Origin of the sequence: Spirillospora sp. NPDC047418 (genome assembly GCF_040643275.1) — a bacterium.
Lineage (GTDB): Bacteria > Actinomycetota > Actinomycetes > Streptosporangiales > Streptosporangiaceae > Spirillospora.
Genome location: NZ_JBEYTW010000023.1, coordinates 57,672 through 103,836 on the forward strand (window position 1 = coordinate 57,672; position 46,165 = coordinate 103,836).

At 71.3% G+C, this 46,165-nt stretch carries 43 protein-coding genes and 1 tRNA gene (1 of these 44 running past the window's edge); 21 read left to right on the top strand and 23 right to left on the bottom strand.

The window, feature by feature from the left end; translation table 11 throughout:
• On the top strand, positions 1–146 hold the 3' end of the coding sequence (locus ABZ806_RS17035) for an rRNA adenine N-6-methyltransferase family protein (RefSeq protein ID WP_500218242.1). The gene continues 664 nt to the left of window position 1, outside the view; only the last 146 of its 810 coding nucleotides appear in the window; its start codon lies off the left edge, out of view; it ends in the stop codon at positions 144–146.
• Between the two features lie 105 nt (positions 147–251).
• On the opposite strand, the gene ABZ806_RS17040 is transcribed toward ABZ806_RS17035, so the two are convergent.
• Together ABZ806_RS17040 and ABZ806_RS17045 are read right to left on the bottom strand one after the other, a co-directional pair.
• Entirely contained in the window at positions 252–875 is a 624-nt protein-coding gene (locus tag ABZ806_RS17040) for a 2'-5' RNA ligase family protein (protein WP_500218243.1), read from the bottom strand.
• Positions 872–2,080: a helix-turn-helix domain-containing protein gene (locus tag ABZ806_RS17045; protein ID WP_500218244.1), complete on the bottom strand. Its 1,209-nt coding sequence runs from the start codon at positions 2,078–2,080 to the stop codon at positions 872–874. The genes ABZ806_RS17040 and ABZ806_RS17045 overlap by 4 nt, the downstream gene beginning before the upstream one ends.
• A gap of 194 nt (positions 2,081–2,274) precedes the next feature.
• Here ABZ806_RS17045 and ABZ806_RS17050 point away from each other — a divergent pair, with 194 nt between their 5' ends.
• Entirely contained in the window at positions 2,275–2,505 is a 231-nt protein-coding gene (locus ABZ806_RS17050) for a hypothetical protein (protein WP_500218245.1), read from the top strand.
• Positions 2,502–2,705: a hypothetical protein gene (locus tag ABZ806_RS17055; RefSeq protein ID WP_500218246.1), complete on the top strand. Its 204-nt coding sequence runs from the start codon at positions 2,502–2,504 to the stop codon at positions 2,703–2,705. The genes ABZ806_RS17050 and ABZ806_RS17055 overlap by 4 nt, the downstream gene beginning before the upstream one ends.
• A 125-nt stretch (positions 2,706–2,830) precedes the next feature.
• Here ABZ806_RS17055 and ABZ806_RS17060 read toward each other — a convergent pair whose 3' ends face one another.
• The gene (locus tag ABZ806_RS17060) at positions 2,831–3,784 is read right to left on the bottom strand and encodes a helix-turn-helix domain-containing protein (protein WP_500218247.1); all 954 of its coding nucleotides are present in this window, start codon (positions 3,782–3,784) and stop codon (positions 2,831–2,833) included.
• Positions 3,785–3,937: 153 nt separating this feature from the next.
• Here ABZ806_RS17060 and ABZ806_RS17065 point away from each other — a divergent pair, with 153 nt between their 5' ends.
• Positions 3,938–5,287: a pyridoxal phosphate-dependent decarboxylase family protein gene (locus tag ABZ806_RS17065; RefSeq protein ID WP_500218248.1), complete on the top strand. Its 1,350-nt coding sequence runs from the start codon at positions 3,938–3,940 to the stop codon at positions 5,285–5,287.
• Between the two features lie 7 nt (positions 5,288–5,294).
• On the opposite strand, the gene ABZ806_RS17070 is transcribed toward ABZ806_RS17065, so the two are convergent.
• The 3 genes from ABZ806_RS17070 to ABZ806_RS17080 are packed head-to-tail and all read right to left on the bottom strand — an operon-like array spanning position 5,295 to position 8,628.
• A complete protein-coding gene (locus ABZ806_RS17070) occupies positions 5,295–5,462 on the bottom strand; it encodes a hypothetical protein (RefSeq protein WP_500218249.1) in 168 nt (55 codons plus the stop codon).
• An 11-nt stretch (positions 5,463–5,473) separates the two neighbouring features.
• Entirely contained in the window at positions 5,474–7,888 is a 2,415-nt protein-coding gene (locus tag ABZ806_RS17075; RefSeq protein ID WP_500218250.1) for an ABC transporter permease, read from the bottom strand.
• Positions 7,885–8,628 (bottom strand): ABC transporter ATP-binding protein, encoded by a 744-nt coding sequence (locus ABZ806_RS17080; protein WP_500218251.1) that lies wholly within the window; start codon positions 8,626–8,628, stop codon positions 7,885–7,887. The genes ABZ806_RS17075 and ABZ806_RS17080 overlap by 4 nt, the downstream gene beginning before the upstream one ends.
• A 157-nt stretch (positions 8,629–8,785) precedes the next feature.
• On the opposite strand from ABZ806_RS17080, the gene ABZ806_RS17085 reads away from it, so the two are divergent.
• A complete protein-coding gene (locus tag ABZ806_RS17085) occupies positions 8,786–10,501 on the top strand; it encodes a BCCT family transporter (RefSeq protein WP_500218252.1) in 1,716 nt (571 codons plus the stop codon).
• On the opposite strand, the gene ABZ806_RS17090 is transcribed toward ABZ806_RS17085, so the two are convergent.
• Together ABZ806_RS17090 and ABZ806_RS17095 are read right to left on the bottom strand one after the other, a co-directional pair.
• On the bottom strand, positions 10,498–11,262 hold the full coding sequence (locus ABZ806_RS17090) for a hypothetical protein (RefSeq protein ID WP_500218253.1): 765 nt from the start codon (positions 11,260–11,262) through the stop codon (positions 10,498–10,500). The genes ABZ806_RS17085 and ABZ806_RS17090 overlap by 4 nt on opposite strands.
• 50 nt (positions 11,263–11,312) lie before the next feature.
• Positions 11,313–12,107 carry a GntR family transcriptional regulator gene (locus tag ABZ806_RS17095; protein ID WP_500218254.1) on the bottom strand — a complete coding sequence of 265 codons (795 nt, stop codon included), beginning with the start codon at positions 12,105–12,107 and terminating at the stop codon, positions 11,313–11,315.
• A 454-nt stretch (positions 12,108–12,561) separates the two neighbouring features.
• Here ABZ806_RS17095 and ABZ806_RS17100 point away from each other — a divergent pair, with 454 nt between their 5' ends.
• Entirely contained in the window at positions 12,562–13,596 is a 1,035-nt protein-coding gene (locus tag ABZ806_RS17100; protein WP_500218255.1) for a hypothetical protein, read from the top strand.
• On the opposite strand, the gene ABZ806_RS17105 is transcribed toward ABZ806_RS17100, so the two are convergent.
• Together ABZ806_RS17105 and ABZ806_RS17110 are read right to left on the bottom strand one after the other, a co-directional pair.
• Entirely contained in the window at positions 13,545–14,372 is an 828-nt protein-coding gene (locus ABZ806_RS17105; protein WP_500218256.1) for an oxygenase MpaB family protein, read from the bottom strand. The two genes, ABZ806_RS17100 and ABZ806_RS17105, sit on opposite strands and share 52 nt — an antisense overlap.
• A gap of 115 nt (positions 14,373–14,487) precedes the next feature.
• Positions 14,488–15,219, bottom strand: a complete 732-nt coding sequence (locus ABZ806_RS17110; RefSeq protein WP_500218257.1) for an isocitrate lyase/PEP mutase family protein — start codon at positions 15,217–15,219, stop codon at positions 14,488–14,490.
• 127 nt (positions 15,220–15,346) lie between these two features.
• Between ABZ806_RS17110 and ABZ806_RS17115 the strand changes: the two genes are divergently transcribed.
• The 4 genes from ABZ806_RS17115 to ABZ806_RS17130 all read left to right on the top strand — a co-directional run bounded on the left by ABZ806_RS17115 (position 15,347) and on the right by ABZ806_RS17130 (position 20,862).
• Positions 15,347–16,375 (top strand): alpha/beta hydrolase, encoded by a 1,029-nt coding sequence (locus tag ABZ806_RS17115; RefSeq protein WP_500218258.1) that lies wholly within the window; start codon positions 15,347–15,349, stop codon positions 16,373–16,375.
• 240 nt (positions 16,376–16,615) lie between these two features.
• Positions 16,616–18,715: a M4 family metallopeptidase gene (locus ABZ806_RS17120; protein WP_500218259.1), complete on the top strand. Its 2,100-nt coding sequence runs from the start codon at positions 16,616–16,618 to the stop codon at positions 18,713–18,715.
• A gap of 76 nt (positions 18,716–18,791) precedes the next feature.
• On the top strand, positions 18,792–20,324 hold the full coding sequence (locus ABZ806_RS17125; protein ID WP_500218260.1) for a M28 family metallopeptidase: 1,533 nt from the start codon (positions 18,792–18,794) through the stop codon (positions 20,322–20,324).
• Between the two features lie 301 nt (positions 20,325–20,625).
• A complete protein-coding gene (locus ABZ806_RS17130; RefSeq protein WP_500218261.1) occupies positions 20,626–20,862 on the top strand; it encodes a DUF2277 domain-containing protein in 237 nt (78 codons plus the stop codon).
• A gap of 14 nt (positions 20,863–20,876) precedes the next feature.
• Here the strand turns inward: ABZ806_RS17130 and ABZ806_RS17135 are convergent, their stop codons facing one another.
• Together ABZ806_RS17135 and ABZ806_RS17140 are read right to left on the bottom strand one after the other, a co-directional pair.
• Entirely contained in the window at positions 20,877–21,896 is a 1,020-nt protein-coding gene (locus tag ABZ806_RS17135) for an aspartate-semialdehyde dehydrogenase (RefSeq protein WP_500218262.1), read from the bottom strand.
• A gap of 114 nt (positions 21,897–22,010) precedes the next feature.
• Positions 22,011–23,162 carry an acyl-CoA dehydrogenase family protein gene (locus ABZ806_RS17140; protein WP_500218263.1) on the bottom strand — a complete coding sequence of 384 codons (1,152 nt, stop codon included), beginning with the start codon at positions 23,160–23,162 and terminating at the stop codon, positions 22,011–22,013.
• A 139-nt stretch (positions 23,163–23,301) separates the two neighbouring features.
• Here ABZ806_RS17140 and ABZ806_RS17145 point away from each other — a divergent pair, with 139 nt between their 5' ends.
• Positions 23,302–23,613 (top strand): PspC domain-containing protein, encoded by a 312-nt coding sequence (locus ABZ806_RS17145; RefSeq protein WP_500218264.1) that lies wholly within the window; start codon positions 23,302–23,304, stop codon positions 23,611–23,613.
• On the opposite strand, the gene ABZ806_RS17150 is transcribed toward ABZ806_RS17145, so the two are convergent.
• On the bottom strand, positions 23,610–24,938 hold the full coding sequence (locus ABZ806_RS17150) for an MFS transporter (RefSeq protein WP_500218265.1): 1,329 nt from the start codon (positions 24,936–24,938) through the stop codon (positions 23,610–23,612). The genes ABZ806_RS17145 and ABZ806_RS17150 overlap by 4 nt on opposite strands.
• A 98-nt stretch (positions 24,939–25,036) precedes the next feature.
• Positions 25,037–25,378 (bottom strand): metallopeptidase family protein, encoded by a 342-nt coding sequence (locus ABZ806_RS17155; protein ID WP_500218266.1) that lies wholly within the window; start codon positions 25,376–25,378, stop codon positions 25,037–25,039.
• Between the two features lie 32 nt (positions 25,379–25,410).
• Between ABZ806_RS17155 and ABZ806_RS17160 the strand changes: the two genes are divergently transcribed.
• Together ABZ806_RS17160 and ABZ806_RS17165 are read left to right on the top strand one after the other, a co-directional pair.
• Positions 25,411–27,078, top strand: a complete 1,668-nt coding sequence (locus ABZ806_RS17160) for a metallophosphoesterase family protein (RefSeq protein ID WP_500218267.1) — start codon at positions 25,411–25,413, stop codon at positions 27,076–27,078.
• Positions 27,079–27,149: 71 nt separating this feature from the next.
• Positions 27,150–27,225: transfer RNA gene (locus ABZ806_RS17165), tRNA-Glu, on the top strand.
• Positions 27,226–27,352: 127 nt separating this feature from the next.
• Here the strand turns inward: ABZ806_RS17165 and ABZ806_RS17170 are convergent.
• From ABZ806_RS17170 to ABZ806_RS17185, 4 genes are all read right to left on the bottom strand, one after another.
• A complete protein-coding gene (locus ABZ806_RS17170; RefSeq protein WP_500218268.1) occupies positions 27,353–27,550 on the bottom strand; it encodes a hypothetical protein in 198 nt (65 codons plus the stop codon).
• Positions 27,547–29,325: a tetratricopeptide repeat protein gene (locus tag ABZ806_RS17175; RefSeq protein ID WP_500218269.1), complete on the bottom strand. Its 1,779-nt coding sequence runs from the start codon at positions 29,323–29,325 to the stop codon at positions 27,547–27,549. Before ABZ806_RS17175 ends, ABZ806_RS17170 begins: the two co-directional genes overlap by 4 nt.
• A gap of 209 nt (positions 29,326–29,534) precedes the next feature.
• Positions 29,535–30,095 (bottom strand): hypothetical protein, encoded by a 561-nt coding sequence (locus ABZ806_RS17180; RefSeq protein ID WP_500218270.1) that lies wholly within the window; start codon positions 30,093–30,095, stop codon positions 29,535–29,537.
• A 224-nt stretch (positions 30,096–30,319) separates the two neighbouring features.
• The gene (locus tag ABZ806_RS17185; RefSeq protein ID WP_500218271.1) at positions 30,320–31,303 is read right to left on the bottom strand and encodes an aldo/keto reductase; all 984 of its coding nucleotides are present in this window, start codon (positions 31,301–31,303) and stop codon (positions 30,320–30,322) included.
• A gap of 101 nt (positions 31,304–31,404) precedes the next feature.
• On the opposite strand from ABZ806_RS17185, the gene ABZ806_RS17190 reads away from it, so the two are divergent.
• A complete protein-coding gene (locus ABZ806_RS17190; protein ID WP_500218272.1) occupies positions 31,405–32,301 on the top strand; it encodes a LysR family transcriptional regulator in 897 nt (298 codons plus the stop codon).
• 30 nt (positions 32,302–32,331) lie between these two features.
• Here ABZ806_RS17190 and ABZ806_RS17195 read toward each other — a convergent pair whose 3' ends face one another.
• A complete protein-coding gene (locus ABZ806_RS17195) occupies positions 32,332–32,934 on the bottom strand; it encodes a substrate-binding domain-containing protein (RefSeq protein ID WP_500218284.1) in 603 nt (200 codons plus the stop codon).
• Positions 32,935–33,029: 95 nt separating this feature from the next.
• Here ABZ806_RS17195 and ABZ806_RS17200 point away from each other — a divergent pair, with 95 nt between their 5' ends.
• Together ABZ806_RS17200 and ABZ806_RS17205 are read left to right on the top strand one after the other, a co-directional pair.
• On the top strand, positions 33,030–35,156 hold the full coding sequence (locus ABZ806_RS17200) for an ABC transporter permease (RefSeq protein WP_500218273.1): 2,127 nt from the start codon (positions 33,030–33,032) through the stop codon (positions 35,154–35,156).
• Between the two features lie 102 nt (positions 35,157–35,258).
• Positions 35,259–35,906 (top strand): flavin reductase family protein, encoded by a 648-nt coding sequence (locus tag ABZ806_RS17205; protein ID WP_500218274.1) that lies wholly within the window; start codon positions 35,259–35,261, stop codon positions 35,904–35,906.
• A gap of 29 nt (positions 35,907–35,935) precedes the next feature.
• On the opposite strand, the gene ABZ806_RS17210 is transcribed toward ABZ806_RS17205, so the two are convergent.
• The gene (locus ABZ806_RS17210; RefSeq protein ID WP_500218275.1) at positions 35,936–37,357 is read right to left on the bottom strand and encodes a glycoside hydrolase; all 1,422 of its coding nucleotides are present in this window, start codon (positions 37,355–37,357) and stop codon (positions 35,936–35,938) included.
• Positions 37,358–37,499: 142 nt separating this feature from the next.
• Complete coding sequence (locus ABZ806_RS17215) at positions 37,500–38,009, bottom strand: MarR family winged helix-turn-helix transcriptional regulator (RefSeq protein ID WP_500218276.1); 510 nt, start codon at positions 38,007–38,009, stop codon at positions 37,500–37,502.
• Positions 38,010–38,049: 40 nt separating this feature from the next.
• On the opposite strand from ABZ806_RS17215, the gene ABZ806_RS17220 reads away from it, so the two are divergent.
• The 4 genes from ABZ806_RS17220 (at position 38,050) to ABZ806_RS17235 (ending at position 42,682) form a co-directional block, all read left to right on the top strand.
• Complete coding sequence (locus tag ABZ806_RS17220) at positions 38,050–38,673, top strand: mycothiol-dependent nitroreductase Rv2466c family protein (RefSeq protein ID WP_500218277.1); 624 nt, start codon at positions 38,050–38,052, stop codon at positions 38,671–38,673.
• A gap of 79 nt (positions 38,674–38,752) precedes the next feature.
• Positions 38,753–40,039: an MFS transporter gene (locus ABZ806_RS17225; protein ID WP_500218278.1), complete on the top strand. Its 1,287-nt coding sequence runs from the start codon at positions 38,753–38,755 to the stop codon at positions 40,037–40,039.
• 133 nt (positions 40,040–40,172) lie between these two features.
• The gene (locus ABZ806_RS17230; protein WP_500218279.1) at positions 40,173–41,171 is read left to right on the top strand and encodes an AurF N-oxygenase family protein; all 999 of its coding nucleotides are present in this window, start codon (positions 40,173–40,175) and stop codon (positions 41,169–41,171) included.
• A complete protein-coding gene (locus ABZ806_RS17235) occupies positions 41,171–42,682 on the top strand; it encodes an FAD-dependent oxidoreductase (protein ID WP_500218280.1) in 1,512 nt (503 codons plus the stop codon). Before ABZ806_RS17230 ends, ABZ806_RS17235 begins: the two co-directional genes overlap by 1 nt.
• Here ABZ806_RS17235 and ABZ806_RS17240 read toward each other — a convergent pair.
• The gene (locus ABZ806_RS17240) at positions 42,672–43,394 is read right to left on the bottom strand and encodes a TetR/AcrR family transcriptional regulator (protein ID WP_500218281.1); all 723 of its coding nucleotides are present in this window, start codon (positions 43,392–43,394) and stop codon (positions 42,672–42,674) included. The genes ABZ806_RS17235 and ABZ806_RS17240 overlap by 11 nt on opposite strands.
• 82 nt (positions 43,395–43,476) lie before the next feature.
• The gene (locus ABZ806_RS17245) at positions 43,477–44,475 is read right to left on the bottom strand and encodes a LuxR C-terminal-related transcriptional regulator (RefSeq protein ID WP_500218282.1); all 999 of its coding nucleotides are present in this window, start codon (positions 44,473–44,475) and stop codon (positions 43,477–43,479) included.
• A gap of 184 nt (positions 44,476–44,659) precedes the next feature.
• On the opposite strand from ABZ806_RS17245, the gene ABZ806_RS17250 reads away from it, so the two are divergent.
• Positions 44,660–46,021 carry a carbohydrate-binding protein gene (locus ABZ806_RS17250; RefSeq protein ID WP_500218283.1) on the top strand — a complete coding sequence of 454 codons (1,362 nt, stop codon included), beginning with the start codon at positions 44,660–44,662 and terminating at the stop codon, positions 46,019–46,021.
• The last annotated feature ends 144 nt before the right edge of the window (positions 46,022–46,165 follow it).

Here is a 46,165-nt window from a genome sequence, read left to right on the forward strand (position 1 = left end):
GCCAGCGCCTCCCCCAGCAGGCGATCCGGGAAACCGAAGAACGCTGGGCCGCCGCCGGCAAACCGAAAGCATCCCGCTACGGCATCACGGTGACCCCAAAAGGCCAGCACATCTGGCTCGACTCACCAGAAAACCCGGTCATCTGACAGCACGCATAGGCCCGCTGCGCCGACTCGTTGTGCTCCCGCACCAGCAACGTCGCACGCTCCTCCCCGCCCACCGGCGCGCGAGGAATCGGTACAGCGCGAGGCTCACCCGTCCAGGCCGGCCACTGCTCGCCGCTCCCAGCGGTAGAGGTGCCCAACTCGCTCTTGCGCGACCAGGTGGACCTGCCTCACATGAAGCGGCCGCGGTCCCGGCCGCGACTCAAGCGCCTTGATGACGGGCGCCGCCGGCCGGTCGGCGTTGCTGTAGGCAACCGAGATGTGCGGCGTCCAGTCCGGTTCGTCACCGAGTTGGTGTGCACGTACAGCGGCGGCGACGCTCTCACGGACCGCGCCCCGGACGGGGTCAAGGCCACGCGACGGACGAATGCCCAGCATTACCGCTTCACTGTGCAGCCACACTTTTCCCAGCTCAACCGCGATAGGTGCCAGCCCGGCGAGCCGCTCGGTCACGCCCGTGGTCATCGCCTTCACTTCGGCATCGGTGATTTCGTCGTCGAACCCGACGATCTGCGTGGTCAGGTGCAGCCATTCGAGCGGGATGACGTCCAGACCGTCCACCCCGGTGAGCTTGTCCTGGCACCGCCGGACGAGGTCATGGACCTCCGCCTGCCCGTCGACCAAGATGTGCCAGACGAGCAACCGGCGACCAGGCCGGACCCCCGGCCGCCACCACCAGTGATCGGACATGCTCTCCGGGAGCGGGCTCATCTGACCTCCGGGATGGGAACGGCCTCGTGCTCCAGCGATCCAGCCTGGAAGGCACGGATCCTCTCGCGCAGTTCGGCGGCACGCACGTCACCTTTGTACCGGCTATGTCCGAGCCGATGACCAATCTCATTCATCCGGCCGGTGATGGTCACGACACGGTACTCGGTAGCTAGGTCGAAGACCTCGGCGAGTTCCGCGGTTGCCTCTTCTGTTTCGCCGGTCATCACACGGGCCAGCGCAGCGCCGATGCGAACCTGAGCCCACGTCCCGTAAACCCATTGGTCGCCATCGGCCCATGCGTCATCCGCTTCGCCGACCGAGCGCAGCATTTCTCCGGGATCTCGGGCACCGAGGCCCACCTGGAGCGAGTAGGCGGCCTGCCTGGCGCGCGTGCAACTCCAGGCGTCAGCACTCTCGTTCGCGGCTGAGCAACTGTCACGCGCGTGCTGCGCGCGCTGCATCGCCTCCTTCGCCCTGGGGATATCGCCGCGGGACTGCAGCGCGGTGGCCTCCGACACCGCGAGGAGTATGCGACCGCGCATCCCGGCCGGGGCCAGCTCGAAGCCCTGCCGAGCGAGGTCCGCAGCGTCCGCATAACGGCCTTCCCAGCGCGCGGTCTTGGACTGCGCACACCGGACCATGGCGCGGGCGGCATCGGAGTCGGCCTCGTGGGCGCACACCCACGCGGCGCACCCATATGCGTCGGCGAGGCGGTAACGGCCGATGTCTCCGGCGAGCAGACTGATCATCGCGAACAATTCTGCGGAAACGCGAAGCAAGGCTCGCGTCTGCGCGATGCGCTGCCGCCCGCCTCGCAGTGTGGCCCAGACCTGCTTTTGGAGAACCCGGGCCTCGCATAGAACGGCGAGCGGAGGTTGCCGAGGGTAGTCGTAGGCCAAACGCCGGATGGCCGTTTCCAGGTGGCCGATCGCGCCGTCACCGACATTGGTCGTTTCCAGCCATGCGGCCAACTCCATGACGCCCTCGGCTGCGGGTGAAGGACGCTCGGGTTTGAGGGCTGCGAGGGTGCCGTTGGCGTTGAGGAGGTCGTCCAGGCGAGCGGCGAGTTCGGGGGACGGACGCTTGCGATCGTTGGCGATCTTTGACAGGTGGCCGTCGTCGCAGGGGACGAGTCCGGCCAGCTTGCGCTGGCTGATCCGGCGCTCGGCCATGAGGGCGCGCAGCTTTTCGCCGAAGGTCGTCATCACCTCACCCGTTTCGCCCCGGGTTGGCCCGTTGCCCTTCACTGCCCGCACCGGGGGCCAGCGGACAGTGCCTTTCACGCTACAGCCAGTTGCGGTCGAGTGGAGGGCGGAAGGTGTCGCAGGACACGAAGACGGCCCCGGCCGGCGGGCGAACGGCGGGAGTTCCGGGGCCTCACCGGAAACGGAGTCCGGCTGTGAGCAAGGTACCGAACTCGACGGCGCTGGGGGTGCTGACGGGGCTGCGCGCCGACTTCCCCGACTGGGTGTTCCACCACGACGGCCTGGACGTCCTCGACCTGGCGTGGGAGGCGAGGCGCAGGCCGTTCCGCCACCCTGACGGCGGCGGGGTCTCGTGGGTGCGCGCTGTGTCGGCCGCTCGGCTCCGGGAGCTGCTGAACGCCACCGCCAAGATCGAGTCGTCGTGATCGCCGGCACGCGAGTGGACCTGGCGTCGGTCGGCGTCTCGCGGGCGATCCCGAAGCACATCGTCTACTGGCACGGCAAGGCCACCGGGAGCTGGTGGGCGATGCTGCCGGGGCGGCGGGGAGCGCGCCTGATCGAAGCAGCGAGCGAGGAGCAACTCGCCGCGATGGTCGACTGGCACCTCCGCGTGGCGTCCTGTTGAGAAGTGCGCGGGCAGGTGGCAACCCCGCGCAGCGGCCGGGCTGACCCCCGTTGACCAAGCCCGGCCATTCCGCCGCGCGGTCCTCGTCCCCCGGCGGGCCGCGCGGCGGGCACCGTTCGCAGGTACTAGTGGGCGTTCGGGGGCGTGGCCGAGAAGGTGCGGCGGTACGTGGTCGGGGGGACGCCGACGGTGCGGGTGAAGTGGTGGCGGAGGTTGGCGGGGCTGCCGAGGCCGGAGCGCGCGGCTATCTGGTCGACCGGGAGGGTCGTGGTCTCCAGCAGTTCGCGGGCGTGGTCGATGCGGATGCCGCGCAGCCAGGTCATCGGGGTCGTGCCGGTTGCGGCGTGGAAGCGGCGGATCAGGGTTCGGGTGGTCACGTTGGCGCGACGGGCCAGGGCGGCGACGGTCAGGGGTTCGTGCAGGTGTTCGCGGGCCCAGTCGAGAAGGGGGCCCAGCGCGTCAGCCTCTTGGACGGTCTGCGTGTCGATGTACTGCGCCTGGCCTCCGGGACGGTGTGCGGGCATGACGAGACGTTTGGCCAGTGCGCTGGCGACGGTGGCGCCGTGGTCGTTGCGGACGACGTGCAGGCACAGGTCGAGCCCGGCGGCAGTGCCCGCACTGGTCAGGACGTCGCCGTCGTCGATGTAGAGGACTGACGCGTCCACGGCGACGTCGGGATAGCGGGTGGCGAGTTGGTCGGCGTGCATCCAGTGGGTCGTCGCGGGGCGTCCGTCCAAGATGCCTGCGGCGGCGAGGACGAAGGCGCCGGTGCAGAGCGAGACGATGCGGGCGCCGTTGGCGTGGGCCGCGCAGACGGCCTCGACCAGGTCGGACGGCTGGTCATCGATGACACTCGCGCAGGCCGGGATCACGACCGTGTCCGCTTCGGCGAGGACGTCGAGGCCGTGGGCCGCGTCCGGGGCGAAACCGGCGGCGGTGCGGGTTCCGGGCGCGGCGCAGAGGCGGAAGTCGTACCACCAGTCGGCGAGGCCGGGGCGCTCGTAGCCGAAGACCTCGCACGGGATCGCCAGTTCGAAGATCGGCACTCCGGAGGTGACGGCGACCGCGAGGGTGTGCATGTCACTAATTTAGCGATGATGGTCATTACTGCCACTTGGCCGTCCGGACGTCGGGACGCAAAGGTCGGTGGCATGGATCATTTCCCTCTTGGACGTACCTCCTTCGACCCCCGTCCAGCAGCGACGGAGCAGTTGTGGCGACGTGTCATCGGAGTGCTTGAAGACGAGCGGCAGCGGATCTCCGAGCGGGACGTCAGCGCACCGGTGGACGTCCGGGCTCTGCGGGACGCGGTCGGCGCGTACGGCTTCGACCGTCCGGCCCGACCCGAGGACGTGATCGAGGACGTCGCCGGGTTGCTGCGCGCGACCACCGTGCACACCACCCATCCGCGCTATTTCGGGCTGTTCAACCCGACGCCGACGCTGATGGGCGTCCTCGGTGAAACGCTCGCCGCCGCGTTCAACCCGCAGCTCGCCGCCTGGTCGCATGCCCCTGCGGCCGTCGAGATGGAGGCGCATCTGCTGCGTTTCCTGGGCGGACGGCTCGGCTACGCAAAAGAAGCCGTCGCCGGGTCGTTCACCAGTGGCGGCGCCGAGGCGAACATGACCGCCGTGCTGCTGGCGCTGACGAAGACCTGGCCGGAGTACGGCGAGAAGGGGCTGCGGGCGCTGGAGGGCCGCCCGGTCATGTACGCGTCGGCGGAGAGCCACCTGGCCTGGCTGAAGATCGCGCACGCCACCGGCCTCGGACGGGACGCCGTCCGCCTCGTCCCCACCGGCCCCGACCTGCGCATGGACACCGGAGCCCTGGCCGATCAGGTCGCCGCCGACCGCGCGAACGGCGACCGCCCGTTTCTCGTCGTCGCGACCGCCGGGACCACGGCCGCCGGAGTCATCGACCCGCTGCACGCGCTCGCCGACCTGTGCCGTGAGCAGGGTCTACGGCTTCACGTCGATGCCGCCTACGGGGGTGCGGCGGCGCTGTCCGACCGGTTGCGGCCCGCGCTGTCCGGCATCGAGCGCGCCGACTCGGTCACCGTGGACGCGCACAAGTGGATGAGCGTCCCGATGGGTGCGGGCGCGTTCCTGTGCACCGACCAAGAGGGCCTTGCGGAGACGTTCCGGGTCACCACGTCCTATATGCCGACCGAGATCCCCGACACCGTTGACCCCTACACGTCCAGCCAGCAGTGGTCGCGCCGGTTCATGGGCCTCAAGCTGTTCCTCAGCCTTGCCGTCGCCGGCCGGGAGGGATACGCCGAGCAACTCGAACGCGACGCCGACCTCGCGGACGCGCTGCGCGACCAGCTCGCCGCCACCGGCTGGGACATCGTCAACGACACCCCGCTGCCGGTCGTCTGCTTCGCCGATCCCGGCACCGCGACCTTTGAGCACCACGACGCGCTCGCCCAGAAGGTCGTCCAGAGCGGGCGTGCGTGGATCAGCCCCGTCGACCTGAGCGGACGCGCCGCCCTGCGCGCCTGCGTCATCAGCCACCGCACCACGGCCGCCGACGTCGAGGAGCTCGTCCGGGCCGTGGGTGAGGCGCGCAAGGCGGTCTGAGCGCGGGTCAGGTGCGGCGGGCCCGGACGAAGTAGTCGATGACGAGGGCGATGGCGGGCAGGCCGGTGAGGACGTTGACGGCGATCGAGAGCCACGTGTCCCCCAGTGCGCTGCTCGTGACGGCGTTGATCGCGATCAGGACGGCGACGGTGGTCCAGCGGGTGCGGTTGCTCATAACGGTGCCTTTCAGGAGGTGCGGCGGGGCAGGACGGCCCGCGCCGGGACGAGGATTGCGGCGCCGCCGGAGACGGCGACGGTGAGCAGGACGGCCGCGCAGGCGGCCGGGGAGATCGCCGGCAGCGGGAGGCCGCTGACGGCCATGGCGAACGCCATGAGGGTCACGGCGGCGATGGCGGCTCCGAGCGCGATGCCGGTGCCGAGCACGATGGCGGCCTCCAGCCGCAGCATCCGCAGGACTTGGCGGCGCGTCGTGCCGACCAGGCGCAGCAGGGTGAACTCGCGGCGCCGCGCGACCGTGGCCAGGGCGAGCGTGGTGATGACGCCGATGAGGATGAACCCGCCGATGGCCGCGACGACGACCTGGTTGAAGAACCCCTGAAGCCGGATCTCCTGGGAGAGGCTCGCCCCGTAGGCGTCGCGGTCGATCGCCTGCACACCCGTGTAGGCGGACGTGACGGCGCTCAGGTCGGCGTCGCCGCGCACGAGGACGTGGTCGTCCAAGCCCGTGGACGTGTGGGCGGCGACGAGGTCGTGCGGCAGCAGGACGTTCCCGAGGCCCAGTCCGCGGTCGTAGACGGCGACGACGCGGGCATCGATCCGGGTGCCGTCGCCGAGCCAGAGCGGCGCGGTCGAGCCGACGTGCAGACCGCCCGCCACGTCGCTGCCGAGCGCGACGGTGGTGCCGCGCAAGTCGCGGAGGCTGCCGGACGTCACGTCGGGATCCAGCGTGGCTTCAGGCGACGCCCCGATGCCGCGCGCGGGCAGCGAGGTGAGGGTTTCCTCACCCATCTCCCTGACCTTCATCACGACGGTGGTGCGGTTGACGGGCGTGGCGGCGGTGACACCGGGCACGCGGCGGGCGGCCTCGGCGACGTCCGGCGGCAGTCCCGGCCCGGCCGACACGATGACCTGGTCGGCGCGGTTCGCGTCCGCCGCCTGCTCGGTCGTCGCGTGGACGAGGGTGGTCTGCGCGAACAGCTGGGTGCCGGCGAACGCGACCGCCAGTGCGACCGGGGTGATGATCGACCCGGCGCGCAGGGCGGCTGCGGCGCTGCCGTGCCGGGCGAGGCGTCCGGTCACCGGGGCGACGGCCTGGGCCGCGCCGCCGAGGACGCGGCTGCCGTAGCGGGCCAGCAGCGGCCCCAGGAACGCGGTCGCGACGATCAGCGACATGACCAGCCCGCCGATCGCGGCGATCGCGGCCGGTCCGGACGACGCGGTGGAGAACCCGAGCGCGTTGAGCCCGATGACGAGGAAGACGACCCCGGTGACGACGCGCCACCGGGGCAGGTCGGCGGACTCGACGGCCGCCTCGCCGAGCGCCTCGACGGGCCGGATCCGGGAGAGCCGGAGGGACGCGACCAGTGCCGTCCCCGCGGCGGCGAGCAGTGTGACGGCGATCGCGGCGAGGGCGGGCAGCGGGCTGAGCGACAGGCCGAACCCGTCCGGCAGGACGTCCTTGCGGACCATCGCGGCGTGCATCCCGGCGCCGAGCAACACCGACAGCACACCGCCGAGCAGCGCGGCGGGCACGCCCGCCTTGAGCGTCTCGCGCACCAGTTGCCCCCGCACCTGCCAGGGCGTCGCGCCGATCGCGCGGAGCATCGCGAACTCGCGCCCGCGCTCTCGCACCGACAGGACGACCAGCCCGCCGACCACCACGAACGCGGCCAGGACGGCGACGCCGCCGAGCGAAGCGCCGATCTCGAGGAGGTCGGGGGCGGCGGCCGCCACGGCCGGGTTCTCGGCGTCGCCGCGCGCCGCGCCCGTGGAGACGGTCAGGCCCGGCGCGGCCTTCCGCACGGCGTCCTCGTCGGCGTCGCCGAGCACGGCCAGCGCATCCGCCCGGCCGGGGTGCCCGTACAGCGCCGCCGCCGTGGACGGGGTGAAGAACGCGGCACCGGGGCCGTCCGCGACGAGGCCGGAAACCCGGTAGGGACGAGGCGTCCCGTCCGTCTGCACCTGGACGGTCGCGCCCACGGCGACACCGGCCGACCGGCTCACGACGACCTCGTCCGCCGCGCCCGGAGCGCGTCCGGCGCTCAGCGCGTAGGGACGGAGGACGGCCGAATCCCAGCCGTGCCCGGTCAGCGTCCGTCCTGAAGACAGCACGACGGGGAACGAAACGTCCGCCACAACGCCCCGCACACCCGGGACGGCGCGAAGGCGCTCCGCCGCACTGATCGGGACCCGGGACGGCTCCGTCAACGGCCGGGTCTGCTCATCGGGGGCGTCGCCGAGCTGCTTCACTTTGGCGACGACCGTCCGCGGCCCCGTGACGACGGCCGGCGCCGCCGCGTACCGCTCCACCGGGGCGTGCGCCCGCCACGCCGACTCCAGCAGCACCCCGCAGGCCCCGATCAGCGCGGCGGCGACCAGCAGCGACGCGAAGATCCCGGCGAACGCGCCCTTGCTCCTCACAGCGTCTCCCAGCGGTCCATGACGGCCGCGGCGGACGGCGCGGCCAGCTCGTCGACGATCCGGCCGCGGCTGAGGAACACGACCGAGTCGGCCCACGCCGCCGCCATCGGGTCGTGCGTGACCAGCACGATCGTCTGGCCGGTCTCGTCGGCGGCCTCGCGCAGCAGCCGCAGCACGTCGCGGGCGGTGCGCGGGTCGAGCGCGCCGGTCGGCTCGTCCGCGAACACGACCTCCGGGCGGGTGACCAGCGCGCGGGCGAGGGCGGCGCGCTGCTGCTGCCCGCCCGACAGCTCGGACGGACGGTGCCGCAGCCGGTCGCCGAGCCCGACCCGCCGCACGACCTCGTCCAGCCAGGCCCGGTCCGGGTCGAGGCCGCCGAGCCGCAGCGGGAGCGTGATGTTCTGCTCGACGTCCATGGACGGGATCAGGTTGAACGCCTGGAACACGAACCCGATGCGCCGCCGGCGCAGCCGCGTCCGCTTCGTCTCGCTGAGCCGGCCGATGTCCTCGCCGCCGATCCGGACGGTGCCCGAGGTCGGCCGGTCGAGCCCGGACGCGCAGTGCAGGAACGTGCTCTTCCCCGATCCGGACGGCCCCATGATCGCGGTGAACCCGCCACGCGGGAACGTCCGGCTGACGCCGTCCAGCGCCCGCACCGAGCCGTAGGTCCGGGTGACCGCGTCCAGCCCGACGGCCTCCGCGGTGGCCGTCGGGGTGGTCTCCGCCAAAGTGGTTCTCACCTGGACGAATCTAGGTTCGGGAGGGTCCCCGGCACATGGGCGCGCTCCGCCGAATCCATGGTGTAGCGGGCTACACCACCGGCCCGGTCGCGCTGGTCGTGAACGAATTACTCTCCCGTGTCACTGAGAAGTGCTTATTCGGGCAAGAGTCCAGATCATGAACAGCCCCAAGCGAGAGGCGGACGGCGACGACGCCTATCCCGGTACCGGGCCGGCGTCCCTCGGCAAGCCCGCACGCGCGCGCACCGACTGGATCGTCTACGGCGTCACCGCCGTGGTGTCCATGGCGTTCGTCATCTGGGGCGGGGCGTCCACCGGCACGCTGAGCTCCGCCTCGGAGACGACGCTGAACTGGCTGCTGAGCAACGTCGGCTGGCTCTTCGTCCTCGCCGCCACCGGCTTCGTCGTCTTCTCCCTCTGGCTGGCGATCAGCCGGTACGGGCGGATCCCGCTCGGGCAGGAGGGCGACGAGCCCGAGTTCCGCACCGTCTCGTGGATCGCGATGATGTTCAGCGCAGGCATGGGCATCGGGCTCATGTTCTTCGGCGCCGCCGAACCCCTCACCCACTACGTCATGCCGCCCCCCGACACCGACGCGCCGCAGAGCGAGCAGGCGATCGAGACGGCCATGGCGACCACGATGTTCCACTGGACGCTGCACCCGTGGTCGATCTACGCCGTCCTCGGCCTCGCCATCGGGTACGGGCACTACCGGCGCGGCCGCAGCCAGCTGATCAGCTCGGCGTTCGCGCCGCTGCTCGGGCACCGCCGCGCGACCGGCCCGCTGAGCAAGCTGATCGACATCCTGGCGCTGTTCGCGACGCTGTTCGGGTCGGCCGCCTCGCTCGGCATCGGCGCCCTGCAGATCCAGACCGGCATGCGGGAGGCGGGCTGGATCGAGAGCCTCGGCACCACCGTGCTCGTGCTGACCATCGTGGTGCTGACGATCTGCTTCATCCTGTCGGCGGTCTCCGGCGTCGCGCGCGGCATCCAGTGGCTGTCCAACATCAACATGGTGATCGCCGCCGTCCTCGCCGTCTTCGTGTTCGTGGTCGGCCCGACCGTCTTCATCCTCGAACTGCTGCCCACCTCGATCGGCGTCTACCTGCAGGACTTCGGCGAGATGGCGTCCCGCTCCGGCGCGACCGGCGGCGCGGCGATGAAGAAGTTCCTCGCCAACTGGACGATCTTCTATTGGGCGTGGTGGATCTCCTGGGCGCCGTTCGTCGGCATGTTCCTCGCCCGGATCAGCCGCGGCCGCACCATCCGGCAGTTCGTGGCCGGCGTGATCATCGTGCCGAGCACGGTCAGCCTGGTCTGGTTCGCGATCTTCGGCGGGACGGCGATCAGCCAGCAGCGCAAGGGCCTGAACCCGTACGGGAACGGCTCGGAGGAGCAGATCACCTTCAACATGCTCAACCACCTCCCGCTGGCGTCCATCAGCGCGGTGGTCGTGATGGTCCTGGTCGCGATCTTCTTCGTCTCCGGCGCGGACGCGGCGTCGATCGTCATGGGCACGCTCTCCCAGCGCGGTTCGAGCACCCCCGCCCGCTGGGTGGTGATCTTCTGGGGCGCGCTGACCGGCGCCGTCGCCGCGATCATGCTGGTGATCGGCGGCGACGAGGCCCTGAACGGCATCCAGAACATCACGTTCATCGGCGCGCTGCCGTTCACGATCGTCCTGATCCTGCTGTGCTTCGCCCTCTACAAGGACCTCCGCAACGACCCCATGATGCGCCGCGAGACCAAGGGCGCCGAGGTCCTGGAAGACGCCGTCGTCACCGGCGTCCGCCGCCACCAGGGCGACTTCGAACTACAGATCAAACCCACCGCCCCCACCCCCGAACCACCCCCCGACCACAAGCCGTACTAGCCCGCGGGCCGGTGCCGGGCGAGCTGATCCAGCTGCCGTATCAGCACGCTCAGCAGACCGATCAGCTGCTCGTGCGACACCCCCGGCTCGAGAGCGTGCGGCACCCGCACCGGATGGACGGGCGGCAACCACACCCAGCCCCGGTCATGGGTCTCCTTGACCCGCACCGGCACGCACGTGAACGCGGACGCCTCGATGAGCCCGACGCTGTAGGCGACCACCTCCTCGAACAGGTGGTGCGACACGATGAGCGCGAAATCGCCCGACGCCTCGGCCAGCCGGTACTTCAGCGGCGCGGCGTCGAGCAGGCGGAAGAGGTGGTTGAGCGCCACCCCGGTCGCACCGTGCTCGTCCAACTGCAGGTACCCGGCGTGGACGGCCATCCGCAGCTGGATCTGCGCCTCCCGGTTGGCCAGCTTGTTGTGCCGCCGGACGCCGCCGAGCAACTGCACCACCAGCGGCTCCAGCAGGACGTCGATACCGGCCTCGGGACCGGCGATGACGAAGAGCCCGTCCCCTCTGTCCTCGGCGTGGCAGCCGTCCCAGCCCAGCCCGGCCGCCCGGCACGCCTCCCGCACGATCCCGTGGACCGACGACCGCAGGAACCGCTGGACGGCCGGATCTCGGCGCGCGCTGAACGAAGCGATGTCGACGGCGAACATCCCCCGATGCAGCGTCCGCGCGCAGGACGCCCGCTCGGGCCGTGTCCGCGGCTCCACCGCGCGGACGGGTGAGGCTTCCGGAGTAGGAATCTTCAGCACCTGCCTCGTTCCGGGGCGGTCGGCGCCGCCCCAGGTGGACGCGTGAAGGGCTATCCCACGATGGAGATCTGCCCCGTGGCCATGGGCCGCTCGGGGACGTCTCCGATGTCGTAGGACGGCCTGTTGCGATCCGCCGCGTACGTGGTGACGGTCAGGCGGATCGGCATGGAAGCGCTGGTGTAGGCGATGCGGTGCACCACGACGACGGGGATACCGGGCCCGATCTTGAAGAACCTCCTCTCCTCCGGGGTGGGCATCCGCGCGACGATCTCGTCCCGGTACCCGGACTGCTCGTAGCCCAGCTCGGCGAGCGTCCGGATCACGCCCCGCGAGATCTTCTCCTTGCCCTCGATCTCGGTCCCTCGCACGAGGTCCATCGAGTAGTAGGACTTCTGCAGCGAGTACGGCGTGTCGTCGATGAACCGCTTCGAGCCGCGCACCACGACCTGGGCGTCCTCGTCGATCTCCAGCCACCCGGCGACCTCCCGGTCCGGGTACTCGATCCGCGTCTCGAAGTCGCGGATGCCCGGCCGGCGTCCCGCCGCCCGGACGCCGGAACTGTAGGAGTCCAGCGACGAGCCGGTCCCGTCCCCGCCCTCCTCCCGCGAGAGGATCACGAAGAACGGGAGCGGCCCCTTCGGGACGAACATCCCGCGCCCCGCCTGGATCTGGACCAGCCCCTCGTGCACGAGATTGGTGACGGCAATCCGAATGGTATTTCGGGACGCCCCGAAAATACGCTCCAGTTCAGGTTCGGTGGGCAGCCGATCCCCCGGCGCGAACTCCCCGGACCTGATCTTCTCCCGAATCTCGTCGGCGATCTCCCGGTGCAGCGCATTGGCCATCGGAAACCCTTCCAGCCGCTTAACGCCATTGTCGGCGCAGCCGCGCGAAAGAACGCTCCCCGCACGGACATAGGTACCTCACCCACCAGTCGACCCGGGACACCCCTCGGCGTCGAAACCCCCGTGCAAGAAGTGGCCGCAATGACGTGTGGGACGTCTGCCCGATTGGAACAGTCCAACAAACCACACATTCTGCTCGTTATCACCATAAAGGGGGGTATGTGCCATGCGTGAAAGGGGGGACCGGGAGACACGGACAGCAGTGGAATGGAAGGCTCGGGGCCATGAACCCCCCACCCTCGTCCACAGTGCTCCCGAATAGGGCAACGGCCCCGCCTGGATCTCGCAAGTCGGTCTGGAGAATCGCTGATCCGGGTTCCACTGGGTACGGACCGGCGGGCGGGTTCCGCGCGGTCCTCGAGGGGGGACGATGACCTTTGCCAACCAGGCTGGCATGCAGCATACGGCGATTGACGAAATCGGCGACAGGACCCTTATCGCGAAAGGCCGCGAGTTCGCCTATTTCGCTTCCGGTTCGCTGGACGAGCCTGATCGGCGGCTGCGGGAGGCGGTCGTCGTCGTGCACGGCGCGCTGCGGAACGCCCGCGACTACTACCGGGCCATCGAGGGCGCCCCGCACCGGATGGTCATCGCGCCGCAGTTCCTCACCGAGGACGACGTCCACGGTGACGACCGGCGAGCCGACTACCTGCACTGGGCCACCGAGGACTGGAAGGGCGGCCTGGGCGAGGTCAGCTCCTTCACGGTCATGGACGAGATACTGCGCAGGCTGGAGGCGTTCACCGGGCTGCTGCGGGTGACCATCGTCGGCAACTCCGCGGGCGGCCAGTTCGTCAACCGCTACGCGGCCGTCGGACGCGGCCCCGACGACCTCGCGGTGCCCGTCCGGTTCGTAGTCGCCAATCCGTCGACCTACCTGTACTTCGACGCGGACCGGCGAAAGGGGGACACCTTCCTCCCGCACGAGGATCCCGAGGTCGATCGATGGCGATACGGCTTCGGCGCCGGTGTTCCGGACTACGTCGGCGGTGCGACATCGGGCGACGACCACTTCGAGCGCTACATCGGCCGGGACGTCGTCTACCTGCTCGGCGCGGAGGACGCGGACCGCGGCGCGGCGCTCCTGGAGATCCACCCGGCCGCCGAGGCGCAGGGCGGCACCCGTGTCGAGCGCGGCGAGATCTACCACAGCTACCTGCGCCACAAGGCGGGGCGGAAGGTTCACGAGCTGGTGCACGTGCCCGGCGTCGGCCACGACGCCGGGCAGATGTTCACCTCGCCCCAAGGCAGCGAGCACATCTTCGAGCATGACGCCGGGCGGATGTTCGCCTCGCCCGAGGGGCGCGCGCACATCTTCGGCCGGCGCGGCTGGCTCCGGCGGCGCCGAAGCGCGCTCCGGCGGGCTCGGGGGACCGGTCAGACGACGGGGCGGCCGGTCTTGATGCGGCGGCGGAAGTCGTGGAGGTAGGCGTTGAAGGGGAATTCGCGGGCCGGGCGCGGCATGGCGCGGTTGGCGAGGCGCATGGTGCGGGCGAAGCGGTCGAAGCGGCGCTGGTGCCGGGGCGTCCAGGTGTAGCCGAGCTCGTCACGGAAGGGCTGCGGCAGGAAGCCGAGAGTCAGGAACGTGTGGTAGCGGCCGAGGGCGAGGCGGACGGGGGCGTGCAGGAAGCGCAGCTCGACGAGGTCGCGCAGGTAGGTGCGGGTGACGTCGTCCATCTGGATCTTGCGGACGCCGTCCTGCCAGTACTCCTCGAAGGCGTCGCGGTCGGCGGGCCACAGCTCGGGCTTCACCTGCAGGGTCGTGCCGAAGCGGGCGCCGTAGCGGTACAGCTGCCCGGCCTCCTCGGGGGACGGCTTCCCGTACAGCATCTCGTAGATCATTTCGAGGCCGACGTACAGGCAGGCGGCGACCCAGAGCTGCAGGTCGGGGTCGAAGGCGTTGTAGGCGACGGGCTCCTTGCCGCGGACCTGCCGGTGGACGCGGTTGACCTCCTGCCGCATCGCCTTGCGCTCGTCCTCGGTGCCGAGCATCGCGACGGCGATGTAGGTGAGCGTGGTGCGGCCGCGCTTGACCGGATGCTTGTCGACGCGGCCGCTCTCGACCTTGCTCTCGGCGACGCCGTGCCCGATGGGCAGGCGGGCGAGCTGCATGACGACGTTCGCCGCGGCTCCCGCGAGCGCCAGCCCGCTGATGGAGTCGAGGACGACCTTCGGGGTCCCGGTGTCCTCCGCGATCGCTGTCATACCGGCCTCACTCTCTGAGACATAGAGGCGATTTTCGTCTCACTGTGCCAGTGTAAGTGAGTACTTGCAAGGGCGCCCGGGAGTGGGCGCCCTCACACGTGGCGTCCGGCGCCCGTCAGGCGTACGGGTCCTCCCTGGCGTGGACGCGGGTCGCGAACTCCTTCAGGGTGTCGAGCGTCCGCAGGTAGGCCATCGGCCCGTAGGACACGCGGGCCACCCCGGCGGCGGCCAGGTCGCCGAGGGTCGTCCCGGGGACGTTGTTCGCGTTGATCGGCCCCGGCAGCCCCTTGACCAGGGCGGGGATCGCGTCCATCGGCGCCATGATCGGGTACACGCAGTCGGCTCCGGCTTGGAGGTACAGCCGGCCCCGCTCGATCGCGGCGTCCACCGGGTCGGGCACCCCGTTGATGAACGTGTCGGCCCGCGCGTTGATCACCAGCGCGTCGCCCGCGGCCTCCCGGACGGCGGCGAGGTACTCGGCCTGCGCCTCCGGCTTCGCCAGCTCTCCCGCGTAGGTGTCCTCCAGGTTGCAGCCGGCGGCGCCGATCGCCAGCAGCCGCTCGACCAGCTCGGCGGGCGGCAACCCGTACCCGGCCTCGGCGTCCACCGTCACGGGGACCGTCGCCGCGCGGATCACGCGTCCGGCGGCGGCGAGCATCTCCTCCACCGGCGCGCCCTCGTGGTCGGGGTAGCCGAGCATGGCGGACACGGCGGCGCTGGCGGTGGCGAGCGCCGGGAACCCCGCCTCCTGGACGATGGTGGCGCTGCCCGCGTCCCAGACGTTCGGCAGTAGCAGCGGATCACCCTGACGGTGCAGCTCACGGAGCCGTTTCGCGTTTTCAGACATGTCTGTCTCCTTCCCCATCACACGGTTGACGAGTCGGCCGGACGCATTGTGACACCGGAGTCCGACGGGCCCGCCTCGACCTGGGTTAGCGTCGAGGTGATCACCATCCGCGTTGAGGGAGTTGCCCATGCTGCCCTGGTCCGCAGAGTTCGCCGGACGCCTCGAAGAGCACGTCGTCAGCAGCGAGCTGCTGCGCGGCAACCCGCTGAAGGACCCGCACGAGCGGCCCGTCCTCGTGTACGTCCCGCCGGGCTACGACGACGAGCCGGAGCGCCGCTACCCCAGCGTGTACGTGATCACCGGGTTCACCGGGCACGTCGGGATCTGGCGCAACCGGATGCCCTACCGGCAGCCGTTCCCCGAGACGGCGGACGCGGTGTTCGCCTCCGGCGAGGCCCCGCCCGCGATCGTCGTGTTCGTGGACGCCTGGACCGCGCACGGCGGCAGCCAGTTCGTCGACTCGCCCGGCACCGGCCGCTACCACTCCTACATCTGCGACGAGATCGTCCCCTGGGTCGATGCCCACTACCGCACGCTGGACGCGCCCGCGCACCGGGCGATCAGCGGCAAGTCCAGCGGCGGCTACGGCGCGATGATCACGCCGATGCTGCGCCCCGACCTGTTCGGCGCCCTCGCGACGCACGCGGGCGACGCGCTGTTCGAGTACTGCTACCTGCCCGAGTTCCCGAAGTGCGTCCGGCACCTGCGCAAGTACGACGGCGACATCTGGCGCTGGTGGAACGACTTCAATTCACGGACCTCGTTCACCGAGCCCGAGGACATGGAACTGCTCAACGTCCTCGGCATGGCGGTCTGCTACTCCGCGCGCGAGGACGGCACGCCGGAGCTGCCGTTCGACCCGGTCACCGGCGTCCTCCGGCCGGACGTGTGGGAGCGCTGGCTGGCGTTCGACCCGGTCCGGATGGTGCCGGGGCACGCGGCGGCGATGCGGTCGCAGCGGGCGATCTGGATCGACGGCGGGACGCGCGACGAATGGTTCCTCGACATCGGCGCGCAGGCGTTCCACCGGGCGCTGCTGGACGCCGGCGTCCAGGAGGACGTGATCCGGTTCGAGCTCTTCGACGCGGGCCACGGCGGCATCGACTACCGGTACCCGCTGGCGCTCGCCTGGCTCTGCCGCCGCATCGCGCCCTAGCCGCACGCGTCCGGCCTCGGGCTTTCATCGGTTTCAGTCGCGGCCGCGGCGAAATTGAAAATCCAGTAGCAAATGGAGTTATTGACACTTTTCACAATTCAAGATGCACTTCGGGACAGCTCATCCGGATGAGTCCCCCATCCCTGTCCCCGCCGGGCGAGCGGCGGCCCGCGGAGTGCTCCCACAAAGACCTCCACGTGTCCTCCCCCGCACCGTCCGGCACGTGGAAGGAGCACCCCCGTGCGACACCAGACCGCGATCGGGACGACGGTACTGTCCGTCGGCCTCGCCGTGGCGATGTCCTCCCCCGCCACAGGTGCGACCCCCCGCACCGCCCCCGCCAAGCCCGACCCCCGCACCGTCGCCGCCGCCTCGGCCGACCGCCTGGTCGCGGCGCAGCCCGCCGAGTTCCAAAAGGCCCCGAAGGACCGGATCGTCCGGCGCGGCGTCACCTCGGGACTCCGCGGCCTCCAGCACGTCCAGTACGAGCGCACCTACGACGGGCTGCCCGTCTACGGCGGCGACTTCGTCGTCACCACGAACGCGAACGGCGGCGTCCTCAGCACGTCCGTCGGCCAGACCGAGAAGCTCGACGTGTCGACCAAGGCGACGGTCGCCGCGGCGGCGGCCGCGAAGACGTCCCGCGCCAAGGTCTCCACGGTCGAGAGCGCGTCCGCGCCACGCCTGACGGTGCTGGCCGAGGGCGCGGGACGGCTCGTCTACGAGACCGTCGTCAGCGGTACGCAGAAGGGCGCCCCGACCAAACTGCACGTCCTCGTCGACGCGAAGACCGGCAAGGTCGTCAAGACGTGGGACGAGGTCAGGGACGCCGCGGACGACCGCAGCTACTACCACGGCACCGTCGACCTCAGCACCGCCGCGACGTCCATGACGGACCCGCAGCGCTCCGGCGTCCGGTGCGGCGGCCAGAACGGCTCCACCTACACCGGCAGCGACAGTGCGTGGGGCAACGCCAGCGGCACCAACCTGGAGACCGCCTGCGTCGACGCCATGTACGCCGTCCAGAAGGAATGGGACATGCTGCGCGACTGGCTCGGTCGCAACGGCATCAACGGCAACGGCGGCGGCTTCCCGCTCCGTGTCGGCCTGAACCAGGCCAACGCCTACTGGAACGGCAGCTACACCAACTTCGGCCACAACCAGGCGGGCACGAAGCAGGCCACGTCGGTGGACGTCGTCGGGCACGAGAACGGCCACGCCGTCTTCACCACGACGCCCGGCGGTGACAGCGGCGGCAACGGCAACGAGAAGGGCGGCATGAACGAGTCGGCCGGCGACATCTTCGGCGCGCTGACCGAGCACTACATGAACGAGCCGGCGAGCCTCGACCCGCCCGACTACCTGGTCGGCGAGGAGGTCGACCTGGTCGGCTCCGGCCCGATCCGCAACATGTACAACCCGCAGGCGCTCGGCGACCCGAACTGCTACTCGTCGTCGATCCCGCGCACCGAGGTGCACTCGGCGGCCGGCCCGCAGAACCACTGGTTCTACCTGCTCGCCGAGGGCTCGAACCCGTCCAACGGGAACCCGGCCAGCCCCACCTGCAACGGCTCGACCGTGACCGGCATCGGCGTCCAGAAGGCCGGCCAGATCTTCATGGGCGGGCTGAACCGCAAGGTCACGAGCTGGAGCCACGCCCGCGCCCGCGTCGAGACGATCAACGCGGCGGTACAGCTGTTCCCCGGCTCGGCGACCGAGTGCACCGCGGTCAAGGCGGCGTGGAGCGCGATCGACGTCCCGGCGCAGAGCGGTGAGGCGTCCTGCGGAACCGGTACGCCGGGGACGACGGTCTTCTCCGACGACTTCGAGAGCGACAAGGGCTGGACGACCGACCCGGGCGGCTCCGACACCGCCACCGCGGGCGCCTGGGAGCGCGGCACCCCGCAGCCGACGAACTGGTCCGGCACGAGCCTGCAACTCGCCGCCGCCGGGGGCAGCGCCGCCCTGGTGACCGGCGCCGCCGCCGGGACCGACGCCGGGACCTACGACCTGGACGGCGGCACCACGACCGCCCAGTCCCCGGCGATCACCCTGCCCAGCGGCACGCTGTCGCTGAGCTTCGACTACTACCTCGCCCATCTGAACAACAGCTCGACGGACGACTACCTGCGCGTCCGCGTCGTCGGCTCGACGGGCTCGGCCGCCGTGCTGAGCCAGAGCGGCGCCATGGCGAACCAGGCCGGGACGTGGCAGGCGGCGACCTACGACCTGTCCGCCTACGCCGGCCAGTCCGTCCGGATCGTGGTCGAGGCCGCCGACGGCGGCACCGGCAGCCTCGTCGAGGCCGGACTCGACAACGTGAAGATCACCCAGTCCTGACCGCCCCCCGCACGCGGCCCGTGACGGGGCCCGCTCCCCCGTCACGGGCCGCTCCTTCCCCCACCCTGGAGGATCGATGAGATCGCGCACCATGGCGGTGCTCGGGGCGGCGGCCCTGACGGCGTCCGCCTTCCTGCCCCTGTCCCTGCCCGCGTCGGCGGCTCCCGCCGCGCCGGCCGCGCTCGCCGCCCCCGACATCTCGCTCACCAACGTCAAGGCGCACCTGGCGCAGTTGCAGACCATCGCGAACGGCAACGGCGGCAACCGCGCGCACGGACGCCCCGGCTACCGCGCCTCGCTCGACTACGTGCAGGGCAAGCTGGACGCCGCCGGCTACCAGACGAGCGTCCAGTCGTTCTCGCGCAACGGCGCGACGGGCTACAACCTGATCGCCGACTGGCCCGGCGGTGACACCGGCGACACCCTGATGACGGGCGCGCACCTCGATAGCGTCACCGCCGGCCCCGGCATCAACGACAACGGCTCCGGGACGTCCGCGATCCTGGAGACCGCGCTCGCCGTCGCCCGCGCGGACTACCAGCCCGGCCGGCACCTCCGGTTCGCCTGGTGGGGCGCCGAGGAGCTCGGCCTCGTCGGGTCGACCTACTACGTGAACAACCTGCCGTCGTCCGAACGGTCGAAGATCACCGGATATCTGAACTTCGACATGGTCGGCTCCCCCAACCCGGGCTACTTCGCCTACGACGGGGACGGATCGTCCGGCAGCGGCGGACCGGCCGGGTCCGCCGAGATCGAGCAGGTGCTCCGGTCGTACTTCACGTCGATCAACGTGCCCGTCCAGGACACGGCGTTCGACGGACGCTCCGACTACGGCCCGTTCATCCGCGTCGGCATTCCCGCCGGCGGGCTGTTCACCGGCGCCGAGGGGCGCAAGACGTCCCAGCAGGCGCAGCTGTGGGGCGGCCAGGCGGGCGTCGCGTTCGACCGCTGCTACCACTCGTCCTGCGACACCACGTCCAACATCGACGACACCGCGCTGGACCGCAACGCCGACGCCATCGCGCACGCCGTCTGGACGCTCGCCGGCGACGGCGGGACGCAGGAGCCGCCCGGCGACACCGTCTACTCCGACGACTTCGAGTCCGGCACCGGCTGGACGGCGAACCCGAACGGCACCGACACCGCCACCGCGGGCGCCTGGGAGCGCGGCACCCCGCAGCCGACGAACTGGTCCGGCACCGGCCTGCAGCTCGCCGCCGCCGGGGGCAGCGCCGCCCTGGTGACCGGCGCCGCGGCCGGAACCGACGCCGGAACCTACGACCTGGACGGCGGCACCAGCAGCATCCAGTCGCCGGCGATCGCGCTCCCGGCCGGGTCGAAGACCCTGTCGTTCTCCTGGTTCTTCGCCCACCTGAACAACAGCTCGTCCGACGACTACCTGCGGGTGCGGATCGTGGGGCCGAACGGGTCCGCGACCGTCCTGAACCAGGCGGGCGCGGCGGCGAACCGGGCCGGGTCGTGGCAGCCGCAGACCGCGGACGTCTCCGGGTTCGCCGGTCAGACGGTCCGGGTCCTGGTGGAGGCCGCCGACGCGGGCTCCGGCAGCCTCGTCGAAGCGGGTCTGGACGACCTCAAGGTCACGACATAACCGCAGGCCGGAGGCCGGTTTCAGTGTTTCCCACGACCCCGTTCACACAATTGAAAATCCAGTGGCGGATGGATTCGTTGACACCCCACCGGCCGCCGCGATGCACTGCTGGACAGCCCGTCCCCCATCCCCAGGGCTGAACACCGGCGGACGTACGGAACGAATCTCGGCCCGGACCGTGCGACCGCCGGCGGGGTTCCCCGCCCCCCGCCGGACCCCCGGGCGTTCCTGCTGAAAGTTCCCAGGCAGGAACGCCCGGGGGCCCATCATTGTCCGAGGCTTGAGCAGCACTGTCCGAGGCTTGAGTAAGACTGGGGGCATGTGCCGCAGCATCAAGACGCTCCGCCCGCCGTACGCCGAGGACATCACCGACGAGGACGTCCGGGCGGCGGCGCTCCAGTACGTCCGCAAGATCTCCGGGTTCCGGGCACCCGCCGCCCATAACGCGGAGGCGTTCGACCGGGCCGTCGCGGAGATCGCGCAGAGCACGGCGGCCCTCCTCGAAACGCTGGAGGTCCGAGGAGGGCGCGCTCGCTAGCCCCTACTCGGCCCCTACTCGGCGGCGACGAGTTCCGCGATCTGCACGGTGTTCAGGGCGGCGCCCTTGCGCAGGTTGTCGCCCGCGCAGAACAGGGCGAGGCCGTTGTCCACGGTCTCGTCGCGCCGGATGCGGCCCACGTAGGTCGGGTCCTGGCCCGCGGCCTGCAGCGGCGTCGGGACGTCCGACAGCGCGACGCCGGGCGCGCCCGCGAGCAGCTCGCTCGCGCGCTCCGGGCTGATCGGCCGCTCGAACCGGGCGTTGACCTGCAGCGAGTGGCCGGTGAACACCGGGACGCGCACGCAGGTGCCCGACACCTTCAGGTCCGGGATCTCCAGGATCTTGCGGCTCTCGTTGCGGAGCTTCTGCTCCTCGTCGGTCTCGGCGAGGCCGTCCTCCACGATCGAGCCCGCCATCGGCAGGACGTTGAACGCGATCGGGCGCACGTACACCGACGGCTCCGGGAAGTCCACGGCGGAGCCGGAGTGGGTGAGCCTGTCGGCGCCCTGCACCGTCTTGGACGCCTGGTCGTGCAGCTCGGCGACGCCCGCGAGCCCGCTGCCCGACACCGCCTGGTAGGTGGAGACGACCAGCGCGGCCAGCCCCGCCTCGGTGTGCAGCGGCCGCAGCACCGGCATCGCGGCCATCGTGGTGCAGTTCGGGTTCGCGATGATGCCCTTGGGGCGGTTCCGCGCGGCATGCGGGTTGACCTCGGCGACGACGAGCGGGACGTCCGGGTCCATCCGCCAGCCCGACGAGTTGTCGATCACGACCGCGCCGGCGGCGGCGACCTTCGGCGCCAGCGCCTTCGAGGTGGTCTTGCCCGCGGAGAACAGCACGACGTCGAGGCCGGTGTAGTCGGCGGTCTCCGCGTCCTCGACGGCGACCTCGGTGCCGTCCCACGGGAGCCTGCGCCCCGCCGACCGCGCCGAGGCGAACAGCCGCAGCTCGTCCACCGGGAATCCGCGCTCGGCCAGGATTTCGAGCATCTTGGCCCCGACCTGTCCGGTGGCCCCGACGATGCCGACTCTCATGCCGCTCCCTCTGGTAGTTCGCTTGACCTGGTACTTCGCTTGACCTGGGCGAGTCTGCCCAGGTCACTGGAGGACGTCCAGTCAATAACCCTACGCGGAGGCTTCAAGCCCTCCTTAACGGAACGCGTCCAGCCCGGTGACGGCCTTCCCGAGTGTGAGCAGGTGCACTTCCTGCGTGCCCTCGTAGGTGAGGACGCTCTCCAGGTTGTTCATGTGCCTGATCACCGGGTACTCGAGCGTGATCCCGTTCGCGCCGAGGATCGTGCGGGCCTCGCGGGCGACGTCCAGTGCCGCGCGGACGTTCGCGAGCTTGCCGAACGACACCTGCTGCGGCGTCACGGTGCCCTCGTCCTTGCGGCGGCCGATGTGCAGGGCGACGAGTCCGGCCTGGCCGAGCGCGACCTCCATCCAGGCGAGCTTCTCCTGCGTGAGCTGGAACGACCCGATCGGCCTGCCGAACTGCACGCGGGTCTTGGCGTAGTCGACGGCCGCCGCGTAGCAGGACCACCCGGCCCCGACGGCGCCCCACAGGATGCCGTAGCGGGCCTCCGACAGGCAGCTCAGCGGCCCCTTCAGGCCCCGCACGCCGGGCAGCACCGCGTCGGCGGGCAGGCGCACGTCGGCCAGCACCAGCTCGGAGGTGACGGACGCGCGCAGCGACAGCTTCCGGTGGATGTCGCTCGTCGTGAAGCCGGGGGTGCCCGCCGGGACGAGGAAGCCGCGGATCCCTTCGTCCGTCTGCGCCCAGACGACCGCGATGTCGGCGATCGACCCGTTCGTGATCCACATCTTGGCGCCGTCCAGCACCCAGTCGGTGCCGTCGCGGCGGGCCCGGGTCAGCATGTCGCCGGGGTCGGAGCCGCGGTCGGGCTCGGTCAGCCCGAAGCAGCCGATCGCCTCCCCGGCCGCCATCCGCGGCAGCCACTCGTTCTTCTGCTCCTCCGACCCGAACTTGTGGATCGCCGCCATCGCCAGCGACCCCTGGACGGACACGAAGCTGCGCAGCCCCGAATCGGCCGCCTCGAGCTCCCGGCACGCCACCCCGTAGGCGACGGCGCTCGTCCCGGCGCAGCCGTAGCCCTGCAGATGCATGCCGAGCAGGCCGAGCCTGCCCAGCTCGGGGGCCAGTTCGCGGGCGGGGAACGTGCCGTCCTCGAACCAGCCGGCCAGGTGCGGCATGATCTTCTCCGCCGTGAACGCGCGGACGGTGTCGCGGACCATCCGCTCCTCGTCCGCGAGCCGGTCGTCCACACGCAGCACGTCCATGCGGGGTCTCCTTCGTTCCGGGGCCGTCCGCCCCGAGGGTACGTCGGGGACGCCACCCTGAACCGCGGGGGACGCCCTCAGGGGCAAATCAGGGCGAATCCTGATGTCCGATCTCCGCTCGACTGGGCATGATCGAGGCATGGACATGGAAAAGAGCACCACCAAGCAGCTGCGCCGCCTCCGCGACGGCCGGATGGTCTCCGGCGTCAGCGCCGGCGTCGCCCGGTTCCTCGACATCGACGTCAACATCGTGCGGCTCGGCTTCGCCGTCCTCGCGGTGTTCGGCCCCGGCGTCCCGATCTACATCCTCGCCTGGATCCTCATCCCGGAGGAGGGCCGGCCGACGTCGATCGCCGAGGACATGTTCCAGAAGGCCAGCGACTCGCCGAAGGTCCAGGACGTCATCCAGAAGACGAAGGACGGGATGAACAAGAACCGCACCAGCGCCTAGGCGGGGCGGCTGGCGGCCGACATCTCGTCCTCGCTCCTGCCCGGCGGCGGGGCCGCGGCGAGGGGGCCCGCGCGCGTCCCGGCGATCAGCCCGCCGCGGACCTGGTTCCAGCCGAGCGTCAGCATCGCCGCGGCCGACAGGCCCGCGACGCCCGCGAGGGCCACCACCGTCTCCGGCCCGAGGACCTGCGCCGCCGCGCCGCCCACCAGGATGCCGATGCCCTGGCCGGCGAGGATGCCGGACTGGGCGAGCCCGAACGCCTGCCCGCGCCCGGACGCCGGCACCGCCGCCACGAACGCGGTGTTGGCGACCAGCTGGTAGGCGCTGCCGACGCCCGACAGCGCCCACAGCGCGACCACCCACCACAGCGGCGGGTGGACGCCCGCGCCGACCAGCGGCAGGCAGGCGAGCATCGACATCCACCCCATCGCGTGCAGCCGGTTCGCGGGACGGACGAACCGGCTGAACAGCAGCGAGCCCACCACCATCCCGGTCGGCATCGCCGCCAGCAGCAGCCCGGCGGTCACCGCGCCGCCGCCGAACGTCGCCGCGTACGGGACGGCCAGCCCCTCGGGGATCACGTAGAACGCGCACAGCCACGCGAACAGCACCAGCGACCGCAGCACCGGGTCGCCGAACACGAGCCGGGCGCCGTCCCGCGTCCCGCGCAGCAGGCCCAGCGACTCGCGCTCCCGCCGGCGCGGCGCCGCCCGCCGCCGCAGCCCGCCGATCAGGATGACCGCGGACGCGCCGAACGTCAGCGCGTCCAGGGCGAGGGTCTCGTACGTCCCGATGACCGCGACGATCGCGCCGCCCGCCAGGAAGCCGAGCACCTGCGTGACCTGGTGGGTGATGTTGGCGATCGCGGAGCCCGCCACATATCTGTCACCCTCCAGGACGTCCGGCATGACGGCGGCGCGCGCGGCCGAGAACGGCGTGCCCAGCAGCACCACGAGGAACACCAGCCCCGACAGCACCCCGACCGGCATCGCCACCAGGGCCATGACCGCCACCAGCCCGCCCCGCAGCACATCGCAGACGATCATGACGGTGCGGCGCGGGAACAGGTCGGCCAGCCCGGACAGCACCGGCCCGCCGAGGATCGGCGGCAGGTAGGTCAGCGCGTAGACCAGGGCCGTGAGCAGCGTCGATCGCGTATGGTCGTACACGAGCACCGCCAGCGCGACCTGCGCCAACTGGTCCCCGATGTACGACAGTGCCTGCGCCAGCCAGAGAGCACGGAACTCCCCGACCGCGAACACCTCGCGGTAGGTCGCCTGCTCCTCCGGCGGACGACGATGCCGGCCGGTCTGCCTTCCCGCCACGCACGCTCCACAGTTCAGCCCGCCCGGGACCGGGCGCCCTCCCCTATTAACTCACGCTGCGTGGCAGTCGCGTGACCTACAGTGCGCAATTCTTTGCGTCAGTATCCGAGTTCGTGCAACTTCCCGTCATCGATCCCGAAGTGGTGGGCGATCTCATGGACCACCGTTATCCGGACTTCTTCCACCACATCCTCCTTGGTGTCGCATATACGGAGAATCTCATGGCGGTAGATCGAAATGTGATCGGGCAGGACGCCTGCGTACCAGTCGCCCCGCTCGGTCAGGGGTACCCCTTGGTACAGGCCGAGCAGGCCGCGCTCGGGCGCGTCGTCCTCGACGACGATGACGACGTTGCGCATATGGGCGGTCAGCTCGGGTGGGATGGTGTCGAGGGCCTCGCCCACAAGGTCCTCGAACTCATCGCGCGACAACTCAATCACACGGTCGATTCTGCTCGATAGAAGGGGAAATCGTGCCCAAGGTCCGCGCCGCGTTGACCAAGGCCATCGCAACACTCCGCGTCCTCGGCGCCACCACCGCCGACCGCGCCCGCCGCCTCGGCTCCCCCGTCGTCCGCCACGTCGGCCCCGTCCTCACCAGCCGGTGGACGCGCCTCGGCCTCGTCGCCGTCATCGGCCTGGGCGCCGGCTACCTCGGACTCGTCGGCGGCGGGCGCTACGTCACCCCGGTCGGCCCCACCGACGTCCAGCTCACCCTCCAGCCGTCCCTGCACGGCGGGACGACCCTCAAGCTGCCGCCCCTCGGCTCCCTCCGGCTCGACACCCACGAGGGCCCCGTCTCGCTGGAGGCCCGCCTCACCGACCTGCGCCCCGAGCAGGCCAAGAAGCTGATCGAGGACGACACCGAGATCGACCGCCTCACCGACCGGATCGCCGGCCAGATCCGGCACGGGATCATCGAGATGCTGGTCCGCGCCGTCCTGATCGCCCTGGCCGCGAGCTTCCTGGCCTCCCTGATCCTGTTCCGCTCCTGGCGCCGCGCCCTCCTCGGCCTCGGCTCCGCCACCGCCGGCCTGACCGCGCTCGCCCTCCTGACCTGGTCGACGTTCAACCCCCAGTCCATCGCCGAACCCCGCTACACCGGCGTCCTCGCCAACGCCCCCCAGATCGTCGGCAACGCCCAGAGCATCGTCGAGCGCTTCTCCGCCTACCGCGCCCAGCTCGCCCGCCTCGTCGGCAACGTCTCCGAGCTCTACACCACCACCTCGACCCTCCCGACCTACGAGCCGGACCCGTCCACCATCCGCGTCCTGGACGTCTCCGACATCCACCTCAACCCCGCCGCGTGGAACGTCATCAAGTCCGTCTCCACCCAGTTCAAGGCCGACCTCATCATCGACAGCGGCGACCTCATGGACCACGGCAGCAAGGCCGAGGACAAGTTCGCCGACTCCATCTCCGACCTGAAGGTCCCCTACGTCTACGTCCGCGGCAACCACGACTCCATGGGGACCCAGAAGGCCGTCGCCCGCCAGAAGAACGCCATCGTCCTGGACGGCGACACCCGCGAGGTCGCGGGCCTGCGCATCTACGGCCTCGGCGACCCCCGCTACACCCCCGACAAGAGCACCCGCGACGACTTCGTCGGCGCCGACCAGCTCCGCGCCGAGGGCCTGCGCCACGCCGCCGAACTCCGCGCCTCCGGCACCACCCCCGACATCGTCGTCACCCACGACCCGAGCGAGGGCGAGGCGTTCTCCGGCGTGACGCCCCTCGTCCTCGCCGGCCACACCCACGCCCGCTCCACCAAGCTCCTCCCCACCGGCACCCGCCTCTTCGTCCAGGGCTCCACCGGCGGCGCCGGCCTCCGCGGCCTCGAACACGAGCAACCCACCCCGATCGAACTGTCCGTCCTCTACTTCAGCCGCGCCACCCACCGTCTCCAGGGCTGGGACGACCTGCGCCTCGGAGGCCTCGGCCTCACCTCCGCCCAGATCGAACGCCACCTGGAACCCGCCCCCGAGCGCACCATCAACCCCACGCCGCCGGCCTCGTCGCCCCCCGCGTCCCCGACCTCCCCGTTCCCCTCGGGCTTCCCGTCGGACTGGCCGTCCCGCAGCCCGTCCCCCACCGAGAGCGCCCCGGGCGCCCGCCTCCCGTCCCCCACCCGCACCGGCTAACCGTTTGCACGCCGCCCCACCCCGTCCTCTACACTGGCGAAGTCGAGTGGCGACCATCTCCGCCACACCGGGCCCCCTTCGTCTAGCGGCCTAGGACGCCGCCCTTTCAAGGCGGTAGCGCCGGTTCGAATCCGGTAGGGGGTACCACGCGCATGGCTGCAAGATCACCATCCAGCCAGCCGCCGTCCCCCATGATCGCCGCGTTCGCGGCCCGTAGTTGCGTGTCCGCCGTTTCCGGCGTGATCGTGACCTGAACGTCGACCTGGCGCTGCCCTCAGTCTTCACCGAGGGCTGACGTGAGGGTCGCCTTGAGCGCCGCGGCGGGAGCGTCCGCGAAGGGCGCGAGTATGTCGAGCGACTCGCAGCGCCGCTCCCGAGCACCTTCGGCGTCGCCCCACTGCTCCAGCGCCGTGGAGAGGTGCGCCAGGGCCAGGGCCTGCTTCCATGGATCCCTGACCTGGCGGAAGATCACGGCGGCGCGACGATGCCCTGGTAACTCTGGCTGCCGATCTGCCGGGCGCTCTCGTCGGCTAGGGCCAGCAGGCGCTCGGCCTCGGTGAACTCACCGAGGCTGCTGCGGATGTGCGCCAGCCATCGCAGCGCGTCGAAGCGCAGCCGAGGCTCGGCGTCTGGACTGTCGTGCGCCTGCAAGGCCTGCTCGGCGAGCTCCGCCGCGATCTCCCAGCGCTCCTGCGCGACGTACGTCACGGCCCGGTTGATCAGCGCGACGGCGACCCATTTGGGGCCGGCCGACGTCAGACGCAGCGCCGCATCATGGGTGGCGGCGAACTGCGCGTCGGCGTCGTCGAGCAGCCGCCTGCCCAGGTAGACCCAGCCCAAGGCGTTGGTGTTCCGCGTTTCCTGCTCCAGGTCCCCGATCTCACGCGAGATATCGAGCCCCGCGCGGAGGTAGCGCTCGGCCTCGTCCACCCGGTGGGAGTTGTGACAGGCGACGCCGAGGTTACCGAGGATCGTGGCCTCGGCGTGCCGAGCTCCGACACTGCGCGCCGCCTCCAGCCCGAGCCGGCTCATCTCGATGCTGTCGTCGAAGGATGCCCGCAGGACGTAGGCGGCGGGATACACCGCCACCGCGAGCTGCCAGGCCAGTTCGTTGAAGCCGGCCCTTACGGCGGCCTGCGTGGAGCCCACGAGGCTCGGCCGCTCCCGGTCGTACCATGCGACCGCGTCGCGCTGAGAGGCGAAGGTCTCTGGCTTCTGGCCGCCCGGCGGCAGGTCACCGATCGGAGTGGCAACGATGCTCTGCGCGGTTGCCGAGGCGTTGAGTCCCGACCTGACGTACCAGTCGAACTCGCGCCGCAGCGCCGCAGCGCGGCTCTCGGGGGACTCTCCGTGCAGGACCTGGTCCATCGCATAGACACGGAGCAGAGCGTGGAACTGGTATCGGTCCTCGCTCCGCTGCTCGCCCAGGTGCGCGCGCACCAGCGCGTCCAGCTGCTTCCTGCCCTTGCCGACGGAGATTCCCGCGAGAGCCGCCGCTGCTCCACAGCAGAAGTCTGGCCCCCCATGCAGGCCCAACAGGCGGAACATCCGTGCGACGTCGGCGCTGAGCGCCCGGTAGGACCAGGCGAACACGGCGCGGACCGTGTCCACCGTCTCCTCGTCGTCGGAGGCGAGCGCATCCCAGATCTCGTCGTCGCGCAGCTGAGCGATCAGTGTCGCCAGCGGCATGTGCGGGCGTGCGGCAGCCCGCTCGGCGGCGATGCTCAGCGCCAGCGGCAGGTTGCCGCACAACTTGGCCAACCGTCGAAGGTCGTCCGCCCTGTCGCCGCCGCGGTACGGCTCGGTGATCCGCCGCAGGAGGGTCACCGACTCGTCTTCAGGGAACACGTCGAGGGTCACGCAGCGCGCACCGTCCCTGGAGATCAGACTCGAGAGACGGGCCCTGCTGGTCACGAGGACGAGGCTGCTGCCTGTGCCCGGGAGCAACGGGCGCACATGCGCCGCCGTGGCCGCGTTGTCCAGCAGGATGAGTAGCCGCTTGTCGGCGATGAGCGAGCGGAACAGTGCGGCGCGGGCCTCCAGGTCGGGCGGAATCTCGGCCACCGGAGTGTGCAAGGCCGCCAGGAACTGTTCGAGGGCCTGAGCCGCCTCCACGGGCGCACCCGCGTCATAGCCGCGCAGGTTGATAAAAAGCTGCCCATCGGGGAACGCGGACCTGGCTTTGTGCGCCCACCGCACTGCCAGCGAGGTCTTCCCGACGCCTGCCGTCCCCGCGATGAGGATCACCTGCGGGCCCTCGGCTTGGTCGGGGATCCCTCGCCCACAGCCGCTCCCCTCCGTCCGCGGACAGCGATGCCGGAACTAGCCGTACAGGCCAGTATGAAGGCCCACTGTGGGGCGGGGATCTGGTGCCTTGCTTCCGCCGGCCTGAGCTGGCGCGATCCGGCCGGCCAAGGGATGTGGTCGCGTGCGGGGGCGCGGCGGGCGGGGGTGGGTTAGTTAGTGGTGCGGCGGCGGTAGTAGTGGATGGTTACTGCGGCCAGCAGCGGGCCCCAGGCCAGGAGTGGGGCGTAGGCGGCGGTCATCACCGCCAGGGCCGCACCGGTCGGGGCGCCGTCGGTGTTGGTGCTCTCGGCGTACCAGGCGGTGGATCCGTAGCCGCAGATCAAGGTGAGTGCCACAGCGCCCAGGGCGGCGGGGACGACCGCGGCCGCCGGCGGTATGCGGCGTCCGCCCAGCAGCGGGATCCAGCGCGGCCAGGTCTCGCCCCAGGGCTGGACCAGTCCGAGGGTCAGGAACGCCAGTGCTTCGGCGAACAGGCTCAGCCCGATCATGTACACGGATCCCCAGCCGGGGGCGCGGGCCTCGGCCTTCAGCGCGCCGCCGACACCGACCGGGATTCCCACCGCCCAAGCGATCCGCCACAATCCCGAGGGGACGGCGGTGAGCGCCGCGGCGTGCGCCGACCACCGGGCCCAGCGCGGCACCCCCGGCAGCGTCCGCAGTCCCTCTTCGCGCCTTTCGATGCCCGTCGTCCGCCCCAGGACCGCCGACATGACCGCCTCCTTCACCCCCGGTGCTGCACCGGGACCGCTCGCGTTCGGTGCCGGACAAGATCGCCCGACGGTTGGCAATCTTCGGCGACCCGTGCCGCGCCGGCCTCCCCCTGGCGCGCCAACTCCGCCGTTCCGGCTCCCCCGCAGGTACGAGCCGGCCGGCGCTCCGTTACGGCGGTGATGACGGTGACCGCGGGTTCCGAGAGAGCGGCTGGCGGGTTCGGTTACCAGCGGTGGGAGACCTGGGGGGCGATCAGCTCGTTGTAGATGGCCGTTACCGCTTCGTGTGCCTCGCTTGTCAGGGGTGACAGGGCGGCTGCGGCCGCGTTGTTCTGAGCCTGGGCGGGGGTGCGGGCGCCGGGGATCACCACGCTGACGCCGGGCTGGTCGATGATCCAGCGGAGGGCGAACTGGGCCATGGTGGAGTCGGCGGGGACGAGGGGTGCCAGGCGTTGGACGGCTTCCAGGCCGGTGGCGAAGTCGACTCCCGAGAATGTCTCGCCGACGTCGAAAGCCTGGCCCTGGCGGTTGAAGGTGCGGTGGTCGTCGGCGTCGAACGTCGTGTTCTCGTCGTAGCGTCCGGAGAGGAGGCCGCTGGCCAGCGGGACGCGGGCGATGATGCCCACGCCGGCCTCGCGGGCGGCCGGGAGGACCTCCTGCAGCGGGGCGAGGCGGAACATGTTCAGGATGATCTGGACGGTGGCGACCCCGGGGCGCGCGATCGCCGTGAGGGCCTCGGCGCGGGTTTCCACGCTGACCCCGTACGCCGCGATGCGCTCCTCGTCGACCAGGGTGTCGAGTGCGTCGAAGACGGCGTCGGTGGAGTAGACGGGCGTGGGCGGGCAGTGCAGTTGGACGAGGTCCAGCCGGTCCATGCCGAGGTTCTTCCTGGAGCGGTCCGTCCAGTCGCGGAAGGCGTCCAGCGTGTAGTTCTCCGGGCGCTGCGGTACCCGGCGCCCCATCTTGGTGGCGACGGTGATCCCCGTGGTGTCCCTCGACTTGAGGAACCTGCCGACGAGCTGCTCGCTGCGTCCGTCGCCGTAGACGTCGGCGGTGTCGATGAACGTCACGCCCGCGTCGGCCGCGGCGGACAGCACCCGCAGGGCCTGGTCCTCGTCGACCTCGCCCCAGTCGGCGCCGAGCTGCCAGGCGCCAAGGCCCACGACCCCGATCCGCTCGCCGGTCCGCCCGAGCACGCGCATCTCCATGTCGAATCCTCTCCTTCGTGGTGAGCCCCAGTTCAGCAGGCTCCCGATTGACCTGTCCAATAGAAGAGAGCGCACGGATTCATGAGCTAGCCTTCTCAATCGTGGAGCTCAGGCATCTGGAGTACTTCGTCGCCGTCGCCGAGGAGCGCCACTTCACGCGGGCGGCCGAGCGGCTGATGATCTCCCAGTCGGGGCTGTCGGCCTCGGTCCGCGCCCTGGAACGGGAGCTCGGGGCGGCGCTCTTCGTCCGGAGCACCCGGAGTGTGGAGCTGACCGCGCCGGGACGGGCGCTGCTGGACGAGGCGCGGCGGGCTCTCGGCTCGGTGCGGGCCGCGAAGGACGCCGTGGCAGCCGTCCAGGGGCTGCTGCGGGGGACCCTTTCCCTCGGGAGCGAGCAGTGCGTCGCCGGGGTGGACGTCCCGGCGGTGCTGGCTCGCTTCCGGACGCTGCATCCGCAGGTGGAGATCCGGCTTCTCCAAGCCGATTCGACCACGCTCGTCGACGAGGTGGCCGCGGGGCGCCTGGACCTCGCCCTTGTGGCGCCGTCCGCCGAGCCGCCCGCGAACGTACGGCTGCGGCCCTTGACCAGCGAGCCGCTCGTCCTGCTGTGCCATCCGGACCACCGTCTCGCGGACGCCGGGCAGGTCGCCTGGGCCGAACTCGGCGGGGAGCCGTTCGTGGACTTCCACGCCGCCTGGGGGACGCGGGGCCTGACCGACCGGGCGTTCGCCGCCGCCGGAGCCGGCCGCACGGTGTCCCTCGAGGTCAACGACGTCCACACGCTCATCAACCTCGTCGGCCACGGGCTCGGCATCGCGGTGGTCCCGCAGCCGATCGCCCGCAAGCCGGAGGCCGCGGCGCTGAGCACCGTCCGGCTCACCGGCGCCCACGCCGAACTGGTCTGGTGCCTCTCGATCGCCGTCCCAGCGACAGGTCCCAGCCCGGCGGCCCAACGACTGCTCAGCTTCCTCCCCGGCTCCCGCGCCGACGCGCACTGAGGCCGAGCCCTCAGCCGCTCGTCCCGGTCGTCACCGCCGGCTGCCGGGCCAGCGGTGTTCCGACATCGGACCCGCAGCAGTACTCGGGGCCTCCGTGCTGGACGGTGACGAGTCCGGCCAGGGCGCGAATGCGGGCGTTCTCGTGCGCGGTACGCCAGACGAGCCCGAGTTCGATGGGCGGCAGGTCGTTGATGGGTGCAGCCGCAGGGGCCGGCCGGAACGGGTGCGGTCGGGAAAGAACCGCCGGTTCCCGCCCTCGTTCCGTTCGTTGACCTCGTAGTCGGCGACCTCCTCGAAGGAGACACAGGGCCGGCCGGCCAGCGGGTGGTCGGCCGCCACGATGAGCACCCTGCGGTATTCGGCCAGCGTCGGCCCCGACGTGATGTCGGGCGCGTCGAACCTCAGCCAGTCGACCAGGACGTCCACCCGGTCGCGGCGCAGCGCGTCCAGGGGCGCGTTGATGGGGATCTCCCGCAGGTGCGCCTCGATGCCGGGGTGCGCCCGCTCAAGGTCGCGGACGAGGCGGTCGAGGTCCTGCCCGCCGGTGGTCTCGGTGAAGCCGATGCGCAGCAGTCCGGCGGGCGCGCGGGCCGAGGCGCGGGCGGCGGGTCGCCGCGGTCGAGGGCGCCGGATCCGCGGTCGCGGACATCAGCGTCCGCACGGCCGTCCTGAAGGGGCACTCCGTCCTCGGCGGCCCACCGGTGTACGGGCACGGCTGGTCCGCCTCGGTGCTCGCGCCGTTCACGCTGCGCTCGGGCGGCCCGCCGCGCTCGGCCGGCGATGTCGTCCTCGACAGCGGTCTCGCCGAGCGTGCCGGGGTCGCGGCGGGCGGGACGGTCACGCTGGTGATCGGGTCGGCGCCGGAGCCGTACCGGGTCAGCGGCGTCGCCGAGCCCGCCGCGCCGCTCGACCGGCAGTCCGCGGTCTTCTTCACCGACGACCGGGCGGCGCGGCTGTACGGCGTGCCCGGCATGATCGACGCGGTCGGCGTACCGGCCGGAAACGGGGTCGACGCGGACGAGCTCGCCGAGCGGATCGGCAGGGCCGTGCCCGGCGCGGTCACCTCCACCGGCGACGACCGCGGAGACGTCGAGACGCTCGACGTCGGCCGGATGCGGTCGTTCGTCATCGAGGTGGCCGCCGCGTTCGGCGCCACCATGATCCTTCTCGTGATCATCGTGGTCGCCGGGACACTGGCGCTGTCGGTGCAGCAGCGCCGCCGCGAACTGGCGCTGCTGCGGGCCGTCGGCGCCACGCCGCGGCAGGTGCTGCGCATGATCGGTGGCGAGGCCGTGCTGGTCGGCGGGATCGGCGCCGTGCTCGGCGCCGTCCCAGGCGTCCTGCTCGCCGTGCTGCTGCACGCCGTGTTCACGGCGGCCGGTGCGCTGCCGTCCGGATTCTCGCTGGTGGTCACGCCGATGCCCGTGCTGTTCGCGCTGCTGGTCTGCGCCCTCGCGGCCTGGATCGGCGGCCGGCTCGCGGCCCGCCGCGGCGCGAGGATCAGTGCGGTCGAGGCGCTCGGCGAGGCGGCCGTGGAGCCGAAGAAGCTCGGCTGGGTCCGGCTCTCCCTCGGCCTGCTGCTCGTGCCCGCGGGCCTGGCCGCCGCGGTCGTGCTGCCCATCGTGCTGCCGGGCGAGTCGGCCATCGACGGCGCCGCCAGTTCCGCGCTGGTCCTGGTGATCGCCGTCGCGCTGCTCGGGCCGCGGCTGTTCGGCGGCATCGCGACCCTGCTCAGCCGGCATCAGGGCCGCGCGACCTGGTTCCTCGCCATCGCCGGCTCTCGCGCCCGGGCCCGCCGGCTCAGCGCCGCGACGACTCCGCTGATCATCGGCGTGGCCATGGCGTCCGCGCAGCTCTTCAGCGCCGCGACGCTGGCCGCGACCGCGCACGACCAGGCGGCGGGCGGCGTGCTCGCCGACCGCGTGGTGACCTCCGACGGCCCGGGGATCTCACCCGGCCTCGCCGGGACGCTCCGCGGCGTCCCGGGCGTCCGCGCGGTCGGCCCCGTCGCCCGGACCTCGGCGATCCTCACCTGGCCGGACGGCGACAGCGTCCAGTACAGGGTGTCCACGGCGCAGGGCGTCGACCCCGCCGCCACACCGGACACCATGGACCTGGACGTCCTGCGCGGCGACCTGCGCGGCCTCACCGGGTCCGCGGTCGCGCTCAGCCGGCTCGTCGCCGGGACGGTCGGCGTCGACGTGGGCGGCAGCGTCGACGTCCACCTCGGCGACGGCACCGTCGAGAAGGCCAAAGTGGTCGCCGTCTACGAGCACGGGCTCGGCTTCGGCGACGTCACGCTGCCCCATGATGTGGTCGTCGCGCACACCACCGACCAACTCGACCAGTGGTTGCTCGTGCGCACCGACGGGGGCACGGACCTGCGCGCGGTGCTGGAGGCGTACCCGACGCTGCACGTGAGCGGTCCCGAGGCGATCACCGCCGCACCGACCGACGACGGCGGCGGCGCGATCAGCCTCGTGCTCAACGCCCTGCTGCTCGGCTACCTCGCGATCGCCGTCGTCAACACGCTGGTCATGGCGACGATCTCCCGGGTCCGCGAGTTCGCCCTGCTGCGCCTGATCGGCCTCCGCACCGACCAGGTCAGGTCGATGATGCGGCATGAGGCGGCCCTCATCGTGACCTCCGCGGTCGCCGTGGGGACGGTCGCCGCGCTGCCGTCGCTGATCGGGATGAGCTACGCGATACGCCACTCGGTGCTCCCCACCGTCCCGCCCCTGACCTTCGCCGGGATCGTGATCGCGGCGGCGGCGATCGCCTGGCCGGCCGTGATGCTGCCGACCCGGCTCGCGCTCCGGACACCGGCGGCGGAGGCGATCAACCGTCCCGAGTGACACGACCGTGGAGGGGGCCACGACCACCGGACGACGACCGGACGACGCTTTGGCTGCGATCGTTCGTCGGGCACCGAAACGACGTGCCCTTAACGTCGCCCCATGAGCACCATCGCGAGCCACCGTTCCCCTGCGGAAGTTGCCGCCGGGCACCTGCCCATCACTCCGAGCATCCTCTACTTCGGAACACCGGTCATGTTGCTGACCACCGAGAACGTTGATGGTTCGGCCAACCTTGCGCCGATGTCGTCAGCATGGGCACTGGGGCAGGTCGTGGTCCTGGGGCTGGGAGCCGGCGGGCACACAGCCGGGAACCTGAGCGTCCGGCCCGATCTCGTGATCAATATTCCGGCTCCGCACCAATGGGAGGCCGTCGAGCGGCTGGCCCCGCTGACCGGAAGCGACCCGGTGCCACCGCACAAGGAGGGCGCCTTTCGTTTCGAGCCCGCCAAGTTCGAAGCCGCCGGCCTCAACCCGGAACCGTCCGACATGGTCCGCCCGCCACGGGTCTCCGAGTGCCCGATCCAGATGGAGGCCCGAGCCGCCCGGATTCAGCCGGACGCGACCGGGACGTTCGTCATCGTGGAGGCCCATGTGCTGAAGGTCCACGCCGATCCCCGCATCGTCATCCCCGGCACCCAGTACATCGACCCCGCCCTGTGGAGCCCGCTGATCTACAACTTCCGTCACTATTTCGGCCTCGGCCCCGAACTCGGCCACACCTTCCGCTCCGAAACACCACGCACCTGACCGAGAGCCCAGTCCGGCTGGCGACGCGTTCACCCCGCCGGGACGTTGTCGACTTCCAGTGTGGTCACCGTGTTCGCCTCATGGGCGACTGTCAGCATCCCGTCGCGCAAGTGCGTGTCGGGGGCGCGGGTGTAGCGGCGTGCGGTCGGGGTGGTGGTCGTGTCGGTCGTCCACACGCGGACGACGTTCGTGTCCTCGGTCAAGGCTCGTAGGTCGTAGGTGACGTCTCGGGAGTCGCCGGCGGTCGCGGTGACCAGGCTCAATCGGCTGGCGGCGGTGTCATGGGCCGCGACCGTTTCCGGGTGACCGGAGTCGAGGACGCGTGCCGTCGGCCTGATGTGCCGGGTGTAGTGGGCCAGGACGTAGTACTTGGGGTTCACGCCGCCGACCTGTCCCGCCAGGGTGCCCTTCGCTCCGCCGTCCGGGTTCGGGGTGGTGTCGTCGTACTCGCCGTCCAGCAGGCCCCAGTCGAGGGCCTCCACCGGCTGCCAGCAGACCCATGCGCGAGAACGCAGGTAGCCGATGTCACGGGCGATGCTCAGGGCCATCGTGAGACCGTCGGGCTCGCCTTCGGAGTACTCCGTCTGCCATATCGGCGTTTCCGGGCCGGCGGCTTCGCGGAGGGCGGCGCGGCTGCGGCCGTCGTCGTCGCGCTCGTAGCCGTGCACGTTGACGCGGCCGATGAGGCGCCTGGTGTCCTCGGTGAAGTTCTTCCAGGTGCCCGTGGCCTCCGCGTAGCGGCATTCGTCGGACGCGGCGATCAGCACGTCCGGCAGATCGCGGGCGTCCAAGGCGCGGCGCAGGTATGCGAGCACCGCCTCCTGCGCGCCCAGGGTGAAGTGGCAGCCCTCCTGGTTCTGCCGCGCGTGCCAGGACGCGAGCGACGGCTCGTTGAACGCCTCGACCGAGCCGAACCGGATGCCCCACTCGTCGCGGGCGCGCCGGGCCACTTCGGCGATGTAGCCGGCGAACGCCTCCTGGTACGCGAACTCCAGGTTGTCCACGTCGCCGCGCTCGGCGCCGGACGGGTTCCCGGTCACCGTCATCCACCACGGCGGGGAGACCGAGAACATCTCGAACACGTCGGCGCCGTGGTCGCGGGCTTTCACGAGCATGCTCCGCTGGTTCGGGTCGGCGTCCCAGTTCCACGCATCGCCGTCGCCGAACGTCTCGATCTGCTTGCGGCGGACGATGGCGGGCGACTCGACCATCCCGGCGCCCGTCCAGGTGCAGGCGCCGAGGTTGTAGCGGACGATGTTCAGCCCCAGCCCGGGAAGCTCGACCTCTCCGCCGGTGGTGCCGACGCGCACCGGGTCAAGGCCGAACAGGGCCGCCGCCAGGTCGTCACGCCCGCCCAGTTCGGTGTTGGCCCACCAGGACAGGCAGGTTCCCCAGCCGTCCCAGCCGTACGCCGTTCGCGGATCGACGACCCGCGTCTCGTCCCCAGGCATGTGCATGCTCCCCGCTCGTCCGTCCACCTGGGATGTGTTCGGACGGGCCGGGGGCATCCGCCGCTTTCCGAGACTTTGCCGCCTCTTGCCGACCTCGGGTCCCGGGCACTGCCGGAGGGTTCAGGACGCCGCCCCGGCGAGTTCAGGGTTCGAGCGTTGCCGACAGCCGGTGGAGCAGGGCGGCCAGTTGCCACTGCTCCTCGGCGCTGAGGCCGGACAGCAGGCGGCGCTGGTTGTCCAGGTGGGCGGCGATGAGGTCGTCGGTCAGTGCGATGCCCTCGGCGGTGAGGGTGATGAGGCGTCCGCGCGAGTCGTTCTCGGCGACGGTCCTTTCGACCAGGCCGCGGGCTTCGAGCCGGTCGACGCGCTTGGTGATCGCGCCGGTGGTGACCAGGACGGTTCGGCTCAACTCCCCCGCGGACAGGGTGCAGGGTGCTCCGGACCTGCGCAGTGCCGCGAGGACGTCGAAGTCGCCGTTACCCAGGTCCGCGGCGGCGAAGAGCGGGCGGAGGCGCTGGTCGATCTCGTCGGTGAGGCGGAAGAGCCGGCCAATGACCAGCATCGGGCCCGGGTCCAGGTCGGGGCGCTCGCGGCTCCACTGGGCGACGATCACGGCCGTGGCATCGGGGACGTCGGTGGCGTCGGGGTGCATGGCGTTGATTGTATCTTCCGGGGAAGTTATATTAGCTTCCATGGAAGATAAGCTTGCCTCGCCGCCGGCCGTGCAGGTCGTGTGCTACTTCGACGCCAGTTGCCCGTTCGCCTGGATCACCTCCCGGTGGCTGCTCGAAGTCGAGCGGCTACGGCCGATCGACCTGAGTTTCCGGATCATGAGCCTGTCGGTGCTCAACGAGCACCGCGAGATCGAGCCCTGGTACCGCGAGTTCAACGACCGCGCCTGGGGCCCGGCCCGGGTGTGCACGGCCGCCGAGATCGGCCACGGCACCGCGGTCCTGCGCGACTTGTACACGGCGCTCGGCACGCGCATCCACACGCAGGGCAACAAGGACTTCGAAGCGGTCATCGCCGAGGCCCTGGACGAGGTGGGGCTGCCCGCGTCGCTCGCCGAAGCAGCCTCCAGCGAGGAGTTCGACACGGCTCTGCGCGCCAGGCACCAGGCCGCGCAGGACGCCATGGGCGAGGAAGGCGGCACGCCCCTCATCACCCTGGACGGGTCGACGTTCTTCGGGCCCGTCCTGAGCGCCATCCCGAAGGGCGCGCAGGCCGTCCGGCTGTTCGAGGGCGTGCGGACCCTGGCCGCGACCGATTCGTTCGCCGAGATGAAGCGGGCACGGGGTGCGCTCGACTTCAACTGACCCGAACACGCCCGCTGACCCGAACACACCCGCTGATCCGAACACACCCGCTGATCCGAACGCGCCTGCTGACTCGAGCGTGTCCGCGCGTCGCCGCCTCTACGCCGCCGCGCTCGTCGGGTCGATCGGCGACGGCATCTATGTCCCGCTGACGATGCTGTTCGTCCACGCGCTGACGGGGTTGTCGCTGACGGCGATCGGTGCCGGCCTCAGCCTCGCCGGGCTGTGCGCGCTGGCGTTCATGCCGGTCGCCGGGGTCCTCATCGACCGCATCGGGGCCAAGCGCGTGGTCATGTGCGCGTTGGTGCTGCGCGCGGCCGGGTTCGCCGCCTACCCGTTCGCCGACACCTACCCGTCCTTCCTGGCGGTCGCCGTGGTGGTCGCGGTGGGGATGTGGGCCTCCACGCCGAGCCAGCACGCGTTCATCGGCGAGATCGCCCAGGGCGCCGAACGCGACCGGCTGCTCGCCTGGGACCGCAGCCTCCGCAACGGCGGCATGGGGCTCGGCAGCATCGCGGCCGCCGCCGTGCTCGCGGTCGACGGCACCACCGGCTTCATCACGGCCGCGCTGGTCCTGGCCTCGCTGTTCGTCCTGGCCACCGGGCTGGTGGCCCGGATCCCGGCCGTCCGCGACGGCGCACGGCGGCACCGCAAGGAGCAACGGAAGGAGCAGCGGAAGGAAGAGGCTAAGGAGCAGCGGGGATACCGGCGGGTGCTCACCGACCGGCCCTACCTGCTCATCACCGCCGCCAACTTCCTGATCGCCTTCGGCTACACCACGCAGGCCATGGCCCTGCCGGTCTTCCTCACCCGCGACATCGGCCTGCCCGATGCCCTCGCGGGAGGCGTGTTCGCACTCAACACCGTGCTCGTCGCCGCGCTCGGCGTGCCGGTCGCCCGCATCACCATGCGCGGCAGGCGTCCCCGCGCCGCGGCACTCGGCGCGGCCATCTTCGCGGTGTCCTTCACCGCCTTCGCGCTCATCCCCCAGTTCGTGAGCGGGGCGTCCGCGATCGTCGCCGTCCTCGCGGTCGCGGTGCTCTACACCAGCGGCGAACTCATCCACTCCGTGCCCGCGCAGGGTCTGTCCGTCCAGGCCGCCCCCGACCACCTGCGCGGACGGTACCTGTCGGTCTACCAGCTGTCATGGTCGCTCTGCCGCACGATCGCACCACTTCTCCTGGGCTTCCTGCTGGAGGCGGGAACCTGGCAGTTGTGGACGGTCCTGGCGCTGCTGGTCCTGGCCGGCGCGGTGATCCTGCTGTGCACCGAGCGCGCTCTGCCACCGCACGCGGTCGGCATCCGTCCAGCGCCCGGCACTCCGGCCCCCCGGGCGGCCGAGCCATCGGTCGTCGTGCGGACGTGACGTCGGGCTCATCCGCGCCGGACGCCTTGCATGGGACATGGCGTCCCACTAAATTCCGGAGCAGTGGGCCGGGCCCCCGCGGTACCGGCCGCCCCGCGGGCGAGACGGGATCCGCCACGACGAGGAGGTCTCGATGACGCTGTCCACTTCCGCCGGAGCCGATGCGTTCGACCAGGAGTACCTCGACCTGCTGCGGACGCTGTCCGAGGGGTCGGTGCGCCGGCGCTTCGACCCGTTCCTCGACATCGACTGGGACGCGCCGGAGTTCGCGCTCGACCCCGACGACCCCCGCTGGGTGCTGTCACCGGACATCGACCCGCTCGGCGCGACCCAGTGGTACCAGGACCTGCCGCCGCACCGGCAGATCGAGATCGGCAAGTGGCGGATGGCCAACTCGATCAAGGTCGGCGCCGCGTTCGAGAGCATCCTGATCCGCGGAATGATGCACTACATCATGAAGCTGCCCAACGGGTCGGCCGAGTTCCGCTACTGCCTCCACGAGATGACCGAGGAGTGCAACCACATCCAGATGTTCCAGGAGCTCGTCAACCGGATCGGCGTCGACGTGCCCGGCATGCGGACGTGGTTCCGGCGGCTGTCGCCGCTGATCGGCGTGGCCGGCGGCTACCGGCACGTGGTCCTGTTCATCGGCATCCTCGCGGGCGAGGAGCCCATCGACCACTACCAGAAGGCCGTCATCCGCTCGGGCGAGAGCATGCCGCCCGCGGTGCTGCGCACGATGGAGATCCACATCGCCGAGGAGGCGCGGCACATCTCGTTCGCGAACGACTTCCTGCGCGTGCACGTCCCGCGGATGAACCGGGCGAACCGGGCGGCGTGCGCGCTGGTTTTCCCGCTCGCGATGCGCTGGCTGGCCGGGGAGATCATGACGCCGCCGCGCTCGTTCGCCAAGCAGTTCGGCATCCCGCGCGAGGTGTTCAAGGAGGCGTTCTGGGACAGCCCGCACTCCCGCGCGATCCTCGCCGGCTACTTCGGCGACATGCGCAGGCTCGCCGACGACCTCGGGCTGATGACGCCGGCCGCCAAGCGCCTGTGGAAGGCGCTGCACATCGACGGGAAGCCGTCGCGGTACCGGGGCGAGCCGCACCGCGAAGCGCGCGGGCTCGCCTGATGCCGCACGTCGTCACCCAGTCGTGCTGCGGCGACGCGTCCTGCGTCTACACGTGCCCGGTCAACTGCATCCACCCGACACCGGACGAACCGGACTTCGCGACCGCGGAGATGCTCTACATCGACCCGGCGGCCTGCGTCGACTGCGGCGCGTGCGTCGCGGCGTGCCCGGTGGACGCGATCAAGCCGCACACGAAGCTGGCCGAGGACGAGCGCGACTTCCTGTCGATCAACTCCGCGTTCTACGACGTCCCGCGCGCCCGGCCGCTGCTCGCGCCGGTGGTGCCGCCGCTGCGGGTCCGCGAGCGGCCCGAGCCGCTGCGGGTCACCGTCGTCGGCTCCGGACCGGCCGCGATGTACGCGGCCGACGAGGTGCTCACCGTCCCCGGCGCGCGGGTCACCATGATCGAGCGGCTCCCGATGCCCTACGGGCTGGCGCGGACGGGCGTCGCCCCCGACCACCGGCGGACGCGGGGAGTCGCCGCGCAGTTCGACCGCATCCGCGCGCAGGACGGCCTCGACCTGCTCCTCAACGTCGAGGTCGGCAAGGACGTCACGCACGACGACCTCCTCGCCCACCACCACGCGGTCGTCTACGCGGTGGGCGCCTCGACGGACCGTCCGCTCGACATTCCGGGCGCCGGGCTGCCCGGCACGGCGTCCGCCACCGAGTTCGTCGCCTGGTACAACGGCCACCCCGACTTCGCCGACCGGACGTTCGACCTGTCGCACCCCCGCGTCGTGGTGATCGGCAACGGCAACGTCGCGCTCGACGTCGCCCGGATCCTGACCGTCGACCCGGCGTCGCTCGCCGGCACCGACATCGCCCCCGCCGCGCTGGACGCGCTGCACCGCAGCGCCGTCGAGGAGGTCGTGGTCGCCGGGCGGCGCGGACCCGCGCAGTCGGCGTTCACCCTCCCCGAACTGGTCGGCCTCCGCTCGACGCCGGGCGTCGGCGTCACCGTCCCACCGGACGACCTCGGCCCCGCCACCGCCACCGGCCCCAAGCTGGACGTGCTGCGCGGCCTCTCCCCCGACCCGGCCGCGGCGCCGCGCCGGATCCGCCTTCGATACCTGCTGTCCCCGCTGCGCATCATCGGGAGCGACCGCGCCGAGGGCGTCGAGTTCGGACGCAACGCGCTCACCGCGGACGGCGCCCGCGTCGAGCCGACCGGCCGGACCGAGACCGTGGACGCCGGGCTGGTGCTGTCCGCGATCGGCTACCGGGGGCTGCCCGTGCCGGACCTGCCGTTCGACGACGCGACCGGCACCGTACCGAACGAGCACGGCCGCGTCCTCGACCCGCTGACCGGCGCGGCCGTGCCGGGCACGTTCGTCGCGGGCTGGATCAAGCGCGGCCCGACCGGTTTCATCGGCACCAACAAGTCGTGCGCGCTGGAGACGGTGCGGGCTCTGATAGACGACTACAACACGGGCGCCCTGACCGACCCGAGGACCGGCCACGGCGAGCTGGCGGCACGCCTGGAGCGGCGGCCCGCACTCACACCGTGACGCCGTCGGCCACGCCCGCGCCGGTCATCCGCTCGACGACCGTCCGGAGTTCGGTCGTGGGGTCGATGACGAGACCCAGCGACCGCGCGGCGCCGTCCAGCATGAACGACGCGTAGGCGGTCAGTTCGGCCACGACCTCCGCGCGGGACCTGCCCGAGGCCGGGTCGCGCACCCACTGCGTCAGCATGCCCTCCACCATCGTCACGATGGCCAGCGGAAGCGACTCCAGGCCACTGTCGTCCATGTCGAACGACGCCAGGAGCACGCTGATGACCTCGCGGGCCCGGCCCGCGATCCGGCCCCGCAGGATGCTGACCGCATCGGCGCCCGAGTCGTCGTCATGGGTCGGCCCCTGCCCCATGAAGTCGTGCAGGCGCGGGTGCTCCGACATCCACCCCGCGACCGTGTCGATGGACCTGCCGAGGATCTCCTCGACCGAACCGTGCGAGATGTCGAGCTTCGCCGCCATCGCGCTCGCGAAGTCGTCGACGAGATAGGACCTGATCCGGCGGTCCAGGTCGTCCCGGTCGCCGAACCGGCGGTACACCACCGACTTGGCGAGCCCGGCCCGCTTCGCGATCTGCTGCACGGAGACGTGCGTACCGGGCGGGGTCTCCTCGATGAGCTCGACGGCGGCGCGCAGGATCATCATCTGCCGCGCGGAGTTGTGCTCCTCCCACCGCGCCCGATACCCGCTCTCCGCCCCCGCCATCCCCCGATTCTACCGACCCCGCCCGGCCGGGGGCGTCCCGTGAAACCGGCAGATCGCAGCCCGGATCGCGGCTCAGTCGTGGTCAGAGGAGGCCGCGGCGGGTGGCGTGTACGCCGGCCTGGAATCGTGTGCGGGCGTTCAGGGTGCGCATTAGGCGGGCCACGTGGCGGCTTACCGTGCGGGCGCCCATTCCGGTGTGGCGGGCAATGGCCTCGTCCTTGAGGCCGGCGGCGAGGAGGGTGAGCAGATGGCGGTCGGCCTCGGACAGCCGGGGCCATGCGCCGGGGGCACTGGTCTCGTCGTCGAAGTGCAGTGGTGTGGCCTGTTCCCAGCAGGTGTTGAATACGCCGATGAGAATATCGAGGAGCGTCGACGGGCGGATCAGGGCGGTTATTCCGGGGTCGTCGCCCCGTAGCGGCATCAGCGCCATTTCGTCGTCGACGATCACGAGTTTGGCCGGCGGGTTCTCCAGGACGCGGGAGCGTTCGCCGAGACTGGAGTCGTAACGGGCCATTTCCAGGTGCTCGGGGATCGCCAGGGCTTCCGGGGCATATATGGCTCGGTACTCCACGCCGTTGGCGAGTTGTTCCCGTTCGATCTCGTTGGGCTGGACGGGGTCGACCGCGTAGGGCGGCTTGTCGATCGCCTTCACCTGCCGGACGGCCGCCCGCTGCACCTGCTCGTAGCGCTGCACCACCGCGTCCAGGCCGTCGATGATCTCCACGAGCTTCTCGGGGTGGGCGCGCTGCTCGGCGGACAGCAGGTCGCCGCTGAGCCGCTTCGCCGCGACGCGGGCGCGGATGAACTCGGTCTCCCGCCGGCGAATCAGCGTCTCGACGACGGCGTCCGGAGGATACGGGGAGTACGCCGGGTCGGCGGCGGCGTCCGTGCCGACCATGCCGAGTTCTTCGAGTTCCGCCAGCAGCGCCGCCAGCCGATGCCGGGGCTGTTCCGACCACCGGGCCAGTTCGCTCAGCGTGCTGCCCGGGTGGTGCAGCAGCGCCCGGTAAAGGCCGTGCTGCACGGCGGTCACGCCAAGGGCCGCGAACGGATTCTCACCGGTTGCGGTCGCGGGGAACATGGACGCGATTATCTAGCAGCGGAGTGCGGGCGGCCACCCTTTCAAGGAAGCCGGTTCCGCGGCAAGCGCATGCGTGGCGAATATCGACAGCGGCGCCAACTCGCCAGAACGCCGTCCGGGAAAGGCTTTCTCGGCCCGCGCAAAGGCATCTACCTTTGCCGCACCCCCACCCCGAGGAGAGACCATGTCTCACAGACGCGTTCTGCGCGTCGCCGTCCTTTCCGTCGGCGCGCTCGGACTCGCCGGAACGCAGGGCATCGCGACGGCCCAGACCGCTCCCCCGCAGCCGGCGCCGTACTCGGCGGCGACCGCCGCGGACGTCCCGCAGGCCATGCTGGCGGCGATGCAGCGCGACCTCGGCCTCACCGCCGCGCAGGCGAAGCAGGCGCTGGTCAACCAGTTCGACGCCGGTGTCACCGCCGGGAAGCTGCGGGTGAAGCTCGGCGCGAGCTTCGCGGGCAGCTGGATCAGCGGCAAGACCGGCGAGACGCTGCACGTCGCCACCACCGACGCGGGCGAGGCCGGGCAGATCACCGGTCAGGGCGCCCGCGCGACGGTCGTCGCCCACAGCCTCGCCGAACTCACCGCCGCCAAGACCAAACTGGACCGCGCCGCCAAGCGGCACGCCCCGGCCCACTCCCCCGTCTGGTACGTGGACGTCCAGAACAACCGGGTCGTCGTGCTGAGCTCCGTCCCCGCCGAGGCGCGCGCGTTCGCCAAGGCCGCCGGGCTGAGCGCCGGCGCGGTCACCGTCGAGCGCTCCGGCATCAAGCCCCGCACCTACGCCAACCTGCGGGGCGGCGACGCGTACTACATCAACGGCTCCACCCGCTGCTCGATCGGCTTCCCGGTCACGCGGAGCGGGCAGGGCGGCTTCGTCAGCGCCGGGCACTGCGGCCGCGCGGGCTCCACCACGACCGGGTCCAACCAGGCCCAGCAGGGTACCTTCCAGGGGTCCACGTTCCCGGGCAGCGACTACTCCTACGTGGCGACGAACAGCAACTGGACGCCGACCGCGCTGGTGAACGGCTACGGCACGGTCGCCGACCGGGCCGTGACCGGCTCGACCGTGGCGCAGCCGGGCTCGCAGGTGTGCCGCTCCGGTTCCACCACCGGCTGGCACTGCGGGACGATCCAGCAGCTCAACACCAGCGTCACCTACCAGGAGGGCACCGTCTACGAGGTGACGCAGACGAACGTGTGCGCCGAACCGGGCGACTCGGGCGGCTCGTTCATCAGCGGGACGCAGGCGCAGGGCATGACGTCCGGCGGGTCCGGCAACTGCTCCAGCGGCGGGACGACGTTCTTCCAGCCCGTCAACGAGGCGCTCCAGGTGTACGGCCTGACCCTGTACACCGGTGACTCCAACCCGCCGGACGACCCGGGCGACCCCGGCGACCCGAGCGGCACCTGGGCGGCGGGCATCGTCTACCAGGCCGGCGACGTCGTCACCTACAACGGCGCCAGCTACCGCTGCATCCAGGCGCACCAGGCCCAGCCCGGCTGGACGCCGGCGGCCGTCCCCGCGCTCTGGCAGCAGATCTGACCCGGTGCCGTCCGACCCCGGCGAGCCGGACGGCACCTTAGAACGGCGCCCCGCACCCAGCCCGCGGGGCGCCCGCTCCCCGGGCCTTCCCCCAGAACCGCTGTACTGGGGGGAGGCCCGGCGCCTGCCCCCCCCGGGGGATCG

Coding starts and splice junctions, on each gene's coding strand:
- ABZ806_RS17040 (WP_500218243.1), bottom strand. CDS start 875: ATGAGCCCGCTCCCGGAGAGCATGTCCGATCACTGGTGGTGGCGGCCG.
- ABZ806_RS17045 (WP_500218244.1), bottom strand. CDS start 2,080: ATGACGACCTTCGGCGAAAAGCTGCGCGCCCTCATGGCCGAGCGCCGG.
- ABZ806_RS17060 (WP_500218247.1), bottom strand. CDS start 3,784: ATGCACACCCTCGCGGTCGCCGTCACCTCCGGAGTGCCGATCTTCGAA.
- ABZ806_RS17070 (WP_500218249.1), bottom strand. CDS start 5,462: ATGAGCAACCGCACCCGCTGGACCACCGTCGCCGTCCTGATCGCGATC.
- ABZ806_RS17085 (WP_500218252.1), top strand. CDS start 8,786: ATGAACAGCCCCAAGCGAGAGGCGGACGGCGACGACGCCTATCCCGGT.
- ABZ806_RS17095 (WP_500218254.1), bottom strand. CDS start 12,107: ATGGCCAATGCGCTGCACCGGGAGATCGCCGACGAGATTCGGGAGAAG.
- ABZ806_RS17100 (WP_500218255.1), top strand. CDS start 12,562: ATGCAGCATACGGCGATTGACGAAATCGGCGACAGGACCCTTATCGCG.
- ABZ806_RS17105 (WP_500218256.1), bottom strand. CDS start 14,372: ATGACAGCGATCGCGGAGGACACCGGGACCCCGAAGGTCGTCCTCGAC.
- ABZ806_RS17110 (WP_500218257.1), bottom strand. CDS start 15,219: ATGTCTGAAAACGCGAAACGGCTCCGTGAGCTGCACCGTCAGGGTGAT.
- ABZ806_RS17115 (WP_500218258.1), top strand. CDS start 15,347: ATGCTGCCCTGGTCCGCAGAGTTCGCCGGACGCCTCGAAGAGCACGTC.
- ABZ806_RS17125 (WP_500218260.1), top strand. CDS start 18,792: ATGAGATCGCGCACCATGGCGGTGCTCGGGGCGGCGGCCCTGACGGCG.
- ABZ806_RS17135 (WP_500218262.1), bottom strand. CDS start 21,896: ATGAGAGTCGGCATCGTCGGGGCCACCGGACAGGTCGGGGCCAAGATG.
- ABZ806_RS17140 (WP_500218263.1), bottom strand. CDS start 23,162: ATGGACGTGCTGCGTGTGGACGACCGGCTCGCGGACGAGGAGCGGATG.
- ABZ806_RS17145 (WP_500218264.1), top strand. CDS start 23,302: ATGGACATGGAAAAGAGCACCACCAAGCAGCTGCGCCGCCTCCGCGAC.
- ABZ806_RS17180 (WP_500218270.1), bottom strand. CDS start 30,095: ATGTCGGCGGTCCTGGGGCGGACGACGGGCATCGAAAGGCGCGAAGAG.
- ABZ806_RS17185 (WP_500218271.1), bottom strand. CDS start 31,303: ATGGAGATGCGCGTGCTCGGGCGGACCGGCGAGCGGATCGGGGTCGTG.
- ABZ806_RS17205 (WP_500218274.1), top strand. CDS start 35,259: ATGAGCACCATCGCGAGCCACCGTTCCCCTGCGGAAGTTGCCGCCGGG.
- ABZ806_RS17210 (WP_500218275.1), bottom strand. CDS start 37,357: ATGCCTGGGGACGAGACGCGGGTCGTCGATCCGCGAACGGCGTACGGC.
- ABZ806_RS17215 (WP_500218276.1), bottom strand. CDS start 38,009: ATGCACCCCGACGCCACCGACGTCCCCGATGCCACGGCCGTGATCGTC.
- ABZ806_RS17220 (WP_500218277.1), top strand. CDS start 38,050: ATGGAAGATAAGCTTGCCTCGCCGCCGGCCGTGCAGGTCGTGTGCTAC.
- ABZ806_RS17230 (WP_500218279.1), top strand. CDS start 40,173: ATGACGCTGTCCACTTCCGCCGGAGCCGATGCGTTCGACCAGGAGTAC.
- ABZ806_RS17235 (WP_500218280.1), top strand. CDS start 41,171: ATGCCGCACGTCGTCACCCAGTCGTGCTGCGGCGACGCGTCCTGCGTC.
- ABZ806_RS17240 (WP_500218281.1), bottom strand. CDS start 43,394: ATGGCGGGGGCGGAGAGCGGGTATCGGGCGCGGTGGGAGGAGCACAAC.
- ABZ806_RS17245 (WP_500218282.1), bottom strand. CDS start 44,475: ATGTTCCCCGCGACCGCAACCGGTGAGAATCCGTTCGCGGCCCTTGGC.
- ABZ806_RS17250 (WP_500218283.1), top strand. CDS start 44,660: ATGTCTCACAGACGCGTTCTGCGCGTCGCCGTCCTTTCCGTCGGCGCG.